The sequence below is a fragment of the Streptomyces sp. NPDC058872 genome (genome assembly GCF_042743065.1).
Taxonomy (GTDB): Bacteria; Actinomycetota; Actinomycetes; order Streptomycetales; family Streptomycetaceae; genus Streptomyces.
Genome location: NZ_JBHYMK010000021.1, coordinates 1335 through 57405, shown reverse-complemented (window position 1 = coordinate 57405; position 56071 = coordinate 1335). Strand labels below are relative to the sequence as shown.

Sequence of the window (56071 nt, the reverse complement as noted above, 5' to 3'; positions counted from 1 at the left end):
CGGATCGCCCTGCGGCAGCCAGCCGTCCCCCTTGAGCGCGGCCCGGCGCAGGGCGGCCGGCGAGGAACCGCCCACCCAGAGCGGCACCCGCTCCTGTGCGGGCCGGGGCAGTTGACCGAGGTCCTTGAAGGAGAAGCGCTCCCCGGCGTGCTCCGGGTACTCCTCGGGCCCCAGGGCCGCCCGCAGCGCGTCGACCGTCTCGTCGAGCACGGCACCGCGGCGCGCGAAGTCCACGCCGAGCGCCTCGAACTCCTCCTGGACGTGCCCGGCGCCGACCCCGAGGACGAGGCGCCCCCCGGAGAGGTGGTCGAGCGTCGCGTACGCCTTGGCCGTGACGAGCGGGTGCCGCAGGCCGACGACGGCGACGTGCGCGAGGAGCCGGACCCGCTCGGTGGCGGCGGCCAGGAAGGAGAGGGTGGCCACCGGGTCGTACCAGACGGTGGACATCGGGCCGGCGAGCCGGCGCGGGATGGCGACGTGGTCGCAGCTGGCCAGGTAGTCGAAGCCGTGGGCCTCGGCGGCCCGGGCCACGGCGAGCAGATCGGCCGGGCCCGCGGTCGCCTCCCAGGCCTCGGCGTAGAGGGTGCTCTGCGACTGGATCGGCAGCTGCATCCCGTAGACCACCATGAAGACCCCCAGATCTGACGAACCATCATATGAGCGAGCCCGGCCATGCTCGTACCTGACGCACCATCAGGCAAGGGGCTGGCGGGCGCGGACCACCGGGGCCACCGGGGCCACCGGGAAGGAATCCGTCCGCGACACCGCCCGCAGCACCGCTCCGACGCCCCCCGACACCACTCACGGCACGGCTCACGGCACCCAGAGGCCCTCCGGGGTCAGCCCGAGCAGGTCGATCGCGTTCCCGCGCACGATCCGCTCCACGACGTCCGGCGCCAGGTGGCCCATCTGGGCCTCGCCGACCTCCTTCGACCGGGGCCAGGTGGAGTCCGAGTGCGGGTAGTCCGTCTCGTACAGGACGTTCGCCGTGCCGATCGCATCGAGGTTGCGGAGTCCGAAGGCGTCGTCGAAGAAGCAGCCGAAGACGTGCTCCGCGAAGAGCTCGGACGGCGGACGGGTGACCTTGTCGGCGACCCCGCCCCAGGCCCGGTTCTCCTCCCAGACGACGTCGGCGCGCTCCAGGACGTACGGGATCCACCCGATCTGCCCCTCGGCGTACATGATCCGCACGTTCGGGAAGCGCTCGAAGGTGCCGCTCATCAACCAGTCGACCATCGAGAAGCAGCAGTTGGCGAAGGTGATCGTGGAGCCGACGGCCGGCGGGGCGTCGGCCGAGGTGGACGGCATCCGACTGGACGAGCCGATGTGCATGGCGATGACCGTGCCGGTCTCGTCGCAGGCCCGGAAGAAGGGGTCCCAGTGGTCCGTGTGGACCGAGGGGAGCCCGAGGTGCGGCGGGATCTCGGAGAAGGCGACCGCCCGGACCCCCCGCGCGGCGTTCCGGCGGACCTCCGCCGCGGCCAGCCGTGGGTCCCAGAGCGGGATGAGCGCGAGCGGGATCAGCCGGCCCCGCGCCTCGGGCCCGCACCACTCCTCGACCATCCAGTCGTTGTAGGCCCGGACGCAGAGGAGCCCGAGCTCCCGGTCGGACGCCTCGGTGAAGGTCTGTCCGCAGAAGCGGGGGAAGGTCGGGAAGCAGAGCGCGGACTGGACGTGGTTGACGTCCATGTCGGCGAGCCGCTCGGGGACGGAATGGGAGCCGGGCCGCATCTGCTCGTAGGTGATGACTTCGAGGCGTATCTCGTCCCGGTCGTAGCCGACGGCGGTGTCGAGCCGGGTGAGGGGTCGGTGCAGGTCCTCGTACACCCACCAGTCGCCGATCGGTCCGTCGTCCCCCTCGGCGCCCATCACCGGGGCGAACTTCCCGCCGAGGAAGGTCATTTCCTTCAGCGGGGCGCGGACGACCCGGGGGCCGGTGTCGCGGTACCGGGACGGGAGCCGGTCCTGCCAGACGTGCGGGGGCTCCACGGTGTGGTCGTCCACCGAGATGATCTTCGGGAAGGTCTCCATGGCCTTCACGGTAGCGTTGATCTGACACTCCGTCAGCTATTGCGGGGCAGAACGCCCCCGCCCCCTTCGACCCGATGCTGACGGACCGCCTCCGGACAAGGCAGACTGTGCTGGGCGAAACCAGCGGTAGGGGCAGGGGGAGCTATGGACCGTGAGAACGGGCCGCGAGTTCCGGCGCGGTTCCCGGGCGAGAGCGACGCCACGGCCGAACCGGGCGTACCCGCACAGCGGACGCGCCGGACGACGGACACCACCGGCGGACGACGGGGCGCCGGTGCGGACGGCGCCGTGGACACCGCCCGCACCGCGCCGCCACCGGCCGGCGCCGGGCTCCGCTTCGGCGTGCTCGGCCCCGTCCGCGCCTGGCGCGACGACGAACCCGTGCCCACCGGCTCGCCCCAGCAGCGCGCCCTGCTCGCCGCCCTGCTGCTGCGCGGCGGACGCACCGCCACCGCAGCCGAACTGATCGACGCGCTCTGGGGCGAAGAGCCGCCCTCGCAGGCCCTCGCCGCGGTCCGCACCTACGCCTCCCGACTCCGCAAGGCCCTGGGCCCCCAGGTCCTCGTCAGCGAGTCCGGCGGCTACGCGCTGCGCACCACCGCACTCGACGTCACCACGGCCCAGGAGCTCGCCGCGGAAGCGGAGAAGCTCCGCGCGGGCGGCGACCGCACGGCCGCCCGCGCACGGCTCGCCGAAGCCCTGGACCTGTGGGACGGCGAGGTCCTGGCCTCCGTGCCCGGCCCCCATGCCGAAACCCAGCGGACCCGACTGGAGGAATGGCGGCTCACCCTGCTCGAAAGCCGTCTGGACATCGACCTGGAGGTCGGCGCGCACGCCGAGGCCGTCTCCGAACTGACCTCGCTCACCGCCGCGCACCCCCTGCGGGAACGCCTGCGCGAGCTGCTGATGCTCGCCCTCTACCGCGGTGGGCGACAGGCCGAAGCCCTCGCCGTGTACGCCGACACCCGCCGGCTCCTCGCCGACGAACTGGGCGTCGACCCCACCCCCGAACTGTCCCGGCTCCAACAGCGCATCCTCCGCGCCGACAGCGAGCTCGCCCGCCCGGTGGAGGAACCGGCCCCGGCCGCCGCCCCCGTCGCGCGCCCCGCGCAACTCCCCGCGACCGTGCCGGACTTCACCGGTCGTACCTCTTTCGTCCGGGAACTGGGCGCACTCCTGTCGAGCGCCGAGGGCTCCGTCATGGCGGTTTCGGCCCTCGCGGGCATCGGCGGCGTCGGCAAGACCACGCTCGCGGTGCACGTCGCCCACGAGGCCCGCCCGCACTTCCCGGACGGCCAGCTGTACGTGGACCTCCAGGGCGCCGGCTCCCGCGCCGCCGCGCCCGAGACCGTCCTCGGCTCCTTCCTCCGCGCCCTCGGCGTCCCCGACACGGCCGTCCCCGACTCCCTCGACGACCGGGCCGCGCTCTACCGTTCGACCCTCGACGGCCGCCGCGTCCTGGTCCTCCTGGACAACGCCCGGGACGCCGCCCAGATCCGCCCCCTGCTCCCCGGCACGGCGGGCTGCGCGGCCCTGGTCACCAGCCGCATCCGCATGGTCGACCTGGCCGGCGCGCACCTGGTGGACCTGGACGTGATGTCCCCGGAGGAGGCGCTCCAGCTGTTCACCCGGATCGTGGGCGAGGAGCGCGTCCAATCGGAGCGGGAAGCCGCCCTCGACGTGGTCGCGGCCTGCGGCTTCCTCCCCCTGGCCATCCGCATCGCCGCGTCCCGCCTCGCCGCCCGCCGCACCTGGACGGTCTCGGTCCTCGCCGCGAAGCTGGCGGACGAGCGGCGCCGCCTCGACGAGCTCCAGGCCGGCGACCTCGCCGTCAAGGCCACCTTCGAACTCGGCTACGGCCAACTGGAACCGGCCCAGGCCCGCGCCTTCCGGCTGCTCGGCCTCGCCGACGGCCCGGACGTCTCCCTCGCCGCCGCGGCGGCCGTGCTCGACCTGCCGCCCCGGGACACCGAGGACCTCCTGGAAGCCCTGGTCGACACCTCCCTCGTCGAGTCCGCCGCCCCCGGCCGCTACCGCTACCACGACCTCGTCCGCCTCTACGCGCGTGCGTGTGCCGACCGCGACGAACAGCCCCCGTCGGAGAAGGAGGCCGCGCTCTCCCGGCTCCTGGACTTCTACCTGTCGACGGCGGCCCGGGTGTACGCGATCGAACGCCCCGGCGACCGCCTGGTGGACCACCTGGAGGCCACGGCCTACGAGGGACTCGCCTTCACCGACCGCCACGAAGCCCAGGACTGGCTGTACGCCGAGGCGAACTGCCTGCTGGCCACGGTCCGCCAGTCGGCCTCCTCCCCGAACACCCTGCGCCGGGGCGTGGACCTGCTCTGGGCCTCGCTGGACCTGGCGGAGTCGGGCACCAACTCGAAGGAGTACGAGGCGGTCGCCACGGTCCTGCGGGAGGCGGCCGGCACGGCGGGCGACGTCCGCGCGGAGGGCCGCGCAGCGCTGACCCTGGCATACGTCCAGCACGTGTCGGGCCGCTTCGACGAGGCCGACGGCCACGCCCACGAGTCGATGGACCTCGCCTCCGCGACCGGCGACGACCTGCCGCTGTGCTGGGCGGCCAATGCCCTGGGCATCATGGCCCTCTACCAGGGGCGCAACGCCGACGGGGAACGCTTCCTCGCCCAGGCCACGGCCTCCTTCCGCGCCTGCGACGACGCCGCCGGCGAGGCCAGCGCGCTGTGCAACCTCTCCAGGATCCACCTGGCCATGGGCCAGACGGACATCGCCGTCGAACTGGCCCGGCGGGGAACCGACATGTACGACGCCATGGGGCACGCCCTCAAGGGCGCCAACGGCCGCTACGCCCTGGGACTCGCACTGACCCAGAGCGGCCGCCTGGCCGAGGCCACGGCGCGGCTGACCGAGGCGCTCGGAGTGTTCCGGGACAGCAGACAGCGCCTCTGGGAGGGCATGTCCCTCTTCAGGATCGCCGAGGTGGACATCGCCGCCCACCGGTACGCCCAGGCCGCGTCGAACGCGGAGACGGCGCTCGTCGTCCTCCGGGGAGTGGGCGGCGAGTGGCGCCGCGGACAGGTCCTGGTCGTACTGGGGCGCGCCCTCTCCGGCATCGGGCAGCACGGACGGGCCCGAGTCTGCTGGAAGGAGGCCCTCGGCATCTTCGCGGACCTGGGCTCGCCGGAGGAGTCCGAAGTGCGGACCCTGCTCCTGGAGACCGCCGCGGCCTGACCGGTGAGCTGCGCGTTCATCGTTCGTTTATGGCCGTGCGGCAGTCTTCTCTCATCGATCCGCCGCTTCGGGGGACAGACGGGTCGATGGTACGGCCGTCACACCGTCGCACTAGGGTGAACGGCTCCGAGTGGGCCCCCGGTCGTCCACGGGGGAACGATCGGACGGGCCCACTCGCCCCATCCGAAGTCATCACGGGAGTTGATCAACATGGCCGACCTGGACCCGACCGCGCCCGCAGCCAAGCCGACGAACACGCAGGCCGCGGGCGAGGAGATCGTCAGCAAGAACATGCACGCCACGGGCGCTCCGCTCACCGACTCGGTGGCCGAGAAGCTCGGCATCAACGGCAACATGCACGCCACCACCGAGCCGATCGACGGCAACGCCGACGCGGTCCCGAACGGCAACATGCACGCCACCACCGAGCCGGCCAACTAAGCCACTCCCGACGGGGAACGGCCGCGGCGGCGACTTCGGGGGAGCTGCCGGGGCCGACCGGAGGGGTCCGGTCGACGGGGGAGCACACGGGCTCGGGGGACGCCCGGCGGCGCCAAGGGGGATCGCCGGGAAGGGCCCGTGCGCAACGCGATCGGACCGCTGCACGACAGGAGGGGCCGGGCATCCGCCCGGCCCCTCCTGTCGTGCGGGCCGCGGGTGCGCGGCGCCGCACACACGGCCCGACGCGTCATCTGGAGTGCGGCCCGCAACCCGGTTCGGGCCCCGGGATTCCCGGCCCGCACCTCACGCCGGATCCACACCGAACTCGTACGCCACTTCCCAGCGCACATCGGGCACGATGACGTCCGCCGTCTCCACCGGGCGGCCCTCTTCGTCGTAGTACGTGCGCTCGATCAGCAGCACCAGGTCACCGAGGCTGATGCCGAGGAGGTTGGCCTGCTCCTGCGTGGCACGGGAGGGCCGCGGCACTTCGACGGCCGTCTCGATGCGCACGCCGATCGAACGCATTCGCTCCACGACGCCCGCGCCGGCCAACGGACCCATCTCCGGGAGCACCACCGGAGTGTCCCCGGTGATCTCCATCGGCTCCCAGGACTGCGAGAGTTGCACCGGCTGGCCGTCCGCCAGGAACTCGTACCGGGTGACGACACAGGGATCGCCGACGCCGATGGCCAAGCGCTCGGCGATGTGCGCGGGCGCCGGGGTCCGCGCCTCGCTGCGCGCCTCCCACGTCCCGGCCCGGCCCTGCTCCCTCATGTCGGCCCGGAAGGGCGATCCTCCCCGCCGTTCCCGGTGACGGGAGCGCACCATCCGGAGGCGCTCGCGCGGACTGCGCACGTACGTCCCCGAACCGGCCCGCCCTTCCAACAGTCCCTCGACGATCAGCCGGTCCATGGCGCGCTGCGTGACGTTGCGCCCGACGCCGTACTCCTCGGCGAGTTGGGCGCGGGAGGGCAGCCGTTCTCCTACGGGCCACTCACCGGAGACGATGCGCGCACGCAGGGCGTCAGCGATCTGCAGGTAGGGCGCCTCACGCGGCATGGTCGGCTCTCCGTTCAACCGGCTCGGGATTGACAAGCTACTGCATCAGGTGAAATCTACTGAAGTAGCATTTCCCTCCGTAGGCATCCCATCACAGGGGGTCCCGTGCGCCTACCCCTCGCACGCGCCGTGGCGATCGCGGCACGCCTGAAGGCCATCACCGGCCACGAGTCCCGACTTTTCGAAATCACGGGTCGCATTCGCGTCGTGACACCGATGCCGGAGGAACTCACGGCGCAGTCACGTGGCTTGCTCCTCCTCGCATTGGCCGACGCCGATCGCTTCGGCCACGAAGTCACCGCCGACGGCTCGTCGGTCTGGGTCGAGATCGGCATCACCCCCTTCGATTCGGCGGAGGCACTTCCCCAATGACCTCCCTCCTCGCCCGCCTCGCCAGCCGCGCCCGCGCCCTCCTCGTCCCCACCGGCCGACACCGGGGCCGCCCGCCCCGGCCGCAGCCCCCGGCGACACCGGCTCCCCCGCCCTTCCGGCCCGCGCCGACCGTGCGGAACTGGTACGTCCCCCTCGACGGGGCGGCAACCGTGCTCGTACGGCCCTATCTCGGGGCCCACGAGCGGGAACGGGCCGTACGGCTGCGGCGGCAGGTCGTGCTGCTGGCCGCCACCTACGGGATCGACCTCGACGACCGCGTCATCCACCCCCTGGAGGCGACCACATGAAGAACCCCCGTTTGCTGCCCTGGGCCGGGCCCGATGGCAAGCCCTGCTATCTGATCGGCGACGGCACCGGCCGGCTGGCCCGGCTCGCCGACCAGGCGGAGGCGGTCCAACTGGGGCTCGCCCGCCAGACCCTGGAGCGGGCCCGCACCCTGCTCGACGGGCCGCCGCCCGGGGCCGGGGAACTGCGGCTCCTCGCCGGACAGCTCGGCGACGCGCTGCGGGACGCCCTGCTGATCGCCGAATGCCGGGCACGTTCCGGAGCCCCTGATGATTGAGCGGCCGTCCGCGGACGCGGTTTCCCCTGCCATCGTCTTACCGGTAGAAGCCTGTGATCGGGGGATCCGAGTCCCCTCAGCCGGGGCTTCGCAGCGCCACGTGCCGTCACCGGCGAGGCCGGCCTTGTGCGCGCCCGTGCTCGTCACGGCCATGGGTGAGCGGTTGCGGCTCCGGAGGGGCACACGGTCAATCGATCACGTGGCGCCGAGGGCTCGCCGCCGGCAGCCCGCGAAACTCGATCATGAGCAGTGCCGAGTCGTCGTCGGGCGGCTTGCCGGTGAATGCGGCGACGTCTGCGCGGATCCGGTCGAGAACGTCTTCGGGCCGACCGTCCCTCAGCAGCGGCGTCACCCGCTCGCGCACGGGGTAGAAGCGCCCTTCGGCATCGCGGGCCTCACTGAGGCCGTCGGTGTAGAAGAAGAGCCTGTCCCCGACCTGCAGGGTGAGCCGGGTGACGCTGTCGCGAAGGTCGGTGGTTCCCGTCAGCACCGCGAGTCCGAACGGCGGCACTTGATCATCGGACTCGACGAAGACGACCTCGCCATCGCCCGTGAGGAGGAGGGGTGGGGGGTGACCGTGGTTGTACGCGAGCAGGCTGCCGTCCCGGCTGATCTGCGCGAGGATGCCGGTGACGAACCGCTGACCGTCCGTCTTGCGTTCCAGGGCCGTTTCGATGCGGCGACCCACGTCGGCCAACTCCCCGGCTTCGGGGGCGGCTCCTCTGAAGGCCGCGAGGACCACGGAGGCGCAGCGGACGGTTTCCAGCCCTTTGCCCTGGACGTCCGCGATGACCAGGCGTACGCCGTCGGGGCACGGCTCCGCGTCATAGAGGTCTCCTCCGACGCGGGTGGCGCGGCTCGCGGAGACGTAGGAGGCGCCGATGCGGACGGGCCCGATGGTCGCCGGGACGGGGACGAAGAGCACGTCCTCCAGGGTGCGGGCCACCTCTCGGACATCGACGAGACGGCGTTCGATTTTTTGGCGCGACCATGCCGCATAGGTGGAGGCCAGGGTGACGTAGCCGATGGCGGCCAGGGCGACCGTCATGCGCAGTTCGCCGAAGCGATCGGCCTTCCACGCGAAGAGGAGGCACAGAAGGGTGGCGACGGCCCCCATGATGACGACGTTCCGCACGGTTCCCCGCGCGGAGGCGATCGCGGGGCCGGCCGCGTAGACGGGGAGCAGGTTGTACTCCGAGCCGGTTGCCGTGTCCACGACGGCGATGCCCAACATGATGGCCAGCGGCAGCGTGCTCGGCGAATCCGCGATTGCCCTACCCCAGCGACTTCCCAATCCCGCACCTCCGACCTCGCCGCTCCGAGAAGCCCTCCCGACCTGGATCAGGATTGCACAAAACAGGCAAAAGGTTCTTCTGGGTGAAGGGCGCTTCCCGATGCACCGGCTGAGGTGCCGTACCGCCTTCCCGCAGGGACCATCGGCGAGAGGAACGGGTGCCGTCCCGTGGGGCGCGGCATCAGTCATCGCACCCCATCGTGCCCGCTCCCATGCCGGGCCCCCGGGATTCCCAGTCGTTCCAGTCGTCGCCCGACGTGCCTGACCTCCAGCAGTCGATGCCGGAGGGGCTGGGATGGGCGGCGACCGGACGCGGGGACGCGCCGCTGGAGGTGCTGCCGTTGCCTGCCGCGCACCCGGTGGCCAGCATCAGGGCCGCCAGCACGGTGGCGATTCGCCCGCTGCTGCCCATGATCATCGCCCTCTGCCCTGACCGACCCGGGTTCCGGTACGGGTGGGAGCCTGTGATCGAGCGATCGGTGCTCACGGGTCCGGGGGTGTGAGGTCCACGGGCGCGGGCGCCGGGGGCGCACTCCTTCCGGGCCCTCCTGCTTGAGCAGCGACGGCCTCGGACCGGACGGTGTGGTGGCCGAGCGCCCCGGCGACGGGCGAGGGCGGCAGCGAGCAACGCTCTGGCCCCGTACCCGACCGACCGGGCGACCGTGCACCTGGCCTCGGACGGGATCCTCGACCGGTGACCGGGCGAGCCGGGCGGCCCCCGATCCGCACGTTCGGCGGGCGGGACGAACCCGGGGACCGGCTTGCCGGTCCCCGCCACGAGGCGTACCGCCCCCTCGCGGAACTCCACCGTGAACGCTCGACGCTTCTCCGCCGTGGCCAACGACGCCCCCTGCCGGCACGGAGCCCACACCGGGAAGGGAGCCTCAGGCCCTGCTCCCGAAGAAGGCGACGAGGAATCCGATGAGGATCCACATGCCGCCCATCGCCCTCAACCGGGGCGGGTTCTTCTTCCGCAGCACGGTGACGACTCCGGCGCCGAGGCAGGCGAGGCCGAAGAGGAGGTAGAAGACCCCCATCACGGCCCCCATCAGGAGAAGACCAGGAAGACGAGGCCGAAGAGGGTGGCGAGGCCGCCCGCTACAACCGAGAAAATGCCGATGATGCGCAGCACGGAGGAGAAGTGCGGGTCGCCCATCAGGTTGATCGAGGAGGCCGCCATGCGGTCGGCGAAGCCTCGGTGGTTCTTCACGACCGCCAGTCCGAAAAGCAGCCAGCCAATGCCAAAAAGCAGGGGGAACACTCGCATGCTCATTCCTTTCGTCGTTCTCATTCTTTCGGAGGGGGTGGCCGGCCCCGGACAGGGGTCCGGGGCCGGCCACCCTGCGGCACTCAGCTACAGCCGAGGTCGAACGAGCATCCCCAGGTGTAGTTGATGCCCGTCTCCAAACCTGCCTCGCCGCCCACGCCGCCACCGGCCTGGAAAGCCCAGACGGGTTCCCCCTTGCTGTTGCGCACCCACGAGCCGTCCATGTTGAACGAACTCTCGTGGCTCACCACCGCTCCGCCAACGAAGTGACCGGAAGCTTCCTTGTCCCATCCCCAGCCCCTGAGCTGGTCGAGGGAGTCGGCGTTGCTGGTGAAGCCCGTGACGTCGGCGGAGACACCGCCGCCAAGTACGGAGACGGCGGGCGAAATGGTGACACCGAAGTCCCAGTCACCGTCGGCGTTCCTGCCCAGGAGGAAACACAGCTCCCCCGAGGCCATGAGGCCGAGGCCTGCGGAGACGCTACCGCAGGCGCCCACCGTGTTCGTCTCCGTCGTACCGATGCCGATGACCTCGAGGGTCTTTTCGAACCAGCCCTTCTCCGGCTCCGGCTCCGGCTCCGGTCCCGGGTCGGACGGGGTCTGCTGCAGCCAGCCGACCGGTGCGGGAGTCGACGGCACGGTGATGTTGCGGCGGCCGGGGATGCCACCGCTCGTGTGCTGGCCGGTCGGCTTCCCCTTGCTGTTGACCAACGAAGGACGACTGCCGCAGCGGCAGGCACGGGGCGGGCCCTCACCGCTCGACGGCTTCTTGGTCTCGGTGACGGGAATGCCGCCTCGGCAGGTGATGCCGTACTTGCTCGGGTTGTTGCACTCCGGCACCTTTTCTCCGGTCGGGTCGGAGAAGCTGGTGGGGTTGTTGTTCGCGTAGCCGTAGCCGTTGAACGACTGCGGTTGGTCGAGGCTGAGGAGCGGGTCGACGCTGATGAACTGGCCGATCCCAGGATCGTATGCGCGGGCTCCGATGTGGGTGAGGCCGGTGGTCTTGTCGTTGGTTTTGCCGAGGAAGCCCTTGTCGTCGGGCCAGGCGGTGCCGGTGGGGGTGCCGCGTTCGGTGCCGAAGGGGCTCGTGTGGCGCTTGCTGAACACCTGGGTGGCGTCCGCGGAGATGGCCAGGCTCTGGGTGCCGTGGTGGTCACCGGCGAGGTAGGTGAGCTTGTTGGCGCCGGTCTCGTTGGAACGGACGGCGACGGTGAGGCTGCCGGCGGCGTAGTGGCGCTGGGCCCAGGTGGTGCCGTTGGCCCTGAGGTGGAGCTCGGTGGCTCCGGTGTACAGGATCCGTTCGCCGCCCTGGGTGGCGCGGATCAGGAGGGTGCCGTCGGCGTCGTACAGGTAGTCGGTGTTCTTGCCGGACTCGGTGAGCTTGGTGAGCTTGCCCTCTGCGGACCAGGTGAGGTCCTGGGTGCCGGTGCTGCCGGGGCGCTTGGTGGTGTTGCCGGCGGTGTCGTAGGCGTAGCTGCGCGCCGGGGTGGTGCAGTTGGCGGTGGTGCTGGTGCCGCTGAGGGTGTGGGGCTGGTTGCCCTGGTAGCAGTAGGTGGTCGTGGTGTCGCCGCTGGCCTTGTGGACCTTCTCGGTGGCTCGCTGGCCGGCCTGGGTGTAGGTGTAGCTGGTCCAGTACGGGGCCGGGCCGGACAGGCTCGTGGCGCTGCGCGGGTCGGCGCAGTTGCGGGAGGTGGGGGTCCAGGCTTCGGTGAGGCGGCGGTGGCCGTCGTAGGCGAAGCACTGGGTCTCGGCCGACGAGCTGCCGCCGAGGGTGGTCGGGTCGGCGATCGAGGTGACGTTGCCGACCTGGTCGAAGGTGTAGTTGAGGTCCTGCAGCATGTACGGGTGGGTCTGGTCCGTGACGTGGCTGCGGGTCAGGCGTCCGGTGCCCTCCTCGAAGGTGTTCGTGACGTAGTTCTTCTTGTGTTCCTCGGTGTTGGCGGTGCCCATGGTCAGCTGCTGGGGCTGGCCGAGGGCGGAGTAGTCGGCGCCCAGGAGGTAGCCGGTGGTGCCGCCGATCGAGGTGAGGTTGCCCAGGGTGTCGTAGCCGTAGCTGATGACCTCGGACGGCAGGCCGCCCAGGGCCGGCTCCTTGCTGTTCTGCAGGGTGCCGTCGATGTTGTAGTAGTTCGAGTACGCCAGCGTGGACGGTGCGCCCGCCTGGACGAGCGGGTCGTTGGCGGGGAGTTGCAGGGTGCTCGCGACGGGCCGGTTGAGGCTGTCGTAGGAGGTGACGCTCTTGGTGTACGCCTGCCCGGTCTTGCCGCCGACGTAGCGGGTGGAGGAGGTGGCCAGGCCCTTGAGCAGGGTGTCGTAGGTGTGGGCGGTGAGCTGGTTGGCGTCGCTCTTGGTGCCGGACCAGGTGCCCACCGGTCGGCCGAGCTCGTCGTAGTCGGTCAGGACGGACTGGCCGCGGGAGTCGGTGGACTTGACGGCCCGGTCGAGCGCGTCGTAGACGGTGGTCGACTTGCCCTTGTCCGGGTCGTCCGCGCTGGTCTGACGGCCGAGCAGGTCGTAGCCGTAGGTCCACCGGGCGCCGCCGGGGCCGGTGATCGAGGTCTGCTGGTCGTCCAGTCCGTAGGTGAACTTCGTGGACGTGTACGAGGCGCCGAGACCGCCGCCGAAGCCGCTGTCCGCGGGGTCGGTGCCCGCGTACTCGCGGGTCTCGACCGTCCGGCCGCGGGCGTCGGTGATGGTCCGGGTCGCCGCGCCTCCCTGGAGGGCGGTGGTGGCGGTGGAGTCACCGGTGTAGCTGGTGGAGGTGGACCACTTCTTGGTGCCGTACACGTACAGCGTGCTGGTGGTCACCCGCCCGGCGCCGTCGAAGACGGTTTCGGTCTGGTTGGGGGCTTCTCCGTACTCGGCACGGTTGTAGGTGCCGTTCGGGGTCGTGGTGTTGTCGAAGATGTTGGCGTAGGACTCGTAGGCCAGGCCGCGGGAGTCGTAGCGGGTGTCGGTCAGCAGCCTGCCGCCCTGGGGGGTCGGCGACTGGGTCTGCAGCGGGCGCAGCAGGGAGTCGACGATCGCGTAGCTGGTGTTGTAGGTGGTGCCGTCCTTCTTCAGGGTCGCGGTCGACACCCAGGACTGCTTGGTGTTGCTGAGGTAGTAGGCGAACGTGCTGCTGGGGCCGTCACCGGCGGCCTTGCTCCGGTTGGGCAGCCACACGTCGGTGAGCCGGCCCAGCGCGTCGTAGACGAGCTCGGTCTTCTTCGTGTTCGCGTCGTAGAGGCGCCCGGGCTGCCCGCGCCGCGGGTCGAGGAAGCTGACCGACTTGTGGCCCTTGGGGTCGGTGGTGATGGTCTTGGTCAGCGGGCCGGCCGTTGCCGGGGTGTAGGCCGTGCTGGTGGTCTTGCCGTCGGCGTTGGTCGTGCTGAGCGGGCGGCCCAGCGCGTCGTAGGTGGTGGTGGCCGTCTTCTGCCAGGTCACCGCCCCTGCCGTGCCGTAGCCCTGCGCGCGGCCGGTCCAGGTCGCCAGGCCCTTGGTCGGCTTCATCGTCTCCGACCAGGTGGTGGCGCCGTCGTAGGCGGTCGCGGTGTCGGAGAGGACGTCGCCGCGGCTGCCGGTGTCGGCGGGCAGGTCGAGGTCGGCGTCGGCGACGGTGCACTTCTGGCCCACGGTGCGGCTGCGGGAGACCAGGTCGGTCAGCCCTGCGGCGTCGTTGCGGGCGTACCAGGTGCGGGTGCAGGTCTCGTCACCGGCGGTGGAGTAGTCGCCGGAGTCGTACTCGGTGACCGGCATGCCGTAGTCGTCGAAGCCGGTCTGGACGGCCCGGCGGCGCCAGGTGTCCGAGGCGGTCAGGTGGGTGTAGGTGGTGGTCAGATAGGTGCGGACGAAGCGGGCCACGTGGTCGGCGGAATCCGGCACGCCGGTCTGGCGCGCGGTCTCCTTGGACCACGGCTTGTACGCGGTGACCGAGATCGGCTGGTCGCCGTCGTAGGTGACCTGCTGCCGGAGCTGGCCGGAGTACTGGTCGCTGTCGGTGAGCGTGGAGAGGCCGAGCGAGGGCTGGGCCAGCGGGGCGACCTTCACCGACTTGGTGGTGCCGTCCTTCTTCTGGTCGCCGTCCATGCCCTGCAGGTAGAGGGAGACGGTCTTGGAACGGGTGGTCTGCAGGGCGCCGCTGTGCACCGTCACCTGACGGTAGCCGCGCCAGTCGGACCAGGTGCGCTCGTCCTTCGGGGTGAAGGGGGAGTCGCTGTGGTGCCAGGCCGCGCCGGAGTAGTCGTAGGCGTGCTCGACGGCCTCGTTCTGCCCGGCGGGGTCGGAGACGGTGACGGCCAGGACGCGGTACTTGTGGAACCAGTCCACCGACGCGTCCGACGAGCCGTTGATGTTCCAGTACTGCGGGTAGCAGCTGCGGGTGTTGGTGTCCTCGGCCGCGCCCAACACCTGGCTGCGCACGCACTCGGGCGAGGACAGGGTGACCGTGGTGATCGCCCCGGTCTCGGAGGTGACGGTCGAGATGCGCGGGCGGGTCAGCGGCAGGATGTCGTCGGTCGCGTCCACCCGGTTGGGCCGCATCTGGTACGTGAACGAGATCGGGTTCAGGCCGATGGCGGTGGTGCCCGCCTTGCCGGTCCGCTTGAGCGACTGCAGGGTCAGGACCTGGTCACTGGTGTCGCCGATGTCGCCGCCGTCCAGGTACTGCTGGGTGAGCGCCCAGGAGTCCACCGCGTCGTAGGCGCTGCTCGCGGCGTTCCAGGAGAAGGTGTTCACCGCGGTGAGCCGCTTGCGGGAGAAGAACGACGGCGAGGACGCCAGGCACTCGTCGTCCCCGCTGGCGCAGATCGCGTCGAAGGGGACGTCCGGCCAGTTGTCGGAGGTCTCCTTCGTCAGCGACGCGCAGTCCGACGCGGTGCAGCGCTCGGCGTACCCGAACGTCACCTTGGCGTCGGCGTCGTCGGTGAACAGCGCGCCCTTGCGCAGACCGTAGGTGATCTCCTTCAGGTAACCGCCGCGGACGTAGGAGGCGTTCGCCGTGGTGGCCTTGTTCTTCTTGTAGTGGTTCGTTTCCTTGGCGTACCAGTAGGTGGTCGCGTTGCCGTGGACGTCCTCGACGTAGTCGAGGTTCCAGCGCCAGGCCTGCGTCAGCGACCGGTCCGCGAAGGTGCTGCCCTTGGAGTAGCCGGGCTCACCGGAGTCGTCGCCGAAGACCGGCACGGTCCAGGTGGAGTTGGTGCGCTGGGTGGTGGCGCCGTCGAGCTTGTCCAGGCCGAAGACGTACTTCGTGCCGTCTCCGGTGGTGACGGTCCAGTACTCGCCGTCGTCGTCGCCGTTGGCGGCGCCGGTGGAGCGGACCACCTTGGAGGCGTCGTCGTTCGCCAGGCGCCAGGTGCCGGTGGCGGTGTCCTTCACCAGGCGCGAGGACCTGCCGTTGAGGACCAGGCTGGCGTTGTCGTACTTCCAGCACAGGTCGAAGACGTCCGTGTGGCCGTCGTCGTCACAGGAGCCGTAGCTGCGCTCGATGTACGAATCGGTCAGCGCGAAGCCCTCACCGACCGAGGTGCCCTGGTTGTTCGTCGTCGCCGTGCGGCCGTCGACGCTGCCCGAGTCGTACGACAGCGCCAGCGACGGCGCCGGGCCGGCCGCCGCGGGCGGCATCGCGAAACCGTACGACCACGTGAACGACCCCGAGCTGGCGCCCGCCTCCCAGGAGGAGGACTCCGCCAGCTCGGTCGCCGAGTAGTCACCCGTGCCCGACGGTGACTGGCCCCCGCCGCCCCCGGCCGCCGTGACCGCCAGCACCATCGCGCCGGAGGCTGCGGAAACCAACTGCGTCGAGACGCCGTCCGTGCTCTCGGGCAGCGAGACCTGGGCCGAAACGGACTGCTCGCGCACGTCGTTGGCCGACTTGAGCGGGGTCTGCTTGCGGCAGTCCGCCTTCTCGGGGGTCGTCAGCGCACAGGCGGGCAACTGCACCAGCTGCAGGCGCTGCGCCCAGCCGCCGCCCACCTTCGAGGCGAAACCGGAGTAGTCGACGGTGATGCCGGCCGCGCCCGCGGCGTCGGCTTCCGCGGTCAACAGGACACCGGTGACACCGGCCTTCTCGGCCGTCTTCTGGTCCAGGACCGTGATCCGGGCCGTATCAGCCGCCGCCCCGGTCCCCTTCCCCGCCTTCGGCTCGACGGTCACCGGGACACCGCCCGGTTTGGCCTTGCCCGCCTTGCCGCCGGTGAGCGCGACGGTCGCCTCGCCCCGACCGGGCCAAGCACTCCGCTGCTCCGCCAGGGCCCGCCGGGCCTGCTCGGCATTGGCCTTCTGGTCCTGCGCGACCTTCGCCCGGGCCTTCTTCGCCCCCGGCGAATCGACCGCCTTGACCTTGCTCACCCGCTGCTCGGGCAGCTTCGAGCGTCCCAGGCCCCCCTTGCCGTCCGCGGCCTGCGCCACCGGCGCCAGACCCACCGGAAGCACCAGGGCCAGAGCCAGCGAGTGCACGAGGAGCCGTTTGCGCCCTCGTCTCTCACCGCCGATGCTTTTTTTTGTAGTGCCCATGCCAAAGCTCACCTGCTCCGTCCCTGCTTGCCGAAAATAGATAAGTCAGACATTCATCGCTGCGGCTTCCTACGGCCGCAGTGCGGGCAGCAGCGACACCTCCGCTGCTGCCCGCACGCTCACACCGCTCAGTCCTGCACGGTGGTGTCGATCTGCTTGGAGCTGGCCATCGCCCCGGCCCACATCCGCACGTCGGCGATCGTGGCGGGCAGCTGGTGCTTCCAGGCACCCGAGGTGAAGCCCTTGCCGAGGGCGAAGTCACCCGAACCGAGCTCGGCCGTGAACATCTTGGCGCCGCCGTTCTGGTTGTGGCCGAGGTAGAGGCTGATCGTGCCCGACTGCGCGTCGTGGATGCCGGTCAGCCGAACCAGCCCGTCCAGCGAGGCCGTCTCATCGGACACGACCGAGGAGAACGTGCCGTCGGCGTTCAGCCGCCCGAAGTGCCACGTGCCGACCGGCACGGTGCCGATGACCTCGAAGGTCTCCTCGTCGAGGACATCATCCTTGCCGGTGACCTCGTACCAGAAGCCCCATGCCGAGCCGTCCGCCGTGCGCTGCCCCAGGACCTGGCCGGTGTAGCCCACCGCCTTGGTGGCGAGCGCGTCGCCCTTCAGGGCCACCAGCGTGGTGACGGTGAAGGAGCCCGTGTCGTCCACCAGGGGACCCGGAGCCGTGGCGGCGTCGTCCACACCGTCGAAGACGATCGCTTGGTTCACCACCGCCGCGCCGCCGGAGAGGGTCAGCGTCCTGCCGTAGCCGGAGGTGGTGTCGGGGATCGTGGTCCCGGAAGCGCCCTCGGCAGACCAGTGCGCCACCAGCTCGACGCCCGCGTAGCCCTCCGAGGTCAGGGCCCGGGCCTCGTCGGCGACCTCGCCGTCGGTCAGCATGCGCTGCCAGGCGGTCACCTCGTCGATCGACCCCTTGAAGTATGCGGTGCGGGCGCCCGCCCAGAGGTTGCGACCCATGGTGAACGGACCGGTGGCCGACCAGGAACCGGTCACCACCTTCGTGCCCTGCAGCTTTCCGTTGACGTAGAAGCGGACTTCCTTCGTGTCGGGGTCGTAGCTGCCCGCCAGATGCGTCCACACTCCCGCGGCCGGGGCGTCCTGGCTGGTCACGCCGATGTGCATCGCACCGTTGTCCGCGTCCTTCTCCTTGACGCCGAACACCCAGCGGTCCCACTCCTTCTCGTACCAGATGAGGAACGGGCTGTACTTCGTGCCGTCCTGGGCGACGACGGCACCGTCCTGCCCCTTGTCGTCGAGCCGCGCCCACGCCGAGACGGTGTACGCCAGCCCGGTGTTCAGGACGGGCGTGCTGGTCGCGGCGTACGCTCCCGTGCCGTTCAGCGACAGCCCCCGGTCGTTCACGGCAACCGGCAGCAGTGCTCCCTGGTCGTCGTGCGTGACCAGGCCGCGTCGTCCGCGGTCGTCACGCACGGCGCCACCGGCCAGGGTCGCGTCCTGACGTGCCCCGCCGCCGCCGAGCGCGGTGTCGATCGCCGGGCCGCTGTCCTTGTCGAAGTGCCAGAGCCCCACTGGTGCCTCGCCCTTGTCCACCTTGAAGTCGAGCGTGCTCTGCGCGCTCCACCGGCCGAGACTGTCCTTGGCGCGGACGTAAATCCTGTAGATGGCTGACTTCGGAGGCGTGTAGCCGGCCGTGAAGAGGCAGGGTGTGCCCGGCTGGCACACGTCGGTCCAGGCACCCGGCTGGGCGTCCGAATCGGCGATCCGGTACTGGAAGTCCGTGACGTTGTCGTCACCGGCAGCCGGCGCGAGGAGGAAGAAGGCCTTGACCCCCGGCCCGCCGGCCCCCTTGCAGTCGTTGGACAGGCACTCGGCGTACGGGCCGCGGATGAGGATCTGCGGCGCCTTGGGGGCCGAGGAATCGACCTTGAAGTAGCAAAAGCCCGACGTACCGCTGGACAGGTGGCTCGCCCCGCCGTTGTAGAAGGAGTGCGTCCACGCCTGGTACCGGTACAGCTTCCCTTCGGTGAGCGCGGACCACTTCAGCGTGGCGACCTGCCCGTCCAGGTTGTAGCCGGTCGAAGGCGCCACCGAGCCTTTTCCATCCGGAGTGTCGGTCCACGTCCCGTCGGCGTTCTTGTGGTCCAGGTCGAAGTAGATCCGCAGCTGCGCGCCCTGCTCACCACCGGCCTTCGTCTGAGGGACCGCGTTGAGCGTCGGAGTCGGGTCGGACACCACCGCCGGGTCGGCCTCCGAGGTGTTGCACACCGTGCCCGAACCCGTCACCAGTCCTACACCGGTGGGCTTGTCGGGAAGCCCGACGAAGTCCACGGCGAGAACGGCGTCGTTGCGAAACCGCTTCCAGGCCGAGGCGTCCGTCTCGTCGTGCGCCCTCAGCTCCAGGGTGAGCCGGGAGATGCTGCCCGCCGCGAAACTCCTGACGGTCGGGGTGAGGTTCTCGTTGGGCTCCTCGGGATTGTCGTTGAACTCGATCGGCGCGTCCGGAGAGTCGGGATCACAAAGGGACCCCCGACCGGCCGAGACGTACCGGTCGACCATCCAGTCGAGTTCCTTGGGCCGCGAGGCCCACGTGGTGGAGGAGGAGATGTTGTTCGTCCGCACCAGGTCCACCCAACGCGGCTCGCACTGGAACGCCCAGGGCTCCGTCACGCGGAACGTCGCGTCCAACACGTGCTTGCCCTTGAGGCTGGCCGGCGAGAACTGGAAGTACAGCCGCTGCACGTAGCCGGGACCGCAGTAGTAGCCGTTCCACGTACCGCACTTGCCGACGCCCTCGCCCAGGTTCTTGTCACCGTTCCCCCAGGCGTAGGACTCGTAACCGTCCGAGCGCAGCAGCGTCCGCTCCGACTCCCCCCAGGTCACCGTGGGGTCGATGTAGAGGGGGAAGTCCTTCGCCTCCGTGCCGCGGAGCATGCCCGCGTCCGGCACGACGGACAGTGCGTCGGAGGTGACCTTCACGTCCATCGTCGCCACCGTGTCACCGCTCGACGGCTCACCGCTCAACGGCTCCTCGGCAGCGCCACCGGAGACGGGCTCCGACGACGCCGGCGCCGATCCGGCTCCGGAGACGGCCGCGGCACGGCCCGCCGGGGCCTTCGCGGCCTTTGCGACGTCGAGGGCACCCGCCGAATCCCACATCTGGGCCCGGGGGGCGCGGAAGACGGGGTTGCCGTCCGCGTCCACGGCGGCGAGGTTGCCGGCCTTCTTCTTGACGACCTTCAGCCCATCGGCCTTCAGCGCGTAGTCGATCCGCTGGAGCTTCGGATTGGCCGCGGCCTCGGGGGTCTTCACGACGAGGAGGTGGCGGAAGCCCTCGGTCGAGGCGATCACCCGGAGGTCGACGCCCTTCATGACCTCCTTGTAGACCGCGTTCGTGCCGTCCAGCTCCGGCTCCGGAAGCTTCCCGGGCCACCCCAGGGCGAGGGAACGACCGCTCTCCTCGATCCTCACCAGCGGTTCGTTCGCCCCTCCGCCGGAGAACTCCATCTCCACGGCCGACGCCTTGGGCGCGATCGTTCCATCGGCCCTCCGCTCCAACGTCGCGTCGGGAGCCCGCCACCCACCACCGGGCGTGGCGACGCGGACGGGCACCGCGGACTCCTCCAACGTGAAGCTGTAGCCGTCGGGGTTCGCGTAGACCGTCGTGCGCTCAGACCGCTCGCCGGTCACCTCGACCCGAACACCCGCCTCCTCAGCAGCCGCCAGCGCCCGCTGCGCCTCCGTCGGCTTCGTCTTGTCGGTCATGGCCGCCGCCGGTGCGACCGAGGCCGCCGACGCGCTGGTTCCCAGTGCCGGCACGGCCGACAGGACCATGGCAGCCGCCATGCCCGCGAGCAGCCAGGGTCTCCCCCCGCCACCCGTGCCACCGGCAGACCGTCTCCGCTTGCTCATCCCCACCCCAAAACAATGTCGATCACGTCATGTCGCGTGTGCGAGGGCGTGCCGCCCGTCCGTGTCCCGCGGGGGAAGACCCGCGGGCGGGGCGGCGCCGCCGCGGAGGTCACCAGCCGTCGGTGCCGATCTGCTTGCGCACATCCAGCCCCTCCGCCTCGCCGGGGTAGAGGAACAGCTTGCCGCTGGCCGCCTCGACGCCCACCAGGTCGTCGTCCCCGCTTCCGACGAAGACCCCGCCGGCCAGGTCGCGCATGCCGTTCCAGCCACCGCTGCCGATCTCCACGCGCGTGCTGCCGCTCGCGATCGATCCAGCACCATTCCCCGGGTACAGCCAGAGCTTGGACGTCGAGGTCTCCGCCGCGACGATGTCGCTCCTGCCGTCGTCCCCGAGGTCCATGGCGACCAGATCGTGCATGCCGTTCCAGCCGCTGCTGCCGATCTCCACGCGGCCACTGCCACTCGCGATCCCCCCGGCGCCGTTCCCCGGGTACAGCCAGAGCTTCCCGGTGGAGGTCTCAACCCCGACCACATCCGCCTTGCCGTCCCCGGTGAACTCACCACTCACCAGGTCGTGCATGCCGTTCCAGCCACCGGTGCCGATCTCGGTCCGAACGCCGAGGCCGGTGCCCACGCTCGGGTAGAGCCAGAGCTTCCCGGTGGACTGCTCCACCGCGACGAGGTCGACCTTGGTGTCGCCGTTGAAGTCGCCACCCGCCAGGTCGTGCATGCCGTTCCAGCCACCGGTGCCGATCTCGGCCCGGCCGGCGTCCACGTACATCCACAGCTTGCTGGTGGACCGCTCGACGGCCACCACGTCATCGACCCGGTCGCCGTCCACATCGGCCACCACGACCTCGCCCATGCCCGTGGTCGCCGCACTCACCGCCACCGCCACGGCGTCGAGGGTCCCGACACCGGACACCGGTCCTGCTCCGGACGCCACGGTGGCAGGCGCCCCCGCGTACGCGGCCATCGCCGCACCCCCGGCGAAGAGGGTCGCCAGCAGGACCCTCAGGCCCGTGCGGCCGTATCTGTGCCTTCGGAACGCCGCACTCCGCGTGCGACGAAAAGTGGTCTTGGACATTCGGCACCTTCTGTAGGGAACGGAGGAGTTCACGGAGATCCGCGCGGCGCCCGGGCAGCGCGAAGCGGGTCGGGCGGGGCGAGGAGGAGCCCTCTGGACGCGGTCGCCACCTTGACCGCGGCCATTCCGGCCTGCCGGTCGGTCGCCCGGGGGGGGCGGCGTGCTCCTGAAGCTCCGTGACGCCGACGCGCAGGCCGTCCGTCGAGCGCGACCCGACGGCGGAGCGTCGTGACCGCGTTCCCGGGCAGCGGCGCACCGCTTGTGGCGGCAAGGGGAAGTCCAGGTCCGCCGCCTGCGTCAGCGGTGCGGTCCGGCCGGGTACCGGACCGGATCGAGGTGCTCCGGGCGGTGCGGCCGACCGGCCGTCGACCTCAGCGGTGAGTCGCGCGGCGTCAGAGACGGTCGACGGGATGCGGATCCCTGGTGGTGGTCGCGGCAGGCCCTCTCGCGCATCCTGCGGGAGCGGGATGCCGCCGCGTGGGGGCGCGTGTCGTTACTGCCAGGTCATGTTGTTGGTTCCCGTGGTCGGGGTGGCGTCCGCATCCGTTGCCTCGGCTGCGACCGGGCCGGCCTCGGCCGGAGCAGCGGTGGCGGTGGTGGCGGCGAAGACGGCACCGAGGGCGACGACGGAGACCGCGACGGTCTCGGCGATACGAGTGCGCAGCATGACGGGTCCTTGTCCCTGAGTGAGCGGTACGTCTCCGGATCGCATCCCGCGGTGATGCCACATCCGGTGTGCCGACCGGGTTCCCGGCGGCGAGTTCCAGCTTTCCCCCGGCTCAGGCCCGGGAGAAGGGCTTTCCTGTGGACGGAATCGGTCATGGACTGATCAGTCCACGTTGGCCGGATCGCCGTAGACGAGGGCGTCGTAGACGGGAGCGAGGAGCGGCACGTGCCCCTCGACGACCCTCCACCCCGCCAGTTCGGGCCTGCGGTCCAGCATGCGCCGACAGGCGGTCAACGCCGCTTCCTCGGCCTCTTCCAGGCGGCCGGCCAGCAGAAAGACGCCCAGAACGGGGTGGCCGCATGCGGCGGTGTGGACGGCGACGTGCTCGACGCCGCCGGGCACGGCCGCGTCGGCCACCCAGGATCCGATCTCCTCGGGAACGGAAGCGCCCGCAGGTCGCCGCATGTGGACGTGAACCAGATACATGCTGCCCAGGCTTCCAGGACCGGAACACGGTGTGTGCTGTTCATTCAGGACGGTTCGGGACAAGGACGAAACCGGCCAGAGCAGCCTGCTCTCCCACTCGCCTGGTCGCCCGACACGTGCACCTGGCATGATCGGTCGACCAAGATTTCCTTGTCGAAAACGTTCCGGGGGGGATGTGAGAGATGCTTATCGAGCTTGGCCTGAACAGCACGGCGGAGGCCGTCTACCGAATCATGCTGGCCCACCCTCAGCATGGTGTAGGCGCCATCGCAGAGGACCTGGACCTCACGGAGGAGCAGGTCCGCCACGCCCTGGCCAGGCTCAGCGAGCTGACGCTCGTCCGGCCGTCGTACGAATCCCGGGACCAGCTGCGGGCCGTGCCGCCGGCCCTGGGCATGGAAGTCCTCATGGCACGCCAGCAAGCCGAGCTCGCGGCACACCAGCAGCGCCTGGAAGCCTCGCGCGAGGCGGCGGCCCGGCTCATCGCCGACTACGCGACCCTCACGCCCACGGTCAGTGGACCCGGCGTCGAACAGCTCATCGGCCTCGACCGGATCCGCGACCGTCTCGCCACCCTGACCCGGGACGTACGGGAGGAGCTGCTGGGTCTGAACACCGACGGCGCCCAGACCGTCGACGCCATGGAAGCGTCCCGCCCCTTGGACCGGGAACTCCTCGATCGCGGCGTCCGCATGCGTACCGTCTACCTGGACAGCGTGCGCAACGACGAACCGACGCTCGCCTACGCGGACTGGCTGACCACGCGCGGCGCTCAGGTGCGCACGGCGCCGATGCTGCCGACCCGGATGATCGTGGTCGACCGCAAGACCGCGGTCATCCCGCTCACCAGCAAGGACACCGGGGCCGGAGCCATGGTCCTGACGAGCGACGGCCTCGTCACCGCGCTCTGCGCGCTCTTCGAGACCATCTGGGCCACGGCCCAGCCGCTCGGCAGCGGATCCGCAACCGACGAGCACGGGCTCACCCTCCAACAGAACGCGACGCTCCAGCTCCTCGCCGCAGGCCACACGGACGACGCCATCGCCAAACGCCTGGGAGTCTCGTCCCGCACGGCCCGACGCATCGCCACCGACCTCATGGAGCGGCTCGGCGCCCGCAGCCGCTTCGAGGCGGGCGCCCGCGCGGCCGAGCAGGGCTGGCTCGCGCGTACGGCCTGAGCCCTCCTTCCGGACCCGCCGTCCGTCGGGTGAGCCCGCTCCGCCCTGACGGACGTCCTCGGTGCGGTGGCCGGAGTACGGGGAAACGGACCACCGGCGAGGCACCCTCCTCCTCACCCGCGCGGGGCGGGTGGTCCGCCCCTCTCCCTCAGCTCCGCCTTGACCACCTTCCCGCTGGCGTTGCGCGGCAGCTCCGCGACGAACTCCACCCGCCTCGGCACCTTGTAGTTCGCCATCTCCCTCCTCGACCAGGCGATCAGGTCGTCCGCCGTGACCCCCGCCCCCGCCCGACGCACCACGAATGCGCAGCCGACCTCGCCGAGGCGCGGGTCGGGGACGCCGATGACGGCGACGTCCGCGACGTCGGGGTGGAGGCCGAGGAGCTGCTCGATCTCGGCCGGGTAGGCGTTGAAGCCGCCGACGATGAACATGTCCTTGAGCCGGTCGGTGATCCGCAGGTTGCCCGCCCCGTCGAGCACTCCGATGTCGCCGGTGTGGAGCCAGCCGTCGGCGTCGATCGCCTCCGCCGTCGCCTCCTCGTCCTCGAAGTAGCCGCTCATCACGTGGTGGCCGCGGACGAGGACCTCGCCGGTGTCGGAGAGGCGGAGTTCGGTGCCGGGGACGGGACGGCCGGAGGTGGTGGCGACGGTCTCGTCGGGGTCGTCGCGCCGGCACATGGTGACGATCCCGCTCGCCTCGGAGAGGCCGTACGCGGTGAGGACCGTGCTCACGCCGAGTTCGGTGCGCAGGCGTTCGACGAGGCGCAGCGGGACCACGGCCGCGCCCGTGACGACGAGGCGCAGGGTGGACAGGTCGTGGGCGGCGCGGGCCGGGTGGTCCAGGAGGGACTGGTGGAGGGTGGGCGGGCCGGGGAGGACGGTGATGCGTTCGGCGGCGATGTTGGCGAGGGCGGTGTCCGCGGTGAAGACGGGTTGCGGGACGATCACCGCGCCCCGCATCAGACAGGCGAGGACGCCGGCCTTGTAGCCGAAGGTGTGGAAGAAGGGGTTGACCACCAGGTAGCGGTCGTCCTCGCGCAGGCCGGCGAGCTCCGACCAGATCGCATAGCAGCGCAGGGACTGGGCGTGGCTGATGACGGCGCCCTTGGGGCGGCCGGTGGTGCCCGAGGTGTAGATGATGTCGGAGGGGTCAGAGGGGGCGATCCCGTCGGCCCGGGCCCGGACGCGGTCGCCCGGGATGCCGTCGCCCGCCGCGAGGAAGGCCTTCCAGGTCGTCCAGGCCGGGTCGTCGGGCGCGGTGTCCCCGAGGACCACGGTCTTCTCCAGGTCGGGCAGCGGGACTCCGGAGCGGCGCAGGGAGCCGACGTACGAGGTGCCGAGGAAGGTGCCGGTGACGAAGAGCAGCCTGGCCCGGGAGCGCCGGAGGACGGAGGCGGCCTCGGTGCCCTTGAAGCGGGTGTTCAGGGGGACGAGAACGGCGCCGGCGGTGACCGCGCCGAGGGCGGAGACGATCCAGTCCAGGGTGTTGGGGGCCCAGATCCCGACCCGGTCGCCGGGGCGCACCCCGGCGGCGAGACAGGCGGCGGCGGCCCGTTCGACGCGCCCGCCGAGTTCGGCGTAGGTGACGCGGACGCGTCCGTCGACGACGGCCTCCCGCGGTCCGTGCCGCTCGGCCGCCGTCCGTACGAGCCCGGGGATCGTGCCCCACTCCAGGTCGCCGCGCAGGTCCATACCCAACCTTCCCTGTAGCTGACTATCCGTCAGATTAGTTGTAGCCTGACGCGCTGTCAGTAGTGCTGCCCCATGAGGAGGTTCGGTGCTCAAGGACGCCACGGCCATCGTCGGGATAGGACAGACCGCCTTCGCGAAACGACTTCCCGAGACCGAGAAGGCCCTCGCCTGCCGGGCGGTCCTCGCCGCCCTCGACGACGCCGGGATCGCCCCCTCCGAGGTCGACGCCTTCGCCTCGTACACCATGGAGGAGACCGACGAGGTCGAGGTGGCCAAGGCCATCGGCGCCGGCGACGTCACCTTCTTCTCCAAGGTCGGGTACGGCGGCGGCGGCTCCTGCGCCACCGTCGGCCACCTCGCCGCCGCCGTCGCCACCGGACAGGCGGGCGTCGGCGTCGCCTGGCGGTCGCGGAAGCGCGGCTCCGGCCCCCGCCCCTGGAAGAACACGACCGCCCAACTGCCCACCCCCGGGCAGTGGACCCGGCCCTTCGGGCTGCTCCGCCCCGCCGACGAGATCGGCATGCTCGCCCGCCGCTACATGCACGAGTACGGCGCCACCCGCGACCACCTCTTCAACGTCGCCCTGGCCTGCCGCAACCGCGCCAACCAGAACCCCGCCGCGATCATGTACGAACGGCCGCTCACCCGCGAGATGTACATGACCTCCCGGTGGATCAGCGAACCCCTCTGCCTCTTCGACAACTGCCTGGAGACCGACGGCGCGCTCGCCTGCGTGATCGTCTCCGCCGAGCGCGCCCGCGACTGCCGGCAGAAACCCGTCTACGTGCACGCCGCCGCCCAGGGGCTGCCGGCCCAGCACCACGGCATGGTCAACTACTGGAACGACGACCCGCTCTCCGGCCCCGCCTGGACCGCCGCGCGCCACCTGTGGAAGCAGGCCGACTTCGGCCCCGCCGACGTGGACGTCGCCCAGATCTACGACGCCTTCACCGCCCTCGTCCCGCTCTCCCTGGAGGGCTACGGCTTCTGCGGGCGCGGCGAGGGGGCCGCCTTCACCGAGGGCGGGGCCCTGGAGATCGGCGGCCGGCTGCCCCTCAACACCGGCGGCGGCGGACTCTCCGAGGCCTACGTGCACGGCTTCAACCTGATCAACGAGGGCGTGAAGCAGCTCCGCGGCAGCTCCACCGCCCAGGTCCCCGACGCAGCCACCTGCCTGGTCACGGCGGGCGAGGGCGTCCCCACGTCGGCCATCCTGCTGAGGAGTTGAACCCGTCATGCTGACACCGGTCATCGACGAGGACGGCGCCCCCTTCTGGGAGTACGCGGCCCGGGGCGAACTGCGCGTCCAGGCCTGCGCCGCCTGCGGCGAGCTCCGCTTCCCGCCCCGCCCCTGCTGCCCGCACTGCGGGTCCTTCGACGACGAGTGGCGGCTCCTGTCGGGACGCGGCCGGATCTGGTCGTACGTCCTCCCCCACCCGCCGCTCCTGCCCGACTACGCCGCCCAGGCGCCCTACAACGCGGTGCTCGTCGAACTCGTCGAAGCCCCCCGCATCCGCCTCGTCGGGAACGTCGTCACCGCCCCGGACGCCCCGCTGAACTCCCTCGACCCGACCCGCCTCCGCATCGGCGCCCCGGTGCGGGTGGCCTTCACCGAGGTCGACGGCGTCGTGGTGCCCCGCTGGCTGCTGGAGCGCGGATGAGCATCCGGGTGGAGCGCGACGGGGAGTCCGGGGTCGCGGTCGTCGTCCTCGACCGGGCCGAGCGGCACAATGCGCTCACCCCGGAGATGGCACGGGAACTCGCCGCCGTCTGGCGGGGTTTCCGGTACGAGGACGAGGTGCGGGCGATCGTGGTCACCGGGGCCGGCGGGCGGGCCTTCTGCACCGGGATCGACCGCTCCGCGGAAGTGCCGCAGCCCTCCTCCCCGTACGCGATCGACGACCCCCTCCTCACCCTCGGCCCCAAGTCGAACGACCTGTGGAAACCGGTGGTCGCCGCCGTCGAGGGCATGGCCTGCGGCGGCGCCTTCTACCTGCTGGGCGAGGTGGAGTTCCTGATCGCGGGCGAGGGCGCCTCCTTCTTCGACCCGCACACCACCTACGGAATGGTCAGCGCCTTCGAAACCGTCCACATGGCGCAGCGGATGCCCCACGGTGAGGTCGCCCGGATGGCGCTGATGGGCGGCGCGGAACGGATCTCGGCCCGCCGTGCCCACGAGACGGGACTCGTCTCCGAACTGACGCCCACCGGAGGGGCGTTGGCGGCGGCCCGGGAGGCCGCCGCCGTGATCGCCGCCCACCCGACGGAAGCCGTCCAGGGGACCGTACGGGCCCTGTGGTCCACCAAGGAGGCCGTGCGCGCCCAGGCCCTCGCACACGCCCCGCACCTGGTCGCCCTCGGGAACCTGCCGGCGGACCGGCAGGACGCCCTGTTCACCAGGCGGACGAAGGACTACCGGACGCGGTAGGGGTGGGGGACGCGGTAGGAACGGGGGTCGCGGTGGCGTCCTGCTCGCGGACGTCACCCACCCGGCAGCGCCGGACGGTCGAGACGCTCTTGGGGTTCCCCATGGCGACCTGGAAGGTCTTGACGTCGTACGCGTCGACGGTGACGCGGGCACGCGACGAATCGACCACCGCACCCGTGGCACCCTCGAAGTACAGGGTCACTTCGTACGTCCCCGGGAGCGCGTCGTGCGAGGTGATCCTGAGCGTCGCCGTGGTGTCCGCCTTGCGGGCGGGCTTGCCCGCGCCCTTCTTCCGCTCCGGCTCCACGCACTCGACGACCACCACCTCGACCTTCGCCGTGGGGGAGGGCTCGGCGGTGGCCGTGGCCGTGGGGGCCTGGCCGACGGTGCCCGTGCCTCCGTAGCCGTTGTTGCCCTTCTTGTCGTTGGAGCAGCCGCCGCCCTTGCTGCTCCGGCTCTTGCCGCTCTTGCTGGTACCGCTGCCGTGGCCGCCCTTGCCGGTGTGGAAACCGGTCAGTGCGAGGACCACCACCGCGAGCGTCGCCGCGAGCTTCAGACGCGTCCTTACCATTGCCGCCCCCGTTTCGTCTGTCGTGTTCGCGCCACCCTAGTGCCGGGGCCGTGCCGCGTGGCGGGCCCCCTTCAGCCGGCGTAGCGTCGGGAACGAGAGCCGGACTCGCGAGGAGGCCGCATCGATGATCCGCAACGTCGCCGGCTCCGTCCTGGCTCTCGCCGGAGCGACGGCCGCCGTCTGGAGCCCCTTCCGTGCCTGGTACGACGGCCGTCACGGGCGCGACTACGCCCTCGACGAGCTCTTCACCGGCATCACGGACGCCAGGGCCGACGCCCTGGCCTCGGTGCTGCTCCCCTTCGTCCTCGCCGCCCTCGTCACCGCCGTCGGGGTGGTGCTCCGCTCCCGCCTGCTCGTCGCCCTCGCCGGACTCGTCGTCCTCGGCTTCACCGTCCTGTGGATGGTGCGGGTCGGCCAGGCGGAGGACGGCCTCACGATCGGCGGCGACGGAGCGGGCCTCGGCGACGGGGTCTCGATGGCCTTCGGCGGCGGAGTCCTGATGCTCGTCGGCGCCTTCGTCATGTCGGGCCGGAGCCGTGCCCACCGGGTGGACCGGCCTCCCCGTCACGCCCGTCCGCCCGGGGTCGGCCCGCCGCCGGACGGCCCACCGCCGGCACGACCCCCCGGACCGGACCGGACCGGGTCGGACCAGACCCCGGCGGAACCGGGGCCCCCGGCCGCCCCGGGGTCGGACCAGACCCTCACGGACGTCCCCCGACCGCCCCGGGAACCCGGCGGATAGCCCGCCCCCGACCACCGGGCCGGAAGGCCTCGGCCGCAGCACGACGACAGGTCGCGGACCGCCCGGGACCGGCGGGCCGCCGCGCCCCGGAAGCACCGGGCTCCGCGCAGGGACGCGGTCAGCGGCCGATGTCGTGGCTCCGCGTGACCGGGGTGGACCGGGCCCGGGACAACAACGCGGCGGCCGTGCGGGCCTGCTCGAAGGCCTCGACCGGGTCTCCGCCCTTCCGCCAGGGCTGGGCTCCGCACCAGCGTCCGATCAGGCGGAACTGCTCCAGGGCGGGGCCGTACATCATCGACCGGAGCATGTGGTGGGCCAGCAAGTGGCGCAGGACCGGCAACCGCTCGTCACCGGGCTCGACCCGGTCGAACGAGGCGGCGACCTCCTTCAGCAGGCGCTTGGACCCGAGCGTGACGGGCAGCGCGGAAGAGCCGGAACGCTCGACGAGTTCGTTTCACTCTCCGCAACGCCTTTGGCCCAGCAAAAGGCGAGGTCAGAGCAGGGACGGCGAGCCGCGCCTCCTCGATCGCCGTGGCACCGGCGCCCGTGCACGGGCCCCTTCCGGGAACACCCGTCGGGCCCGCCCTGTGCGGGGAGCGGCGGGGAACGACGATCCTCCGCGGGGTCGACCGCCGTGCCCCCGGGGCGGAGGGGCATCCGATCGCCGGACGCGCCCGGATGCCCCGAAGACCCACCGGGCGCGGTGCCGGACCTCCCGGGACGGGCGCCCCGACACCGCCCCTCGGCCCCTAGCCCCTCGGCGCTGCGGCCCCCCGGCCCGTCGCCGTGCCCTTCATCGCATCGAGCGCGTACACGCAGCGGTCCTTGCTGCACGCGTACACGACCCCGCCCTTCACCACCGGCGAGCCGGTGATCTCGCCGCCGGTCGCGAGCTTCCAGCGGAGCTGTCCGCCGGTCGCGTCCAGGGTGTAGAGGACGTGGTCGGCGGAGCCGAAGTGCACCCGGCCGTCGGCCACCACCGGGGAACCGACCAGCTCGCCGCCGGCCGCGAACCGCCACCGGGGGGTGCCGGTGACCGCGTCGAGCGTGTAGAGCGCGCTGCCGCTGCCGACGTGGACGTTTCCGTCCGCGACGAGCACCGGCTCGGTGGACTGGCGCTGCTCGGTCGCGATCCGCCAGCGGTCCTGGCCGGTGGCGGCGTCGAGCGCGTACACCGTGCCGAGGTGGTCCGTGAGGTAGACCCCGCCGCCGGTGACCGCCGGTCCCGGCGCGAACGCGGGCGGCGAGAGGAAGACGGCGGGCGCCTCGAAGTGCCAGCGGACGTGCCCGCCGGCGATGTCGATCGAGAGCACCCGGGTCCCGGCGGAGACGTACACGCAGCCGTCCTCGGCCGGGGCCACCCGGACCGGCACGTTGGCACAGGAGGCGGCGTCGCCGATCGGGTACGACCAGCGCTCCGCGCCCGAGCGGGCGTCCAGGGCCTGGAGCCGGGCGTTCCGCCACACGTACACGGTGTCGCCGTGCACGGCGGGCCCCGCCTCGGGGGTCTCGAAGTCGCTCTGGGCGCCGCTGACCTCCCACAGCTTGGCGCCGTTGGACGCCTCCCAGCCCTGCACCCCGCCACCGCGCGTGCCGGTCACGACCGTCCCCCGGTCGACCTGGAGGGAGTACACCCAGGCGTCCGTGTGCAGCCGCCAGTGCTCCCCGCCGTCGGTGGCGTCGAGGGCGTACAGCGTGGGTCCGTCGGAAGCGTGGATGCGCCCTCCGGAAACCGCCATCGACCAGGCCACGTCCCGGGTCTTGAACTGGCGCCGCCCGCTGCCCGTGTCCAGGGCGTGCACCTCGAAGGAGGTGACGTACAGCAGGTCGCCGTCGACCACGGGAGTGCCCCAGACGTCGTTCGACATCCGGAAGCGCCAGGGCCGCCAGTGGCCGGGCTCCGGCGACGGCTGGGGGGCCTGCTCGGCGCCCTGTGCGGGCACGGGCGCGGGCCGGGAGCCGTGGTGCGCCCCCGGGTCGACCCCGTGCGGGCCGCCGCCGGGCGGGCGGATCCAGCCGGTCGCCGGGCCCGCGTCGGCACCACGGCCGACGGCGATGGCCGCCCGGGTGTCGGCGACCCGGGGGCCGGGGCCGATCGGCACGGTCGCGCCGCCCAGCCGCACCGGGCCGCCCGCGCCCTCGGAGGGACCCGCGTGCCGGCCGCCGGCCGGTGCGTGCTCCGGGAAGCGCGGGTCGGGACGGGGACCGGGCGGGGCGGCGGGAGGACGCGGCGGGGCGACCGGGTTGGGCAGCTGCCGGCCGCCGCCCCGACGGCGCTCGATCATGGCGGTGGCGCTCTGCGGCAGCCAGGCGGAGGCCGTGCCGCTGTCGTCGCTGCCGGGACCGAAGAGGTGCGGGGCCAGCTGCGACTGGAGGTCGGCGGGCGAAGGCCGGCGGGCGACGTCCATCTGCATGCAGGACTCGATGAGGGGCCGCAGCTCCTCGGGCAGGCCTTCCAGGTCGGGACCCTCGCGGAGCAGCATGAAGACGGTCTCGACCGGATTGGCACCGTGGTACGGCGCGTGGCCGGTGGCGGCGAAGACCAGCATGGAGCCCAGCGAGAAGACGTCGCTGGCACCGGTGACGCTGCGCGAGTCGCGGGCCTGCTCGGGCGACATGTAGGCGGGGGTGCCGACGGCGACGTTGGTCATGGTCAGGCGCGTGTTGGAGACGCCCGACGCGATGCCGAAGTCGATCACCCGGGGGCCGTCCTCGACGACGAGGACGTTGGAGGGCTTGAGGTCGCGGTGGACCAGGCCCGCACCGTGGATGGACTGCAGCGCCTCGGCCACGCCGGCCGCGAGCCAGCGCACGGCCTGGGCCGGGAGCGGCCCGCACTCGTTCACTATTTCTTCGAGCGAGGGCGCCGGGACGTAGGCGGTGGCCAGCCAGGGCACCGCCGCCCGCGGGTCGGCGTCGACGACGGCGGCCGTGTAGAAGCCGGAGACCGCCCGGGCGGCCTCCACCTCCCGGGTGAAGCGGACCCGGAACAGCTGGTCCTCCGCGAGCTCCGTGCGCACGGTCTTGATCGCCACGCGTCGACCCGAGGCCGAGCGCGCGAGATAGACCAGGCCCATTCCGCCCGCGCCGAGCCGGCCCAGCACCTCGAAGGGCCCGATGCGTCTCGGGTCGTGCTGCGTCAGCTGTTCCACTTGCCTGCCACCTCCCCGTTCGGGCCATGAAGGTACGGCCCCGTGGCCCCTGATTCTTCCTGTCCGAGGGCCCGGTTGCGAACCCGGGGGCGGATCGGGGTGTCACACCTCATATGCACCGGGCGGTGCAGGGGCGGACGTCTCAGTCCGTACCGGCGGGTTTCGGATCCGCGAGGACGGCGAAACGGGCGCCCTGGTTGTCGTGGAGGACGGCGATCCGGCCGTGGGGGGTGTCGAAGGCGGGGGTGGCGATCCGGCCGCCGAGCCGGACGGTGGTCTCGCAGGCCTCGTCGCAGTCGGCGACGGCGAAGTAGACGAGGACGTGACCGGGCATCTCGGCCGGGAAGTCATCGGTGATGACGGCCCGTCCGCCGAAGGAGGAATCGTCGTCGGGACGGGAACCGGGCGGGGACCAGATCCGGTAGTCGAAGCCGGGCTCCATGCCCTCCTCGGCGGGGTCCGCCTGGCGGCCGAGATAGCCGAAGACGGTGGCGTAGAAGGTGTCGACGGCGTCCGGACGGCGGGTGTAGACCTCCATCCAGCAGAAGGCACCCGGCTCGTTGGTGGCCGCGAAGCCGTTGTCGTCCCCCTCCTGGCGGAGGCCGAAGACGGCGCCGCCGGGGTCGGCGGCGAGGGCATAGACCCCGAACGGGCCGACGGGGTAGGGATCCATGACCATCTGCCCGCCGGCGGCCCCGATCCGGGCGGCGAGGGCGCCGGCGTCGTCGGTGGCGAGGTAGAGGGTCCAGGTGGTGGGCATGCGCCCGTCCCGCTTGGGGACCAGGCCGGCGACCCGGCGGCCGTCGAGGAGGGCCTCGTCGCGGTCGGGGTCGAAGGTCCAGCCGAAGAGCTCGCCGTAGAAGCGCTTGCCCGCTTCCAGGTCGGGGAGCTGCGCTTCCACCCAACAGGGGGTGCCCTCGGTGCGTGCGGCCATGTCCACACGCTAGGGCGGCGGAGGCGACCCCGCACGCTTCGGCATGCGCACAATGGGACGATTTATCGGGGTGGAACCCTTGCGGCGCCTGCGTTGTCCACCGAAGTTGTCCACAGGCTGTTCATAAGCCTATTCGGGTGGGGACGAGCGGCGGGCGGGGCGACGGAAACGAGCGGCGGACGGAAGAGCGGGAGCGGATCCGGGCGGGACGGCATCGCCCGAACCGGTACGGGGCCGGGCGTCCGGCCCCGTACCGGCGGGAATCGGGGGGGGCGCCCCCCTGCAACGGCCCCGAACGACCCCGAACGACCCCGAAGTGGCTCGAACCCGCCCCTGTGCTCCCTGGGCCGCACCCGCACCGACCTCGCAGAACGGTCGCGCACCGGGGTGCACCCCATTTGCAGTCGGCCGAATCGCGCGCTGATCCCCCCTCGGTAAGCTGACGGCATGACAGGACAAGTACGCACCGTCGACGGCCGCGTGGCCGGACGACGCGGTCAGGCGACGCGGCAGAAGCTGCTCGACTGCCTCGGTGAGATGCTCAGCTCCTCGCCCTACCGGGACGTCAAGGTCATCGACGTGGCCCGGAAGGCGGGCACTTCGCCCGCGACGTTCTACCAGTACTTCCCGGACGTCGAGGGAGCGGTCCTTGAGATCGCGGAGGAAATGGCGAAGGAGGGCGCCGCGTTGACCGATCTGGTCTCCGGCCGCTCCTGGGTCGGCAAGGCCGGCTGGCAGACCTCCGAGGAACTCGTCGAAGGCTTCCTGGACTTCTGGCGGAAGCACGATGCGATCCTGCGGGTCGTGGACCTGGGCGCCGCCGAAGGCGACAAGCGGTTCTACAAGATCCGCATGAAGATCCTGAACTCGGTCACCAACTCCCTCACGGACGCGGTGAAGGAGCTCCAGGCCAAGGGCAAGGTCGACAAGGACGTCAGCCCCGCGGCGATGGCGGGTGCCCTGGTGGCGATGCTGGCCTCGGTCGCCGGCCACCAGAAGGGCTTCCAGACCTGGGGCGTGAAGCAGGCCGAACTCAAGCCGAACCTCGCCCTGTTGGTACACCTCGGCATCACCGGCAGGAAGCCGACCAGATAGCTCCTTCCGGAGGTCCGGAGCCCTCCACCCGTCCTGTCGTCGACGCCGACGGCGGCCCGCCCCACGGAACCGCCGTCGGCGTCGCCGTGTCCGGCACCGGGTCCTACCGCCGGGTGAGCCGGAAGAGCCGGATCTCGCGCTCGATCCGTGCCTGGTACGTGGCGTACGGGGGCCAGAACTCCAGCGCCGCCCGCCAGGCCGCCGCCCGTGCCTCCCCCGTGAGCAGTTCCGCCCGAACGGGCAGGTCCTCGCCCCGCCAGTTGACCTCGGCGTCCGGATGGGCGAGCAGGTTCGCCGTCCAGGCCGGGTGGCCGGGGCGTCCGAAGTTGGAGCCGACGAGGAGCCAGCGCCCCTCCCCCTCCGGCATGCAGGCCAGGGGGGTCGTCCGGGGCAGGCCGCTCTTGGCGCCGCGGACGGTGAGCACCACTCCGGGCAGCATCCGCGCGCTGAGCAGCACTTTTCCCCTGGTCAACCGGTGCACGGCGCGATCCATCGCGGGAACCACGTGCGGGGCGATCCTGGCGAAGGTCCGGGTCGAGGAGATCCGCTGCACGAGTCTGCGTCCCACCGGCACCTATGCCACCGCCTCTCCGAAGAGCCCGGTCCGTTCCGCCGCGCGGGCGCGCAGCCGCCGGACGGGCCCGAAGAGCAGCTCGTCGGAGGCGGCCCGCTTGAAGGCCAGGTGCGCCTCGTGCTCCCAGGTGAAGCCGATGCCGCCGTGCAGCTGGATGGATTCCCCGGCGGTGGCGCGCAGGGCCTCCAGGGCGTGGGCGAGCGCGAGCGGTCCGCCGTCCGGGCCGGGGCCGGGTTCGCGGGCCGCGCAGTACAGCAGCGAGCGGGCCGCCTCGACCTGGACGTAGAGGTCGGCGAGGCGGTGCTTGACGGCCTGGAAGGAGCCGACGGGGCGACCGAACTGTTCGCGCGAGCCGACGTGGGCCACCGTGCGGTCGAGGGCGGCGCCGGCGGTGCCGACGGCCTCGGCGGCCAGCATCACGGCGGCGGTCCGGCCGGTGGCGGCGAGCGCGCCGAGGACGTCGGCGGGCTCTTCGCCGAGGAGCTCGGCGGCGGTGTCCCGGAACTGGACGGTGGCCTGGGTGCGGGTGAGGTCGAGGGTGGCCCGCCGGGTCCGCAGCAGCCCCGGCGGCCCCCCGTCCGCACCGGCCCGGACGAGGAAGAGGAGGGTGCGGCTGCGCGCGAAGCCGCCCGCGTGGGCGGCGACCAGGAGCAGTCCGGCGCCGTGTCCGTCGATGACCTGGGCGGCCTCGCCGTAGAGCCGCCAGCCGCCGTCGGGCGTGCGCGCGGCCTGGACGCCCCCGGCCCGGCCGCCGCCCGACCACTCCCCCGCGGCGTTGTCACCGGTGAGCCCGAGGGCGTGGGCGAGGGAGCCGCCGGGGACGGCCAGGGCGCAGGTGAGGCTGCCGTCGGAGATCCGCGGGAGGAGTTCGGCGCGCTGGGCGGGGGTGCCGAGGGCGAGGAGCAGGGGGGCGGTGAGGACGGCGGTGGCGAGGAGCGGGGAGGGTGCGAGAGCGCGGCCCATCTCCTCGCAGGCGAGGGCGAGTTCGGCGGTGCCGCAGCCGACGCCGCCGTACTCCTCCGGGAGGGCGAGGCCGGCGAGGCCGAGGGCGCCGGACAGGTGGGCCCAGAGCGCGGGGTCGTGCCCCTCGGGGGTGGCGGTGGCCGCACGGTTCTCGTGCGGTCCGGCCCGCTCGGCGAGCAGGTCCCGCAGGGTGCGGCGGATCTCCTGTTGTTCCTCGGTGAGCGGGGCGACGAGCGCACCCTGCCGCCCTCGGGTGAGCGCAGCGCTTTCGGCGGCGTCCATGGAACTCCCTCCACATCTGACGGTGCGTCATGTTAGGTCGGAGCAAGGCTGGTTGCCCAGAGAGGAGGCGTCCCCGATTCCATGAATCTGATGTACCGTCAGATTCATGTCCACCACCATGCGCAGCTCCCGCCGCGTCGCCGCCGTCGGCGTCTCGCTCTCCGACTGCGGCCGGGTCGACGAGGCCACCCCCTACGCCCTGCACGCCCAGGCCGCCCGGCGCGCCCTCGCGGACAGCGGCCTCGACCGCTCGCTCGTCGACGGGCTCGCCTCCGCCGGCCTCGGCGTGCTCGCCCCGGTCGAGGTCGCCGAATACCTCGGCCTGCGCCCCCGCTGGATGGACTCGACCTCGGTCGGCGGCGCCACCTGGGAGGTCATGGCCGCGCACGCGGTCGACGCGATCGCCGCCGGACACGCCAACGCGGTGCTGCTGGTGTACGGCTCCACCGCGCGCGCCGACATCCGGGCCGGGCGGCGCACCGGGAACCTCTCCTTCGGCGCGCGCGGCCCCTTGCAGTTCGAGGTCCCGTACGGGCACACCCTGATCGCCAAGTACGCGATGGCGGCCCGGCGCCACATGCACGAGTACGGCACGACCCCGGAGCAGCTCGCCACGGTGGCCGTCCGGGCGCGGGCGAACGCGGCACTGAACCCGGAGGCGATGTTCCGCAAGCCGATCACCGTCGACGACGTGCTGGGCGGACCGATGATCGCGGACCCGTTCACCACCCTGCACTGCTGCATCCGCAGCGACGGCGGCTGCGCGGTGCTGCTGGTGGCCGAGGAGTACGTCCAGGACTGCCGCACGGCCCCGGTCTGGGTGCTCGGCACGGGCGAGCACGCCTCGCACGCCACGATGTCCGAGTGGGAGGACTTCACGGTCTCCCCGGCGGCCGTCAGCGGCCGACTGGCCTTCGAGCGGGCCGGCGTCCGCCCCGCCGACGTCGACGTCGCCGAGGTCTACGACGCCTTCACCTACATGACCCTGGCGACCCTGGAGGACCTGGGCTTCTGCGCGAAGGGGGAGGGCGGCGCCTTCGTCGAGGAGGACCGGCTGCCGGTGAACACGGACGGCGGCGGCCTCTCGGCCTGCCACCCGGGGATGCGGGGGCTGTTCCTGCTGGTGGAGGCGGTCCGACAGTTGCGCGGCGAGGCCCCCGGACTCCAGGTGCGGCGCCCGGACGGCTCGTTGCCGGAGGTGGCGGTGGCCTCGGGGACGGGGGGCTGGTTCTGCTCCTCGGGGACGGTGGTGCTGGGGCGCTCCTGACCCCACAAGAGATCTATACGAGCGTCATAGACAAACGTATATGACGCTCGTATAGTCCTGTCCGCGGGCAGCACGCCGCCCCGCAGACACCCCACGAGGAGTCCCGCCGTGCACAGCGATCCGAAGCCCGCCCCGACCGTCCTGATCTCCGGCACCTCGATCGCCGGCCCCGCCCTCGCCCTCTGGCTGCACCGCTACGGCTTCGCCCCCACCGTCGTCGAACGCGCCCCCGAGCTGCGCACCGGCGGATACAAGGTGGACCTCCGGGGCACCGCGATCGAGGTCTGCCGGCGGATGGGCGTCCTCGACGAGGTCCGCGCCCGCTCCACGGACATGCGCGGCGGCTCGTACGTCGACGACGCCGGCCGCACCATCGGCGAACTGCCCGCCGAGATCTTCGGCGGACGCGTCGAGGGCGACGACGAGATCATGCGCGGCGAACTCGCCCGCATCCTGCACGACCGGACCCGCGAGGACGTCGAGTACCTCTTCGACGACTCGATCGCCGCCCTCGCGGAGGACTCCGACGGCATCACCGTCACCTTCGCGTCCGGCACCGTCCGCCGCTTCGACCTGGTCGTCGGCGCCGACGGGCTCCACTCGACCACCCGACGGCTCGTCTTCGGCCCCGAGGAGCGGTTCACCCGCCACCTCGGCGCGTACGTCTCCCTCTTCACCGCCCCCAACCACCTGGGACTGGACCGCTGGGAGACCTACCACGCGCTCCCCGGGAAACTGGTCTGCGTCTACAGCTCGGCCGGCGAAACCGAGGCCAAGAACCTCCTCGTCTTCTCCTCCCCCGAGGAAATCCCCCACGACCACCGCGACTCCGCCGCCCAGAAGCGCCTGCTCGCCGAGGCCTTCGCGGGCGACGGCTGGGAGGTCCCCCGGCTCCTCGGGCACGCGGCCGACGCCACCGACTTCTTCTTCGACTCGATCTCCCTCGTCGAGATGGACCGCTGGTCGAAGGGCCGGGTCGTCCTCCTCGGCGACGCCGCCCACTGCGCCTCCCCCGCCTCCGGACAGGGCACCGGCCTCGCCCTCACCGGCGCGTACGTCCTGGCCGGCGAGCTGGCCCGACACCGCGACGACCACGCCACGGCCTTCGCCCGCTACGAGCAGCGGCTGCGGCCCGGAGTGGAGCAGAACCAGCGGATGGCCGAGGCCTTCGTCAAAGAGATGACCCTCGACACCACGTGGAAGATCGCCCTGCGCATGTTCATGGTGCGGATGCTGCCGAAGACCCCCTGGAAGGGCCTCATCGCGAAGAAGATCCGCAACGACATCCAGGCGGCGGCACGCGCGATCCCGATCGACGACCACGAGGCGCCGACCGACACCGGCACCGCCCCGCGCCCTACCGTGGGCGCATGAACGACTTCCACCGCGCCCTGCGCTCCCTCCGGGTCTGGGACACCGAGCTGCCCGACTTCGACCCGGCCACCGCCCCGCCCGAGCCGCTCCCCCTCTTCCACACCTGGTTCACCGCGGCGGTCGCGGCCGGCCAGAGCGAGCCGCACACCCCCTCCCTCGCCACCGCGGACGAGGACGGCAGGCCCGACGTCCGCACCGTGATGCTGCACGACGCCGACGCGCGCGGCTGGCACTTCGCCTCCCACGCCACCAGCGCCAAGGGCCGCCAGCTCGCCGCCCGCCCGGAGGCCGCGCTCGGCTTCTACTGGCCGGTGCAGGGCCGTCAGGTCCGGGTCCGGGGCCACGTCACCACCGGCACCCCCGAGGAGGCGCACGAGGACCTCCACGCCCGCACCACCGGCGCCCTCGCCGCCGCGCTCGTGGGACGGCAGAGCGAGGTCCTCGACTCCACCGGGACCCTCGCGGAGGCGAGCACGGCGGCCTGGCGGCGGGCCGAGGCCGAACCGGACGCTCCGGCCCCCGGTTGGACCCTGTACCTGGTGGAGCCGGTCGAGGTCGAGTTCTTCCAGGGCGACGCCCGCCGCCGCCACGTCCGCCTCCGCTACCGCCGCACCGCGGACGGCTGGGTCCGCGAACTCCTCTGGCCCTGAGGACTACGCGTGCCCGGTGTCGTACATCTCCTCGACCTCCCGGGCGAAGTCCCGCAGGACCGCCCGCCGCTTGAGCTTCAGCGAGGGCGTCAGATGGCCGGACGCCTCGGAGAACTCTCCGGTCAGGACACGGAAGTCACGGATCGACTCGGCCCGCGAGACCAGTCGGTTGGCGTCGTCGACCCCCCGCTGGAGCGCGGCCAACAGCTCTTCGTCCCGGGCCAGTTCCCAGAAGGCCAGGTGCTCCTTGTGCCGCATCCGCCGCCAGTGCGTCACGCCCTCGTGGTCCAGGGTGATCAGGGCCGTGACGTACGGGCGGTCGTCGCCCAGCACCATGCACTGGGCGACCAGCGGATGGGCGCGCAGCCAGTCCTCCAGCGGGGCAGGGGCCACGTTCTTGCCCGCCGAGGTGATGAGGATGTCCTTCTTCCGTCCGGTGATGCGCAGATAGCCGTCCGCGTCGAGCGACCCCAGGTCCCCGGTGGGGAACCAGCCGTTGTCCGTGTGCGGCAGGGCCGCCCCGCGCTGGGCGTCCCAGTAGCCGGCGAAGACGTGGCCGCCCTTCAACCAGACCTCGCCGTCGTCGGCGATCCGCACGGCGGTGCCCGGCAGCGGCCACCCCACGGTGCCGGTCCGCGGCCGGCGCGGCGGGGTGACCGTCGAGGCGGCGGTGGTCTCGGTGAGGCCGTACCCCTCGAAGACCTCGACGCCGGCGCCCGCGAAGAACTCGGCGAGGGGGGCGCCGAGCGGAGATCCGCCGCAGATCACATGGGCGATCCGACCGCCGAGCGCCTTGCGGATGCGCCGGTAGACGAGCGGGTCGTACAGCGCCCGCGCGGTCCGCAGCGCGAGCGAGGGCGAGTCCTCCTGCCCGTAGCGGCGGGCGATCCGTACGGCCCGGTCGAAGGCGGCGGCCCTGCCGCCGCGTTCGGCGGTGGCGCGGGCGGTGTTGAAGACCTTCTCCAGGACGTACGGGATGGCGAGCAGGAAGGTGGGCCGGAAGCCCACCAGGTCCGCGAGGAGCTCGTCGCCCTCGATCGAGGGGGCGTGTCCGACCCGGACCCGGGCACGGACACAGCCGATGGCGACCATCCGCCCGAAGACGTGGGAGAGCGGCAGGAAGAGGAGGGTGGCGGCGGGCTCCTCGCTCTCCGACACGAAGACGGGGTGGAGGAGCCGGACCGCGTTGTCGACCTCGGCGAAGAAGTTGGCGTGGGTGAGGGCGCAGCCCTTGGGGCGGCCGGTGGTGCCCGAGGTGTAGATGAGGGTGGCGAGGGTCTCCGGGGTGAGCAGCCCCCGGCGGGCGGTGACCGTTTCGTCGGCGACCCGCGCGCCCGCCCGGCGGAGCTGGTCGACGGCACCGGCTCCGATCACCCAGAGGTGGGCGAGCCCGGGCAGCTGCCGTCGCTCGGCCGAGACGATCCGCGCCTGCTGCGGGTCCTCGACGACGCAGGCGGCGGCGCCGGAGTCCTGAAGGATCCAGCGGGTCTGGAAGGCGGAGGACGTGGGATAGACGGGGACGGTGACGAGTCCGGCGGCCCAGGCGGCGAAGTCGAGCAGGGTCCACTCGTAGGTGGTGCGGGCCATCAGTGCGAGCCGGTCGCCGGGGCGCAGTCCGTGGGCGATGAGGCCCTTGGCGACGGAGTGCACCTCGGCGGCGAAGCGGGCGGCGGTGACGTCGTGCCACTCCCCGTCGGTCCCCTTCCGGGAGAAGAGGGCGGCCTCGGGGTCCTGTCGGGCGTTGTCGTACGGCAGGTCGGCGAGCGAACCACGGACCACCCGGGGCACGAGCGGGGGCATGGACACCTCCCTGACCTGCCCGTCCACCAGCACTTTCTGCGGCTCGATCGGCTCGATCTCGGATGCGGCGGTGACGACGGACACGTGCGGCTCCTCGGTCTTCACGATGAACTGAGGTCGTGCGTCGGTGCGTTGAGCCCTACGGTGCCTTAACTAGCCGGTAACCTTACTGTGCGGTAAGCCTCAACGGGGAGACCAGCGCTCGCTTTTCATGAGGTTCCCGAGTCCGCCCCAGGCGAAGTTCATCAGGGTCGCCGCCGCCTCCTTCGCCGTCACCCCGGGCGTCTCGTTCGCCCAGCTGGCCAAGGACTCGGCCGATCCGACCAGGGCCTGCGCGAGCGCCTCCACGTCCCGTCCGGTGACGACCGCGCCCCCCTCCGCCTCCCGGGCGGCCTCTCCGATCAGCCCCGCCACGAAGGCCACGATCTCGTCCCGCATCCGCGCCACCTCTCCGGCGAAGGGCTCCCCCTGCGTCCGGGCCTGCCGGCTCAACACCACCCAGGCGTCCGGGTGTTCGGCGGCGTGCGAGAAGAACGCCAGCAGGCCCGCCCAGAGCCGCTCGTCGGGCGGGTGTCCGCACCCCTCCACCCCGGCGGCCACGGCATCGAGCAGCGCCGCGGCCTCCCGCCGGATGACGGAGGTGAACAGCTCCTCCTTGGAGTTCAGATAGAGGTACACCAGCGGCTTCGACACCCCCGCCAGCTCGGCGATCTCGTCCATCGACGCCGTCTGGTACCCGTGCCGCGCGAAGCTCCGCACGGCCGCGTCCAGCATCTGCCGTTCCCGCACCGCCCGCGGCAGCCGCCGCCCCTTCGCCCCGCCCACGTCGGCCACCCCTCCCGCCTGCCGCGCAGCCCGGGCGCCGCGGGGGATCGCCCCGGGAAGTCCCCGAGCACTCCCGCCGCAAGCCTACAAAGCGTCCGCGCCGACCCCCGGACGCGCGCGTGCCCCGGACCGGGTGGTCCGGGGCACGCGCGGTGGGCGGTGGATCAGGCTGCGGCCGTGACCGCGGCCTCCCGCTCCGCCCCGGCCTCATCGACCAGCTCGTCGAGCGGGGACGGCGAGGCGTTCTCGTACGCGGCGAGGTCGAGGATCTTCTCCCGGGCGGAGACGATCACCGGGACCAGGGCCTGGCCCGCCACGTTGGTGGCCGTGCGCATCATGTCCAGGACCGGGTCGATCGCCATGAGCAGACCGACGCCCTCCAGCGGGAGGCCCAGGGTGGAGAGGGTCAGGGTGAGCATGACCGTCGCACCGGTGAGGCCGGCGGTGGCCGCCGAGCCGATGACCGAGACGAAGGCGATCAGCAGGTAGTCGCCGATGCCGAGCTGCACGTCGAAGATCTGGGCGATGAAGATGGCGGCGAGCGCCGGGTAGATCGCGGCGCAGCCGTCCATCTTGGTGGTGGCGCCGAACGGGACGGCGAAGGAGGCGTACTCCTTCGGGACGCCGAGGCGCTCGGTGACCTTCTGGGTGACCGGCATGGTGCCGACCGAAGAGCGGGAGACGAAGGCCAGCTGGATGGCCGGCCAGGCGCCCTGGAAGAACCGGAGCGGGTTGACCTTGGCGACCGTGGCGAGCAGCAGCGGGTAGACGCCGAAGAGGACCAGGGCGCAGCCGATGTAGACGTCGGCGGTGAAGGTGGCGTACTTGCCGATCAGGTCCCAGCCGTAGTCGGCGATGGCGAAGCCGATGAGGCCGACGGTGCCGAGCGGGGCGAGGCGGATGACCCACCACAGGGCCTTCTGGAGGAGCTCCAGGACCGACTCGGAGAGGGTGAGGATCGGCTTGGCCCGGTCGCCGAGCTTGAGGGCGGCGACACCGGCGACGGCGGCCATGAAGACGATCTGGAGGACGTTCAGCTCGGTGAAGGGCGTGATGACGTCGGTCGGGACGATCCCGGTGAGGAAGTCGATCCAGGAGCCCTCGCGCTTGGGCAGCTTGCCGTCCTGCGGGGTGAGGCCGGTGCCGGCGCCCGGGTTGGTGATCAGGCCGATCGCGAGGCCGATGCCGACCGCGATCAGGGAGGTGATCATGAACCAGAGCAGGGTGCGGGTGGCGAGCCGGGCGGCGTTGTTCACCTTCCGCAGGTTGGTGATCGAGACGAGGACGGCGAAGAAGACGAGCGGGGCGACGGCCAGCTTGAGCAGCTGGACGAAGATGTCGCCGATCTGACCGAGGGTCTCCTTGAGCCAGTCGACGTCCTGGCTGCGGGCGATCCAGCCGAGCAGGGCGCCGAGGACCAGACCGGCGATGATCTGGGCCCAGAAGGGGACCTTGGGTATCCGGGACGGGGACTTGGACTCGTTCTCGGTCGCGGTGGCGGACGCGGACACGGGCACACTCCACGGGTGCGTATCAGGGAATACGGGGACGGGGTGCGGCACGCACGCGCTCGGGCGCGGGCCGCTGCATGATGCCGGGTCAGAGCGCGCGGCAACAGACCGCGGACACACCGGGTGTCCCCCCTGCACGAGCGCGGCGAAGCGTTCGGGGGAGGCGGAGGTCGACGTACAGGCGCGCCACGAGCGGGGTGCTCATGGCATGACGGGGGCGCGCTGTGGTCTTCACGTCGATCACGTTAACACTTGAACTTTGAGAACCTCAAAGCCATGCTTTGAGATGAGCAGCGGCCTTTTCGCCTCCGAAACGCAGAACACCCCAGGCCGGAGCCTTGGAAGGCTCTACCCGGGGTGTGAGGTGTGAGGAACCTTACGCAGGCCTCATCCGGCCTTGCGCGCCCCTCGGCGCCCCTCCGCGGCGATCCGCCGCCGGGGGTGCGGCGCTACAGCGCGTCCTCCTGGGACCTGTTCGCGTCCAGCCGCCCCTTGGCGCGGTCGACCTTCCCCACGATCTCGACGCTCATCGCGTCGCGCTGCTTGCGCAGCAGGACGAAGCTGAGCGGGGCGGAGACGACGATGGCGAGGACGAGGACCCAGAGCAGGTTCGAATCGCCCAGACCGCGCGGCAGCGCACCGACGTAGACGAGACCCCACAGGGCGAAGAAGCACCCGGCGAAGATCCCGAGCCGCATCAGCGTGTAGCGGAGCATGTCAGTCCAGTCTTCCGTTCCGAAAGATCCCGAAGCTTCCCTGCGGGACGAGGGCCCCTCCAGTGAAACACGGGGCGGGGGACCCACCCGAGCCGGCCCTCTTGAGCCCCCTCGATGTAATAGGTAGGGTCTATTTGTGACTCTTACATTCGAGATGGATCCGGCGGTCGACCGGGCCCTGCGCGACGAGGTGCTCGCCCTCTGGGCCGACGTCTCCAACGCGGGCGGCTCCGTCGGCTTCGTCCCCCCGGTGACCCCGGACGAGATCCGTCCCGCACTGCTCAAGCACCTCGTGGCGATGGCCGGTGACGAGATGCGCCTCCTCGTCGGCCGGGACGAGGCGGGCGGGGTCGCCGCCACCGCCTTCTTCGCCTTCAACGCCCACCCGCTGATGAGGCACTGGGTGTGGCTCTACACCGTGATGGTCCACCCCCGCCACCAGGGACGGGGATGCGGACTCGACCTGATGGCGGCGGTCGAACGCGCCGCCCGCACCTCCGAGGGCTTCGAGGGGATCGAAGCGGTCCGCCTGTCCTGCCGCGGCGGCACCGGCCTCGACGGCTTCTACGCCAAGGCCGGCTACGCGGAAGTCGGCCGCGTCCCCCGCGCGATCCGGGTCGCCCCCGGCGACGACCGCGACGACATCGTCATGCTGCTCACCCTGGCATGACCCGGGAGGACCGGCGGAGGGGCACCGGCCGGGCACGCCGAAGGGCCGGCGGGACGCCCCCGCCGGCCCTTCGGCACAACCCGTCTCAGACCCGCATCGGCTGCGGCGACTCCCGCAGTCCCGCGTCCGGACCCGGGTACTCGCGGATGACCTCGTACCGGGTGTTCCGCTCGACCGGACGGAAGCCCGCGTCCCGGATCAGTTCGAGCAGGTCGTCGCGGCTGAGCTTGTTCGGCGTGCCGTAGTTGTCGGCATCGTGGGTGATCTTGTACTCGACCACCGAGCCGTCCATGTCGTCGGCACCGTGCTGGAGCGCGAGCTGCGCGGTCTGGACGCCGTGCATCACCCAGAAGACCTTGACGTGCGGCACGTTGTCGAAGAGCAGCCGGGAGACCGCGAAGGTCTTCAGGGCCTCGGCACCCGTCGCCATCGTGGTCCGCGCCTGGAGCTTGTTGCGGATCTTGCCGTCCTGCATGTCCACGAAGTCGTGCTGGTAGCGCAGCGGGATGAAGACCTGGAAACCGCCGGTCTCGTCCTGGAGCTCGCGCAGCCGCAGCACGTGGTCCACCCGGTGGCGGGGCTCCTCGATGTGCCCGTACAGCATGGTCGAGGGGGTCTTGAGCCCCTTCTCGTGGGCCAGGCGGTGGATCCGGGACCAGTCCTCCCAATGGGTGCGGTGGTCCACGATGTGCTGCCGGACCTCCCAGTCGAAGATCTCGGCGCCGCCGCCGGTCAGGGACTCCAGACCGGCCTCGATCAGCTCGTCGAGGATCTCGGAGGCGGAGAGGCCGGAGATCGTCTCGAAGTGGTGGATCTCGGTGGCCGTGAACGCCTTGAGGGAGACGTTCGGCAGCGCCTTCTTCAGCTCGGAGAGCGAGCGCGGGTAATAGCGCCAGGGCAGGTTGGGGTGGAGCCCGTTGACGATGTGGAGCTCGGTGAGGTTCTCGTTCTCCATCGCCTTCGCGAGGCGCACGGCCTCCTCGATGCGCATGGTGTACGCGTCCTTCTCGCCCGGCTTGCGCTGGAAGGAGCAGTAGGCGCAGGAGGCGGTGCAGACGTTGGTCATGTTCAGGTGCCGGTTGACGTTGAAGTGGACCACGTCGCCGTTCTTGCGGGTCCGGACCTCGTGGGCCAGCCCACCGAGCCAGGCGAGGTCGTCGGAGTCGTAGAGGGCGATGCCGTCCTCACGGCTCAGCCGCTCACCGGCGAGCACCTTCTGCTCCAGCTCCCGCTTGAGCCCCGCGTCCATCCGGCCGCCTCCCATGTCTACGAAATCAGGCTCCACCCACCGTACTCCCCGCCGTTCCGGCGGAGGGCACCACCGTCGCCGCTCCGGGTCACTCCTCCTCGGGCAGCTCGCCCACCCGGTTCTCCCACTTCGTGGAGAGCACGATCGTCGTGCGGGTCCGGGAGACGCCCTTGGTGCCGGAGAGCCTGCGGATCGTCTTCTCCAGGCCGTCGACGTCGTTCGCGCGCACCTTGAGCATGAAGGAGTCGTCGCCGGCGATGAACCAGCAGTCCTCGATCTCGGCCAGGTCCTTCAGACGGCGGGCCACGTCCTCGTGGTCGGCGGCGTCGGAGAGGGAGATGCCGATGAGGGCGGTGACGCCGAGGCCGAGCGAGGCGGCGTCGACGGTCGCGCGGTACCCGGTGATGACCCCGGCGGCCTCCAGGCGGTTGATGCGGTCGGTGACGGAGGGGCCGGAGAGCCCGACGAGCCGGCCGAGCTCGGCGTACGAGGCACGGCCGTTCTCACGCAGAGCCTGGATGAGCTGCCTGTCCACGGCGTCCATAGGGAAAAACCTTCCATTGTTCAGCGGTACCGCGAGTTTAGGTATAGAATCTAAGGTACACAGGGGTCGACGCCCTGTGAATCTTTCAGCTGATCAAAGACGATCTTTCAGGAGTGGTGTTCACCGTGTACACGATCGAGATGGCCTACGCACGCATGCGCGAGCTGCAGGACCTGGCCAGCCGCTCGCGTGCCCACCAGCCGACCGCAGCCTCGAAGCGCGCCCCGAAGAAGCGCGCCGAGAAGCGCTAACCAGCGGGGAGGGCCGCACCCAGCTCTCCTTCCCACCGGCGGTACAGCTGGTGCGGCACTCCCGCCGCGTCCAGCACCCGCCCGGCGACGAAGTCCACCAGATCCTGGATGTGCGTCGCCCCCGCGTAGAACGCAGGAGAGGCGGGCAGCACCACGGCGCCCGCCTCGTCCAGCGCCACCATGTGCTTGAGCGTCTGCCCGTTCAGCGGCGTCTCCCGCACCGCGACCACCAGCGGACGGCGTTCCTTCAGGGTCACGCTCGCGACCCGCTGCAGCAGGTCCTTCGAGAGCCCCAGTGCCACTCCCGCCACCGCCGCGGTCGAGGCCGGCACCACCAGCATCCCCTTCGCCGGGTACGAACCGGAGGACGGCCCCGCGGCCAGGTCCCCGGCCGCCCAGTACCGCACGTCGTCCAGCGCACCGGAGACGTCGAAGGCGTCCGGCTTCCCGTCCGCCCCCCGCGCCAGCCAGGTCGTGAGGTCCTCGCGCCAGTGCGCGTCCCGGAAGGAGAGGCCCGTCTCGTCGAGCAGCGTCAGCCGCGAGGCCCGTGACACGACGAGGTCGACGCTCTCGCCCGCGGCGAGCAGGCCCCTCAGCACGGCGGCGGCGTACGGCGTGCCCGAGGCCCCCGATACGCCCACGATCCAGGGGGTGCGCTTGCCGTCGTTCATGCCGTCGACCCTATCCGCCAGTGCTACGGAGTGAGTCCTCGGACCAGCAGGTCGAGCAGCGCGCACACGAACAGACTGATCCCGATGAAACCGTTCGTCGTGAAGAAGGCCCTGTTCAGACGGGACAGGTCGTGCGGCTTCACGATGGTGTGCTCGTAGCAGAAGGCGACCGCGACGATCACCAGGCCGCCCCAGAAGAAGAGGCCGGCGTCCGTCAGCAGGGCGTACCAGACGAGCAGCCCCGTCGTCACGACCGCCGAGGCACGGGCGCCCCACAGCGCGGCCGGCACGCCGAAGCGGGCCGGGACCGACATGACGCCCTGGGCGCGGTCCGCCTGCACGTCCTGGCAGGCGAAGATGAGGTCGAAGCCGCCGATCCAGATGCCCACCGCGAGCCCCAGGACCACGGCGTCCCAGGACCACTCACCGGTCACCGCGAGCCAGGCGCCGATGGGGCCGATCGACTGGGCGAGGCCCAGGATCGCGTGCGGGAAGTTGGTGAACCGCTTGCCGTACGGGTAGACGACCATCGGGATGACGGCGAGCGGCGCGAGCGCCAGGCAGAGCGGGTTGAGCAGCGCCGCGGCGCCCAGGAAGACCGCCACGGCCACCCCGGCACCGGTCCACGCCGACCGCACCGACACCGCGCCCGTCACCAGCTCCCGGTTCGCGGTGCGCGGATTGCGGGCGTCGATCTCGCGGTCGATGATCCGGTTGCACGCCATGGCGAAGGTCCGCAGCCCCACCATGCACACGGTCACCAGGAACAGCGTCCACCAGTGGATGTTCCGGTCCGTCTGATACATCGCGGTGAGCGAGGCGATGTACGCGAAGGGCAGGGCGAAGACCGAGTGCTCGATCATCACCAGGCGCAGGAAGGCCTTCGTCCGTCCCGGCTGGGCACCGGGCACCGCGGCCGTGGTCACAGCCCGTACTCCTTCCAACGGCGGTCCACCAGGGCCGCCGTCGCCGGGTCGGACTCCACCATGTCCGGCCAGCCGCCGTCACGGGTGTAGCCCTCCTCGGGCAGCTTCTTCGTCGCGTCGATGCCCGCCTTGCCGCCCCAGAACTGCTGGTAGGAGGCGTGGTCCAGATGGTCCACCGGCCCCTCGACGACGGTGAGGTCGCGGGAGTAGTCGGTGTTCCCGAGGGCCCGCCAGGACACCTCGTGCAGGTCGTGGACGTCACAGTCCTTGTCGACCACGACGATCAGCTTCGTCAGCGACATCATGTGCGCACCCCAGATGGCGTGCATGACCTTCTGCGCGTGCTTCGGGTACTTCTTGTCGATCGAGACGATCGCGCAGTTGTGGAAGCCGCCGGACTCGGGCAGGTGGTAGTCGACGATGTCCGGCACGATGATCTTCAGCAGGGGCAGGAAGAAGCGCTCCGTCGCCCGCCCCAGCGGCCCGTCCTCGGTCGGCGGCCGACCGACCACGATCGACTGGAGCAGCGGGCGCTTCCGCATCGTGATGCAGTCGATCTTCAGCGCCGGGAACGGCTCCTGCGGGGTGTAGAAGCCGGTGTGGTCGCCGAAGGGCCCCTCCGGCAGCATCTCGCCCGGCTCCAGCCAGCCCTCGACCACCACCTCGGCCTGGGCGGGGACCTGGAGCGGCACGGTCTTGCAGTCGACCATCTCGATCCGCTTGCCCTGCACGAAACCGGCGAAGAGGTACTCGTCGATGTCACCGGGCAGCGGCGCCGTCGAGGCGTACGTGACGGCCGGCGGGCACCCGAAGGCGATCGCGACCGGCAGCCGCTCGCCCCGCTCCGCCGCCACCGCGTAGTGGTTGCGGCTGTCCTTGTGGATCTGCCAGTGCATGCCGATGGTGCGCTTGTCGTGGCGCTGGAGCCGGTACAGGCCCAGGTTCCGCACACCGGTCTCCGGGTGCTTGGTGTGGGTCAGCCCCAGGTTGAAGAAGGAGCCGCCGTCCTTCGGCCAGGTGAAGAGCGCCGGCAGCGCGTCCAGGTCGACCTCGTCGCCGGTGAGCACCACCTCCTGGACGGGGGCGCTCTCCGGCTTCACCTTCTTCGGCGGCACGTGGATCATCGAGCCCAGCTTCCCGAAGGCCTCGCGGACCCCGACGAAGCCGTGCGGCAGCTCCGGCTTGAGCAGCCCGCCGATCTTCTCGCTGATCTCTGCGTACGACTTCAGGCCGAGCGCCTTGAGGAGTCGACGGTCCGTGCCGAACACGTTCATCGCGAGCGGCATGGCGGAGCCCTTCACGTTCTCGAAGAGCAGCGCCGGGCCTCCCGCCTTGTTCACCCGGTCGACGATCTCCCCGACCTCCAGGTACGGGTCGACTTCGGCCTTGATGCGCTTGAGGTCGCCTTCGCGTTCCAGGGCCCTGAGCAGCGAGCGGAGATCGTCGTAAGCCATAGGGGCCAGTATCCGTCACCGGCTACGCTGGACCCGTCACCGGGGCCGCACTGAACGGCCCGCGCTCACTCCCAGGGGGCCGTCCCACATGCTCAGGGCATTGATGTTCATCCTGCCGCTGGCGCTGGTCATCTACACGCTGATCGACTGCCTCAACACCCCCGAGGACGAGGTCAGGCACCTGCCCAAGGTGGTCTGGGTCATCATCATCCTGCTGTTCTGGATCGTGGGCCCGATCGTCTGGTTCGTCGCCGGCAAGACGCGCCGCACGCCCGCCGGCGGCCGTACGCCCTCCGAGTGGCACCGCAACCACCGGAACGAGTGGGTGGCCCCGGACGACAACCCGGAGTTCCTGAAGTCCCTCCGCGAGGAGAACAAGAAGGACGAGTCGCTCCTCAAGGACTGGGAGGCCGACCTGCGCCGCCGCGAAGAGGAGCTGAAGAAGCGCGACCGAGGCGAGGACACCGAGGCCTGATGGAGCTGCGGCTCCTGGCCACCTTCGAGAAGGTGGCCGACGTCCTCTCCTTCACCCGGGCCGCCGCCGAACTGGGATACGCCCAGTCCAGCGTCACCGGCCAGATCCGCGCCCTGGAGTCCTCGCTCGGCGTGGAGCTCTTCGAGCGCCTCGGCAGCCGCATCCGACTCACCGGGGCCGGGGAGCAGCTCCTGCCGTACGCCCGCCGGATGGCCGAGCTGGCCGAAGAGGCCCGCACCGCGGTCACCGGCGCCGAGGAACCGTCGGGGGCGATCGCCGTCGGCACGATGGAGTCCCTCACCTCCTACCGGCTGCCGCCGCTCCTGGAGTACTTCCACCACCGCTACCCGAAGGTCCGGCTCGCGCTGCGGCCCACCCTCGGCGACGAGACCCGACGCGCGCTGCGCCGGGGGACCTACGACGTCGGTTTCCTGATGGAGCCGGACACCGAGCACGAGGGCCTGGAGTCGGAGGTCCTCGCGCCCGAACCGCTGGTCCTGGTGGCCGGACCGGGCCACCCCCTGGTGGGGCGCACCGAGCTGACCGGCGCCGACCTGGCCGGGGCGCAACTGGTGGGCACCGAGCCCGGCTGCCCGTACCGCGACCTCTTCGAGGCGGAGCTGCGCGCGTGGGCGCCGCCCTTCGTGGAGTTCGGCACGATCGAGGCGACGAAGCGGGGCGTCGCCGCGGGCCTCGGGGTGGCGCTGCTCCCCCGGGTGGCGGTCGCGGAGGAGCTGCGGGCCGGAACGCTGCTCCCGCTGCCCTGGGAAGCCCCCTTCACCCTCTTCACCCAGCTCGCGTGGCGGCGGGGGAAGCGGCTTCCGCCGCACGTCCGGCTGTTCGTGGAACAGGCCCGGCGCCTGGTGTCCGAGCAGCACGGGTGACCTTCAGCCCGGCGAGGACGATCAGCGGGACGCCGAGCGCCTGGACGAGCCCGATGTGGTGCCCGTAGACCGCCCAGTCGACCCCCATGGCGACGGCCGGGTAGACGAAGGCGAGCACGGCGATCTTGGCGGTGGGCAGTTTGTTGTAGGCCGCGTACATCAGCACGTACATCACCCCGGTGTGCAGGAAGCCGAGGCCCACGAGCCACCACCACCCGCCCCCCAGCCCGGCGGCTGCGCCGAAGTCGACGAACGGCAGCAGCAGCGGGATGCCCACGAGCACCTGCACGAAGGCCACGAGGTGGGGGCGCACTCCGGTGATCCGCTTGGTGACGAAGGTGGCGAGGGCGTAGAGCACGGCGGCGGCGAGCGCACACCCGAGCCCGGCGAGGGTGGCGGTGTCCCCGGGCCGCACGCCGGAGACCAGGACGAGCCCGGCGAAGGCGAGCACCAGCCAGCCGAGCTTCCCCGCGGAGATCCGCTCCCGCAGGAACAACGCCCCGAGCAGCACCAGGAAGAACGGCTGCGTGTGGTAGACGACGGTGGCGAGGGAGATCGAGGCGGCCCGGTACGCCTCGAAGAGGAAGACCCAGTTGAAGACGATGAACACCCCGCCGAGCGCGGCCAGCCCCAGCTTCCCCCGGGTGAACCCGTGTCCGGTGAAGAACCCCCGCGCCAGGCCGTACGCACCGAGCGCGACGGCCCCGAAGAGGCAGCGGAAGAACACCACCTCGAAGGGCGACGCCCCCGACTCGACGACGAAGACGCCGAGGGTGCCGGAGAGCACCATGGCGAGGGTCAGTTCGACGGTTCCCCTGGTCTCGTTTCTCATGCCTCCGACGCTACGAACGGGCCCCGAGCCGGTCCACGGCCCAGTGGGGCGTCCTGCCGATGGTGCCGATCGGCAGGACCGATGGACGGTCCGGGCGCGCAGCCCAGGTCCTGCGCGAGCGGGGGCTGATCCTCACCGCGCACGGCAAGGGCACGTTCGCGGCCGTCCCCCTTCCCCACGGAAGGGGGACGGCGCCGGGCGTGACGGTCCGGATCCTCCGGGGAAGGTTTCCCCCATGGACCAGGAACTGGCACGGAGATGGCTCGGCACCGCGGTCGACGAGGCGCGGGCCGGGCTCGACGAGGGCGGGATTCCGATCGGGGCCGCCCTGTACGGGGCGGACGGAACACTGCTCGGGCGCGGACACAACCGGCGCGTGCAGGACGGGGACCCCTCGGCGCACGCGGAGACCGACGCCTTCCGGGCGGCGGGCCGGCAGCGCTCGTACCGGGGGACGACGATGGTGACGACCCTCTCGCCGTGCTGGTACTGCTCCGGTCTCGTCCGACAGTTCGGCATCTCGCGGGTGGTCGTCGGCGAGGCGGAGACCTTCCACGGCGGACACGACTGGCTCGCGGAACACGGGGTCGAGGTCGTGGTCCTCGACGACCCCGAGTGCACCCGCCTGATGCGCGCGTTCGTCACGGCCCGCCCGGACCTGTGGAACGAGGACATCGGGGATGAGTGAAGCGAGCCTCCCGGTCATCGACCTCGACGGGGATCCCGCCCCTCAGCTGCCCGCCGTCGACCGCGCCCTGCGCGAGGCCGGGTTCCTCCTGGTCAGCGGTCACGGGGTCGACCCGGGACTGCGGGCGGAGATCCGGTCCGTGGCACGGCGGTTCTTCCACCTGCCGGCGTCCGCCAAGGAGCGGTACGCGGTGCGGGTCGGCGGACGGGGGTGGCTCGGGCCGGGCGCGGAGGCGAACGGGTACGCGGAGGGCACGGCGACCCCGCCGGACCTGAAGGAATCGCTGTCCTTCGCGGCGGAGGAGCCGACCGGGGACCCGACGGTGGACTCCGAGTGGTTCCTGCCGAACACCTGGCCCGTCGAGATGCCCGAGCTGAGGCCGCTGGTGGAGGCGTACCTGGCCGGGATGAGGGAGCTCTCGGACCGGGTCCTCGACCTGCTCGGGGTGGCGCTCGGCGAAGAGCGGGACTTCTTCACCCGGCACACCGGGCACCCCACGTTCGGCTTCAACGTCAATTGGTATCCGGGGCGGGAGCGAACGGGCACTCCGGAGCCGGGCCAGTTCCGGATCGGCCCGCACACGGACTTCGGCACGGTCACCGTCCTCGACCGGGAGGTCGGCAAGGGCGGGCTCCAGGTCTTCACCGACGCCGGGGGCTGGCAGGACGCCCCGTACGATCCGGACGCCTTCACCGTCAACATCGGAGACCTGATGGCGGGCTGGACCGGGGGACGATGGCGGTCGGGACGCCACCGGGTGCTACCGCCGCCGGCCGACGTGCCCGCGGAGGAGCTGATGTCGCTGGTGTACTTCTACGAGTGCACCCCCGGCACCACGATCCACGGCATCGAGTCCCACGGATACCTGAGGGCCCAGCTCGACGCCATCTCGACCGGGTGACGGTCTCGCGTCGACCTACTGCCAGCCGAAGTCGGCGGCGACGGCGACGGTGTCGCCGAGGGGCTGGGCCGTCGCTCCGGTGCTCACGGCGTGCTCCTGGGCGGATGCCGTCACGGCCGAGGGCAGGAGGAGGGCGGCGAGGGCGCAGACGAGAACCGCGGTGGTCCGGGCGATACGGGTGCTGATCATGGCGAGGCGCCTTTCGGAGTGGGCCGGTGGTACGGCACGTGCAGGTGGATCCGGCCTCGCACCCCGCGGTGGTGGGGGCCGGTGGTTGCCTCCGGAGCTCCTCGCCCCTTCGGCACGTCCTACTCTGCTCGCTGCACGGGGCCACTGGTAGGCCTGACGGGTGGACCCAAAAGGCCATGGCCCAATGGGGCCAGGAAGGCGGCCTCGGCCCTCCTCATCGACCAGCCCGCGAGTCCGGGGTGACGGGCCAGCAGTCGCTCGCAGAGCGATGCCGTCCGCTCCTCCGCCTGGGCCAGCGACTCCGCCAGCAGGTAGACGCCGAGGACGGGGCCCCGGGGCCCCTTGGGGTGGAGGGATACGTGCTCGACGCGCTCTTCGGGAAGGGCGAGGCGGAGCGCCTCGGGCGCGACGCCGTCCGGAATCAACGAGTCCTTCGGTAGCACGAGTTGGGCGTGGATCAGGTACATGCGGTCAAGGGTGCCCAGCTCGGACGGGCTGCGGCGACAACTCCTGCTGGCCCCTTTCATCCTTGGCCGGAAGGGGCCAACCCGCCCGCTCACTTGAGCAAGATCAAGTCTTGCATGCGACGATTTCCGTGATCGATCACATGAGGGGGGCCTCTGGAATGCTCACACAGTTGGGACTGGACCAAGACACCGAGTCCGTTTACCGCGCCATGCTGGCGCATCCGGGTGATGGGGTCGTCGCGCTCACGTCGCGGCTCGGGATCACCGAAGAAGCCGTCCGCGGGGCTCTCGACCGGCTCAGCGAGATCGGCCTCGCGCGCACCTCGTACGAATCCCCCGGCGTCCTGCGGGCGGTGAGTCCGGACGTCGGCATGGAGCTGCTGCTCGCCCGGCAGCAGGCCGACCTGCTCGCCCAGCAGCAGCGGGTGGAGGAGAGCCGGGCCGCCGCCGCCCAGCTGATCGCGGAGTACACCGAGCTCCGACCACAGGCGCCGGAGGCCGGGGTCGAGCACCTGCTCGGCCTGGACGAGATCCGCGACCGCCTCGGTTCGCTCCACCGGCAGGTCCAGGAAGAAGTCATGGTCTTCGCTCCGGACGGCGCGCAGTCCCCGGAGAACCTGGAGGCCTCCCGTCCGCTGGACCGGGCGCTGCTCGAACGCGGCATCCGCATGCGGACGGTCTACCTGGACAGCATCCGCAACAGTCCGCAGACCATGGAGTACGCGGAGTGGTTGGGTGGCCTCGGCCGGCAGGCCCGCACGGTCCCCACGCTGCCCGTGCGACTGATCATCGTCGACCGGAGGACCGCGGTCATGCCGGTGAGCAGTGACGATTCGGCCGCCGGCGCGGTGGTGATCACCGGCCAGGGGACGGTCACCGCGCTCTGCGCGCTCTTCGAGACGGTCTGGGCCGGTGCCCAGCCGTTGGGCGAGCCGGTGCGCGAGGAGGCCGGCGAGCTGACCGGCACCGAGGCGACGACCCTGCGGCTCCTCGCGAGCGGCCTCACGGACGAGGCGATCGCCAAGCGCCTCGGGGTCTCCCACCGGACGGCCCGGCGGACCGCGACCCTGTTGATGGAACGCCTGGGCGCGCGCAGCCGCTTCGAAGCGGGGGTGCGCGCGGTCCAGCAGGGCTGGCTTCCGTAAGGACGTGGCGGCGGGGGGCGGGTTGGGGGCGCGGGGCCGGCGCGGGGGGGGGGGTTGTTTGCGGGGCCGGGGGCGGCGACCCGGATGAAGGCGTCGGGCC

General features: G+C 71.6%; 52 protein-coding genes (1 of these 52 running past the window's edge). 21 read left to right on the top strand and 31 right to left on the bottom strand.

Annotated elements, in window-relative coordinates; translation table 11 throughout:
- Positions 1–627: the 5' portion of an LLM class F420-dependent oxidoreductase gene (locus ACFW22_RS16030; protein WP_386403939.1), read on the bottom strand. Its footprint begins 294 nt before the window's first position; the window shows 627 of its 921 coding nt (coding positions 1–627); its start codon is at positions 625–627; its stop codon lies beyond the left edge, outside the window.
- A gap of 186 nt (positions 628–813) precedes the next feature.
- On the bottom strand, positions 814–2031 hold the full coding sequence (locus tag ACFW22_RS16025; protein WP_386403936.1) for an amidohydrolase family protein: 1218 nt from the start codon (positions 2029–2031) through the stop codon (positions 814–816).
- Between the two features lie 144 nt (positions 2032–2175).
- Between ACFW22_RS16025 and ACFW22_RS16020 the strand changes: the two genes are divergently transcribed.
- Positions 2176–5244 carry a BTAD domain-containing putative transcriptional regulator gene (locus tag ACFW22_RS16020; protein ID WP_386403933.1) on the top strand — a complete coding sequence of 1023 codons (3069 nt, stop codon included), beginning with the start codon at positions 2176–2178 and terminating at the stop codon, positions 5242–5244.
- 210 nt (positions 5245–5454) lie between these two features.
- Positions 5455–5685 (top strand): hypothetical protein, encoded by a 231-nt coding sequence (locus ACFW22_RS16015; protein WP_386403930.1) that lies wholly within the window; start codon positions 5455–5457, stop codon positions 5683–5685.
- A gap of 303 nt (positions 5686–5988) precedes the next feature.
- Here ACFW22_RS16015 and ACFW22_RS16010 read toward each other — a convergent pair whose 3' ends face one another.
- Positions 5989–6747, bottom strand: a complete 759-nt coding sequence (locus ACFW22_RS16010; RefSeq protein WP_386403927.1) for a GntR family transcriptional regulator — start codon at positions 6745–6747, stop codon at positions 5989–5991.
- 129 nt (positions 6748–6876) lie between these two features.
- Between ACFW22_RS16010 and ACFW22_RS16005 the strand changes: the two genes are divergently transcribed.
- Genes ACFW22_RS16005 through ACFW22_RS15995 form a run of 3 tightly spaced genes read left to right on the top strand, consistent with a single transcriptional unit; the run spans position 6877 to position 7702 of the window.
- Entirely contained in the window at positions 6877–7119 is a 243-nt protein-coding gene (locus ACFW22_RS16005; protein ID WP_384881452.1) for a hypothetical protein, read from the top strand.
- Positions 7116–7427, top strand: a complete 312-nt coding sequence (locus tag ACFW22_RS16000; RefSeq protein ID WP_386403923.1) for a hypothetical protein — start codon at positions 7116–7118, stop codon at positions 7425–7427. Before ACFW22_RS16005 ends, ACFW22_RS16000 begins: the two co-directional genes overlap by 4 nt.
- Positions 7424–7702: a hypothetical protein gene (locus tag ACFW22_RS15995; protein ID WP_386403920.1), complete on the top strand. Its 279-nt coding sequence runs from the start codon at positions 7424–7426 to the stop codon at positions 7700–7702. Before ACFW22_RS16000 ends, ACFW22_RS15995 begins: the two co-directional genes overlap by 4 nt.
- A 187-nt stretch (positions 7703–7889) precedes the next feature.
- Here the strand turns inward: ACFW22_RS15995 and ACFW22_RS15990 are convergent, their stop codons facing one another.
- The 9 genes from ACFW22_RS15990 to ACFW22_RS15950 form a co-directional block, all read right to left on the bottom strand.
- Positions 7890–8936, bottom strand: coding sequence for a PP2C family protein-serine/threonine phosphatase (locus tag ACFW22_RS15990; protein WP_386403917.1), 1047 nt, complete (start codon positions 8934–8936; stop codon positions 7890–7892).
- Positions 8937–9177: 241 nt separating this feature from the next.
- Complete coding sequence (locus ACFW22_RS15985) at positions 9178–9408, bottom strand: hypothetical protein (RefSeq protein WP_386403914.1); 231 nt, start codon at positions 9406–9408, stop codon at positions 9178–9180.
- 472 nt (positions 9409–9880) lie between these two features.
- Complete coding sequence (locus ACFW22_RS15980) at positions 9881–10045, bottom strand: hypothetical protein (protein WP_386403911.1); 165 nt, start codon at positions 10043–10045, stop codon at positions 9881–9883.
- The gene (locus tag ACFW22_RS15975; RefSeq protein ID WP_386403908.1) at positions 10045–10263 is read right to left on the bottom strand and encodes a hypothetical protein; all 219 of its coding nucleotides are present in this window, start codon (positions 10261–10263) and stop codon (positions 10045–10047) included. The genes ACFW22_RS15980 and ACFW22_RS15975 overlap by 1 nt, the downstream gene beginning before the upstream one ends.
- 83 nt (positions 10264–10346) lie before the next feature.
- Complete coding sequence (locus tag ACFW22_RS15970; protein ID WP_386403905.1) at positions 10347–16754, bottom strand: RHS repeat domain-containing protein; 6408 nt, start codon at positions 16752–16754, stop codon at positions 10347–10349.
- 128 nt (positions 16755–16882) lie between these two features.
- On the bottom strand, positions 16883–20566 hold the full coding sequence (locus tag ACFW22_RS15965; RefSeq protein ID WP_386403902.1) for a LamG domain-containing protein: 3684 nt from the start codon (positions 20564–20566) through the stop codon (positions 16883–16885).
- A 175-nt stretch (positions 20567–20741) separates the two neighbouring features.
- Positions 20742–21719 carry an FG-GAP repeat domain-containing protein gene (locus ACFW22_RS15960; RefSeq protein ID WP_386403899.1) on the bottom strand — a complete coding sequence of 326 codons (978 nt, stop codon included), beginning with the start codon at positions 21717–21719 and terminating at the stop codon, positions 20742–20744.
- Positions 21720–22212: 493 nt separating this feature from the next.
- On the bottom strand, positions 22213–22386 hold the full coding sequence (locus tag ACFW22_RS15955) for a hypothetical protein (RefSeq protein ID WP_386403896.1): 174 nt from the start codon (positions 22384–22386) through the stop codon (positions 22213–22215).
- A gap of 162 nt (positions 22387–22548) precedes the next feature.
- The gene (locus tag ACFW22_RS15950; RefSeq protein WP_386403893.1) at positions 22549–22872 is read right to left on the bottom strand and encodes a hypothetical protein; all 324 of its coding nucleotides are present in this window, start codon (positions 22870–22872) and stop codon (positions 22549–22551) included.
- A gap of 182 nt (positions 22873–23054) precedes the next feature.
- Between ACFW22_RS15950 and ACFW22_RS15945 the strand changes: the two genes are divergently transcribed.
- Positions 23055–24050: a LuxR C-terminal-related transcriptional regulator gene (locus ACFW22_RS15945; protein ID WP_386403890.1), complete on the top strand. Its 996-nt coding sequence runs from the start codon at positions 23055–23057 to the stop codon at positions 24048–24050.
- A gap of 113 nt (positions 24051–24163) precedes the next feature.
- On the opposite strand, the gene ACFW22_RS15940 is transcribed toward ACFW22_RS15945, so the two are convergent.
- On the bottom strand, positions 24164–25735 hold the full coding sequence (locus ACFW22_RS15940) for a FadD3 family acyl-CoA ligase (protein WP_386404091.1): 1572 nt from the start codon (positions 25733–25735) through the stop codon (positions 24164–24166).
- A 91-nt stretch (positions 25736–25826) separates the two neighbouring features.
- Here ACFW22_RS15940 and ACFW22_RS15935 point away from each other — a divergent pair, with 91 nt between their 5' ends.
- The 3 genes from ACFW22_RS15935 to ACFW22_RS15925 are packed head-to-tail and all read left to right on the top strand — an operon-like array spanning position 25827 to position 28169.
- The gene (locus ACFW22_RS15935) at positions 25827–26969 is read left to right on the top strand and encodes a lipid-transfer protein (protein ID WP_386403887.1); all 1143 of its coding nucleotides are present in this window, start codon (positions 25827–25829) and stop codon (positions 26967–26969) included.
- Between the two features lie 7 nt (positions 26970–26976).
- A complete protein-coding gene (locus ACFW22_RS15930; RefSeq protein WP_386403884.1) occupies positions 26977–27402 on the top strand; it encodes a Zn-ribbon domain-containing OB-fold protein in 426 nt (141 codons plus the stop codon).
- The gene (locus ACFW22_RS15925; RefSeq protein ID WP_386403881.1) at positions 27399–28169 is read left to right on the top strand and encodes an enoyl-CoA hydratase/isomerase family protein; all 771 of its coding nucleotides are present in this window, start codon (positions 27399–27401) and stop codon (positions 28167–28169) included. The genes ACFW22_RS15930 and ACFW22_RS15925 overlap by 4 nt, the downstream gene beginning before the upstream one ends.
- Here ACFW22_RS15925 and ACFW22_RS15920 read toward each other — a convergent pair.
- The gene (locus ACFW22_RS15920; RefSeq protein ID WP_386403878.1) at positions 28135–28740 is read right to left on the bottom strand and encodes a hypothetical protein; all 606 of its coding nucleotides are present in this window, start codon (positions 28738–28740) and stop codon (positions 28135–28137) included. The two genes, ACFW22_RS15925 and ACFW22_RS15920, sit on opposite strands and share 35 nt — an antisense overlap.
- Positions 28741–28864: 124 nt before the next feature.
- Here ACFW22_RS15920 and ACFW22_RS15915 point away from each other — a divergent pair, with 124 nt between their 5' ends.
- The gene (locus tag ACFW22_RS15915) at positions 28865–29482 is read left to right on the top strand and encodes a hypothetical protein (protein WP_386403875.1); all 618 of its coding nucleotides are present in this window, start codon (positions 28865–28867) and stop codon (positions 29480–29482) included.
- Between the two features lie 118 nt (positions 29483–29600).
- On the opposite strand, the gene ACFW22_RS15910 is transcribed toward ACFW22_RS15915, so the two are convergent.
- The 3 genes from ACFW22_RS15910 to ACFW22_RS15900 form a co-directional block, all read right to left on the bottom strand.
- Positions 29601–29777, bottom strand: coding sequence for a hypothetical protein (locus tag ACFW22_RS15910; protein WP_386403872.1), 177 nt, complete (start codon positions 29775–29777; stop codon positions 29601–29603).
- 454 nt (positions 29778–30231) lie between these two features.
- Complete coding sequence (locus ACFW22_RS15905; RefSeq protein ID WP_386403869.1) at positions 30232–32634, bottom strand: PQQ-binding-like beta-propeller repeat protein; 2403 nt, start codon at positions 32632–32634, stop codon at positions 30232–30234.
- Between the two features lie 142 nt (positions 32635–32776).
- Positions 32777–33568: a VOC family protein gene (locus ACFW22_RS15900; protein WP_386403866.1), complete on the bottom strand. Its 792-nt coding sequence runs from the start codon at positions 33566–33568 to the stop codon at positions 32777–32779.
- Positions 33569–34015: 447 nt separating this feature from the next.
- Here ACFW22_RS15900 and ACFW22_RS15895 point away from each other — a divergent pair, with 447 nt between their 5' ends.
- Positions 34016–34663 (top strand): TetR family transcriptional regulator, encoded by a 648-nt coding sequence (locus ACFW22_RS15895; protein WP_384881495.1) that lies wholly within the window; start codon positions 34016–34018, stop codon positions 34661–34663.
- 103 nt (positions 34664–34766) lie between these two features.
- Here ACFW22_RS15895 and ACFW22_RS15890 read toward each other — a convergent pair whose 3' ends face one another.
- Together ACFW22_RS15890 and ACFW22_RS15885 are read right to left on the bottom strand one after the other, a co-directional pair.
- Positions 34767–35237 (bottom strand): nitroreductase family deazaflavin-dependent oxidoreductase, encoded by a 471-nt coding sequence (locus ACFW22_RS15890; protein WP_386403862.1) that lies wholly within the window; start codon positions 35235–35237, stop codon positions 34767–34769.
- Positions 35238–36482, bottom strand: a complete 1245-nt coding sequence (locus ACFW22_RS15885; RefSeq protein ID WP_386403859.1) for an acyl-CoA dehydrogenase family protein — start codon at positions 36480–36482, stop codon at positions 35238–35240.
- Between the two features lie 106 nt (positions 36483–36588).
- Between ACFW22_RS15885 and ACFW22_RS15880 the strand changes: the two genes are divergently transcribed.
- The 3 genes from ACFW22_RS15880 to ACFW22_RS15870 all read left to right on the top strand — a co-directional run bounded on the left by ACFW22_RS15880 (position 36589) and on the right by ACFW22_RS15870 (position 39773).
- Positions 36589–37749 carry an acetyl-CoA acetyltransferase gene (locus ACFW22_RS15880; RefSeq protein WP_386403855.1) on the top strand — a complete coding sequence of 387 codons (1161 nt, stop codon included), beginning with the start codon at positions 36589–36591 and terminating at the stop codon, positions 37747–37749.
- A 108-nt stretch (positions 37750–37857) separates the two neighbouring features.
- Positions 37858–39123: an FAD-dependent monooxygenase gene (locus ACFW22_RS15875; RefSeq protein ID WP_386403852.1), complete on the top strand. Its 1266-nt coding sequence runs from the start codon at positions 37858–37860 to the stop codon at positions 39121–39123.
- Complete coding sequence (locus ACFW22_RS15870) at positions 39120–39773, top strand: pyridoxal 5'-phosphate synthase (protein ID WP_386403849.1); 654 nt, start codon at positions 39120–39122, stop codon at positions 39771–39773. The genes ACFW22_RS15875 and ACFW22_RS15870 overlap by 4 nt, the downstream gene beginning before the upstream one ends.
- 3 nt (positions 39774–39776) lie before the next feature.
- On the opposite strand, the gene ACFW22_RS15865 is transcribed toward ACFW22_RS15870, so the two are convergent.
- From ACFW22_RS15865 to ACFW22_RS15850, 4 genes are all read right to left on the bottom strand, one after another.
- Complete coding sequence (locus ACFW22_RS15865; protein ID WP_386404088.1) at positions 39777–41573, bottom strand: AMP-dependent synthetase/ligase; 1797 nt, start codon at positions 41571–41573, stop codon at positions 39777–39779.
- 183 nt (positions 41574–41756) lie between these two features.
- Complete coding sequence (locus ACFW22_RS15860) at positions 41757–42398, bottom strand: TetR/AcrR family transcriptional regulator (protein WP_386404085.1); 642 nt, start codon at positions 42396–42398, stop codon at positions 41757–41759.
- Between the two features lie 164 nt (positions 42399–42562).
- A complete protein-coding gene (locus ACFW22_RS15855) occupies positions 42563–43909 on the bottom strand; it encodes a dicarboxylate/amino acid:cation symporter (RefSeq protein ID WP_386403846.1) in 1347 nt (448 codons plus the stop codon).
- Between the two features lie 449 nt (positions 43910–44358).
- Positions 44359–44625 carry a DUF4229 domain-containing protein gene (locus ACFW22_RS15850; protein ID WP_386403843.1) on the bottom strand — a complete coding sequence of 89 codons (267 nt, stop codon included), beginning with the start codon at positions 44623–44625 and terminating at the stop codon, positions 44359–44361.
- A gap of 136 nt (positions 44626–44761) precedes the next feature.
- On the opposite strand from ACFW22_RS15850, the gene ACFW22_RS15845 reads away from it, so the two are divergent.
- Entirely contained in the window at positions 44762–45295 is a 534-nt protein-coding gene (locus ACFW22_RS15845; RefSeq protein ID WP_386403840.1) for a GNAT family N-acetyltransferase, read from the top strand.
- 85 nt (positions 45296–45380) lie between these two features.
- On the opposite strand, the gene mqnE is transcribed toward ACFW22_RS15845, so the two are convergent.
- A complete protein-coding gene (gene mqnE, locus ACFW22_RS15840; protein WP_386403837.1) occupies positions 45381–46544 on the bottom strand; it encodes an aminofutalosine synthase MqnE in 1164 nt (387 codons plus the stop codon).
- Positions 46545–46632: 88 nt separating this feature from the next.
- Positions 46633–47088: an Lrp/AsnC family transcriptional regulator gene (locus ACFW22_RS15835; protein WP_386403834.1), complete on the bottom strand. Its 456-nt coding sequence runs from the start codon at positions 47086–47088 to the stop codon at positions 46633–46635.
- Positions 47089–47201: 113 nt separating this feature from the next.
- Here ACFW22_RS15835 and ACFW22_RS15830 point away from each other — a divergent pair, with 113 nt between their 5' ends.
- Complete coding sequence (locus tag ACFW22_RS15830) at positions 47202–47339, top strand: hypothetical protein (protein WP_386403831.1); 138 nt, start codon at positions 47202–47204, stop codon at positions 47337–47339.
- On the opposite strand, the gene ACFW22_RS15825 is transcribed toward ACFW22_RS15830, so the two are convergent.
- The 3 genes from ACFW22_RS15825 to ACFW22_RS15815 are packed head-to-tail and all read right to left on the bottom strand — an operon-like array spanning position 47336 to position 50390.
- Entirely contained in the window at positions 47336–48010 is a 675-nt protein-coding gene (locus ACFW22_RS15825) for a UbiX family flavin prenyltransferase (protein ID WP_384876710.1), read from the bottom strand. The genes ACFW22_RS15830 and ACFW22_RS15825 overlap by 4 nt on opposite strands.
- Positions 48011–48033: 23 nt before the next feature.
- Positions 48034–48936, bottom strand: a complete 903-nt coding sequence (gene mqnP / locus ACFW22_RS15820) for a menaquinone biosynthesis prenyltransferase MqnP (RefSeq protein WP_386403828.1) — start codon at positions 48934–48936, stop codon at positions 48034–48036.
- On the bottom strand, positions 48933–50390 hold the full coding sequence (locus ACFW22_RS15815) for a menaquinone biosynthesis decarboxylase (protein ID WP_386403825.1): 1458 nt from the start codon (positions 50388–50390) through the stop codon (positions 48933–48935). Before ACFW22_RS15815 ends, mqnP begins: the two co-directional genes overlap by 4 nt.
- An 88-nt stretch (positions 50391–50478) precedes the next feature.
- On the opposite strand from ACFW22_RS15815, the gene ACFW22_RS15810 reads away from it, so the two are divergent.
- Both ACFW22_RS15810 and ACFW22_RS15805 read left to right on the top strand, forming a co-directional pair.
- The gene (locus tag ACFW22_RS15810; protein WP_386403822.1) at positions 50479–50865 is read left to right on the top strand and encodes a PLD nuclease N-terminal domain-containing protein; all 387 of its coding nucleotides are present in this window, start codon (positions 50479–50481) and stop codon (positions 50863–50865) included.
- Positions 50865–51749, top strand: a complete 885-nt coding sequence (locus ACFW22_RS15805) for a LysR family transcriptional regulator (RefSeq protein WP_386403819.1) — start codon at positions 50865–50867, stop codon at positions 51747–51749. The genes ACFW22_RS15810 and ACFW22_RS15805 overlap by 1 nt, the downstream gene beginning before the upstream one ends.
- Here the strand turns inward: ACFW22_RS15805 and ACFW22_RS15800 are convergent.
- Positions 51652–52581, bottom strand: a complete 930-nt coding sequence (locus ACFW22_RS15800) for a DMT family transporter (RefSeq protein ID WP_386403816.1) — start codon at positions 52579–52581, stop codon at positions 51652–51654. The two genes, ACFW22_RS15805 and ACFW22_RS15800, sit on opposite strands and share 98 nt — an antisense overlap.
- A 235-nt stretch (positions 52582–52816) precedes the next feature.
- Between ACFW22_RS15800 and ACFW22_RS15795 the strand changes: the two genes are divergently transcribed.
- On the top strand, positions 52817–53269 hold the full coding sequence (locus ACFW22_RS15795; RefSeq protein ID WP_386403813.1) for a nucleoside deaminase: 453 nt from the start codon (positions 52817–52819) through the stop codon (positions 53267–53269).
- Positions 53262–54170 carry an isopenicillin N synthase family dioxygenase gene (locus ACFW22_RS15790; RefSeq protein WP_386403810.1) on the top strand — a complete coding sequence of 303 codons (909 nt, stop codon included), beginning with the start codon at positions 53262–53264 and terminating at the stop codon, positions 54168–54170. The genes ACFW22_RS15795 and ACFW22_RS15790 overlap by 8 nt, the downstream gene beginning before the upstream one ends.
- Positions 54171–54185: 15 nt before the next feature.
- On the opposite strand, the gene ACFW22_RS15785 is transcribed toward ACFW22_RS15790, so the two are convergent.
- Together ACFW22_RS15785 and ACFW22_RS15780 are read right to left on the bottom strand one after the other, a co-directional pair.
- Complete coding sequence (locus ACFW22_RS15785) at positions 54186–54359, bottom strand: hypothetical protein (RefSeq protein WP_386403807.1); 174 nt, start codon at positions 54357–54359, stop codon at positions 54186–54188.
- 119 nt (positions 54360–54478) lie between these two features.
- Positions 54479–54826, bottom strand: coding sequence for a hypothetical protein (locus ACFW22_RS15780; RefSeq protein WP_386403804.1), 348 nt, complete (start codon positions 54824–54826; stop codon positions 54479–54481).
- 158 nt (positions 54827–54984) lie between these two features.
- Here ACFW22_RS15780 and ACFW22_RS15775 point away from each other — a divergent pair, with 158 nt between their 5' ends.
- Positions 54985–55971, top strand: coding sequence for a LuxR C-terminal-related transcriptional regulator (locus tag ACFW22_RS15775; protein ID WP_386403802.1), 987 nt, complete (start codon positions 54985–54987; stop codon positions 55969–55971).
- The last annotated feature ends 100 nt before the right edge of the window (positions 55972–56071 follow it).

Coding starts and splice junctions, on each gene's coding strand:
- ACFW22_RS15900 (WP_386403866.1), bottom strand. CDS start 33,568: ATGGCCGCACGCACCGAGGGCACCCCCTGTTGGGTGGAAGCGCAGCTC.
- ACFW22_RS16010 (WP_386403927.1), bottom strand. CDS start 6,747: ATGCCGCGTGAGGCGCCCTACCTGCAGATCGCTGACGCCCTGCGTGCG.
- ACFW22_RS15870 (WP_386403849.1), top strand. CDS start 39,120: ATGAACGACTTCCACCGCGCCCTGCGCTCCCTCCGGGTCTGGGACACC.
- ACFW22_RS15995 (WP_386403920.1), top strand. CDS start 7,424: ATGAAGAACCCCCGTTTGCTGCCCTGGGCCGGGCCCGATGGCAAGCCC.
- ACFW22_RS15910 (WP_386403872.1), bottom strand. CDS start 29,777: ATGATGTACGGCCCCGCCCTGGAGCAGTTCCGCCTGATCGGACGCTGG.
- ACFW22_RS15790 (WP_386403810.1), top strand. CDS start 53,262: ATGAGTGAAGCGAGCCTCCCGGTCATCGACCTCGACGGGGATCCCGCC.
- ACFW22_RS15880 (WP_386403855.1), top strand. CDS start 36,589: ATGTCCACCACCATGCGCAGCTCCCGCCGCGTCGCCGCCGTCGGCGTC.
- ACFW22_RS15865 (WP_386404088.1), bottom strand. CDS start 41,573: ATGCCCCCGCTCGTGCCCCGGGTGGTCCGTGGTTCGCTCGCCGACCTG.
- ACFW22_RS16015 (WP_386403930.1), top strand. CDS start 5,455: ATGGCCGACCTGGACCCGACCGCGCCCGCAGCCAAGCCGACGAACACG.
- ACFW22_RS15895 (WP_384881495.1), top strand. CDS start 34,016: ATGACAGGACAAGTACGCACCGTCGACGGCCGCGTGGCCGGACGACGC.
- ACFW22_RS15930 (WP_386403884.1), top strand. CDS start 26,977: ATGCTGACACCGGTCATCGACGAGGACGGCGCCCCCTTCTGGGAGTAC.
- ACFW22_RS15800 (WP_386403816.1), bottom strand. CDS start 52,581: ATGAGAAACGAGACCAGGGGAACCGTCGAACTGACCCTCGCCATGGTG.
- ACFW22_RS15965 (WP_386403902.1), bottom strand. CDS start 20,566: ATGGCGGCTGCCATGGTCCTGTCGGCCGTGCCGGCACTGGGAACCAGC.
- ACFW22_RS15815 (WP_386403825.1), bottom strand. CDS start 50,390: ATGGCTTACGACGATCTCCGCTCGCTGCTCAGGGCCCTGGAACGCGAA.
- ACFW22_RS15775 (WP_386403802.1), top strand. CDS start 54,985: ATGCTCACACAGTTGGGACTGGACCAAGACACCGAGTCCGTTTACCGC.
- ACFW22_RS15780 (WP_386403804.1), bottom strand. CDS start 54,826: ATGTACCTGATCCACGCCCAACTCGTGCTACCGAAGGACTCGTTGATT.
- ACFW22_RS15925 (WP_386403881.1), top strand. CDS start 27,399: ATGAGCATCCGGGTGGAGCGCGACGGGGAGTCCGGGGTCGCGGTCGTC.
- ACFW22_RS15960 (WP_386403899.1), bottom strand. CDS start 21,719: ATGTCCAAGACCACTTTTCGTCGCACGCGGAGTGCGGCGTTCCGAAGG.
- ACFW22_RS15955 (WP_386403896.1), bottom strand. CDS start 22,386: ATGCTGCGCACTCGTATCGCCGAGACCGTCGCGGTCTCCGTCGTCGCC.
- ACFW22_RS15835 (WP_386403834.1), bottom strand. CDS start 47,088: ATGGACGCCGTGGACAGGCAGCTCATCCAGGCTCTGCGTGAGAACGGC.
- ACFW22_RS15990 (WP_386403917.1), bottom strand. CDS start 8,936: ATGTTGGGCATCGCCGTCGTGGACACGGCAACCGGCTCGGAGTACAAC.
- ACFW22_RS15950 (WP_386403893.1), bottom strand. CDS start 22,872: ATGTATCTGGTTCACGTCCACATGCGGCGACCTGCGGGCGCTTCCGTT.
- ACFW22_RS15805 (WP_386403819.1), top strand. CDS start 50,865: ATGGAGCTGCGGCTCCTGGCCACCTTCGAGAAGGTGGCCGACGTCCTC.
- ACFW22_RS15970 (WP_386403905.1), bottom strand. CDS start 16,754: ATGGGCACTACAAAAAAAAGCATCGGCGGTGAGAGACGAGGGCGCAAA.
- ACFW22_RS16020 (WP_386403933.1), top strand. CDS start 2,176: ATGGACCGTGAGAACGGGCCGCGAGTTCCGGCGCGGTTCCCGGGCGAG.
- mqnE (WP_386403837.1), bottom strand. CDS start 46,544: ATGGACGCGGGGCTCAAGCGGGAGCTGGAGCAGAAGGTGCTCGCCGGT.
- ACFW22_RS15975 (WP_386403908.1), bottom strand. CDS start 10,263: ATGCGAGTGTTCCCCCTGCTTTTTGGCATTGGCTGGCTGCTTTTCGGA.
- ACFW22_RS15915 (WP_386403875.1), top strand. CDS start 28,865: ATGATCCGCAACGTCGCCGGCTCCGTCCTGGCTCTCGCCGGAGCGACG.
- ACFW22_RS15810 (WP_386403822.1), top strand. CDS start 50,479: ATGCTCAGGGCATTGATGTTCATCCTGCCGCTGGCGCTGGTCATCTAC.
- ACFW22_RS15850 (WP_386403843.1), bottom strand. CDS start 44,625: ATGCTCCGCTACACGCTGATGCGGCTCGGGATCTTCGCCGGGTGCTTC.
- ACFW22_RS15785 (WP_386403807.1), bottom strand. CDS start 54,359: ATGATCAGCACCCGTATCGCCCGGACCACCGCGGTTCTCGTCTGCGCC.
- ACFW22_RS15920 (WP_386403878.1), bottom strand. CDS start 28,740: ATGGTAAGGACGCGTCTGAAGCTCGCGGCGACGCTCGCGGTGGTGGTC.
- ACFW22_RS15945 (WP_386403890.1), top strand. CDS start 23,055: ATGCTTATCGAGCTTGGCCTGAACAGCACGGCGGAGGCCGTCTACCGA.
- ACFW22_RS16025 (WP_386403936.1), bottom strand. CDS start 2,031: ATGGAGACCTTCCCGAAGATCATCTCGGTGGACGACCACACCGTGGAG.
- ACFW22_RS15985 (WP_386403914.1), bottom strand. CDS start 9,408: ATGGGCAGCAGCGGGCGAATCGCCACCGTGCTGGCGGCCCTGATGCTG.
- ACFW22_RS15825 (WP_384876710.1), bottom strand. CDS start 48,010: ATGAACGACGGCAAGCGCACCCCCTGGATCGTGGGCGTATCGGGGGCC.
- ACFW22_RS16000 (WP_386403923.1), top strand. CDS start 7,116: ATGACCTCCCTCCTCGCCCGCCTCGCCAGCCGCGCCCGCGCCCTCCTC.
- ACFW22_RS15885 (WP_386403859.1), bottom strand. CDS start 36,482: ATGGACGCCGCCGAAAGCGCTGCGCTCACCCGAGGGCGGCAGGGTGCG.
- ACFW22_RS15980 (WP_386403911.1), bottom strand. CDS start 10,045: ATGGGGGCCGTGATGGGGGTCTTCTACCTCCTCTTCGGCCTCGCCTGC.
- ACFW22_RS15795 (WP_386403813.1), top strand. CDS start 52,817: ATGGACCAGGAACTGGCACGGAGATGGCTCGGCACCGCGGTCGACGAG.